This is a genomic window from Sulfidibacter corallicola, assembly GCF_017498545.1.
Taxonomy (GTDB): domain Bacteria; phylum Acidobacteriota; class Holophagae; order Acanthopleuribacterales; family Acanthopleuribacteraceae; genus Sulfidibacter; species Sulfidibacter corallicola.
On record NZ_CP071793.1, the window covers coordinates 1,326,444 to 1,384,114 of the forward strand.

A 57,671-nucleotide genomic window follows, 5' to 3' on the forward strand; every position below is an offset into this window, starting at 1 on the left:
GCAAAACCGTTGGCCAGCGCCAAGGCCGCGTAGGCCAACGCGATGGCGCCGTAGGCGGCACCGGTGTCGCCCAGGCTCTCGGCAGGCACGAAGAGCGGCGCGTCCGGATCCACTTCGTCGGTCAGGCGCAGCAATGCCGAACCCAGCTCCTTGGCGCGCCATTCTTCGCCGTTGAGGTCGTTGATCAACAGACCCGAAAAGGGTTCTTCCCATTGGGTTTGTTGGTAGGCGGCCGCGACCGCTTCCGAGAGGCCGATGCCGCGATTCACCGCGTCCTGATAGATGTGCATGGCTTCTTCCGCGGTACCGACGCCGGCGATTTGAGCCATGATGGGCGCCGATCGACGCTCGGCCTGTTCCGCGGTTTCGATCAACACCGCCGCGGCCGCCTCGCCCGGTTCGAACCCGACGGCGCGGCTGGGGGTCTTGAGTCGATCGTGGGTGGCCAACCATTCGATCGAAAGACCGTCGAGGTAGGAATCGACCCCGATCAAGATCACCCGGTCCGCCATTTGGGCATCCAACAAGCCCGTGGCCTGGACCAGTGCGTGCGCCGCGCCGGAGTTGCTCATCGGGAAGGTCGCACAGCGGCTTTTCCGCAGCGGCAGGTCCAGGTAGGCCAACATCGGGGGAATCATCGTGTCGAACATCATTTTTTCGTCGGCGTTCTGCATTTGCAACCGGTCGCCCTTGACGTGGGGCGTCGCCAGCAGGATCGCCGTCTTTCCCCAAAACTCCGCCGAGGTTTCTTCCTCGAATCCGGTTTGCCGCAGCAGGCTCTCGAAGGCGCCGATGGCGAGGCGCAACCAGCGGGCACTGAGGTGGAACCCTTCCGTGAAGGCGCGAACCGGGTGGCCGGTCGGCGCGATGAGTTCCTGGGTCTCGCTGTCCAGCACTGGATAGTCGACGAGTTCGGCAGGGCGGCTGAGCCCGGCGCGGATGGCGGTGACCGCGAGCAGGGGATCGCGTCCCAAAGATGAAACCAAGCCGGTTCCGGTAATCACGAGTTCCATAACAGCATACCGTTTCTGACCCCATTCGGGTCTCGATCGAGATAGGCGGAGAAGCGTACCGCGTGGGGAGGATCGGTGTCCCGAGGAGGAGGTGGCGGGCTCCGAACGCGGCTATAGGATTCGAAGAACTCATTTTAGCACTTCTGGCAGGGCATGGGGAGAACAGGTCACATAAACGTCAAATGGAGGTCAACCACGATGGCCGTGGGCTCGGTGTGCGAAAGATGAAGGTGACGGCAGGTGATCTTGGCGCAAATGGTGGCGTTCGAAGCGTTGAACCTTGAACAAGATGATTCTTTTCAGTGTGATGAAGCGTTCGTTCGCCCGGCGGTGAGGAGTGGGCAGCCGAGCGGAAATGTAAATTTGTAAAAAAATATTTACAGAACGATAATGAAGTGTTACAAATATATTCATCTGATATCTCAGTTATATGTTTGAGGCGTCGTCGCCTCCTTTTCACGATTCCTTCCTTCGACACACTGCTCCTTCTCTCGCCCGGTCCCCCTTGGGACGGTTCCCGCCGGGCGATGTTGGCGTTCGATCCCGCCGGGATCGGTGTCGTTCGGATGGATGCCCTCACCCCGTCGGCTTCCCCCTTCCATCCACACAACCCCCAATCTTTCATCCACTGGGCGCTCGGTCTTCTCGTTTCGCATTTCACGTCATCCATATTTTTTCCTCACCTGGAGCCGAACGCCTCATCGTGTTTTTGATTTCGAGCCACATTCAATTTGGCCCGTTTGTGGCCATTGTCTATTTCACCCCGTGAGGCTGGACGGAAATCCCTGGCCCATCGGCCGCGCTACGCCCATGGCCACCCAAGGGCTCGTGCGATCTTTCCGTCCTCGAGGGGGCCTTCGACAAAAGATGTATTCGAAGTGCATCGCGTGCGTTCCGCGATGGCGCTTCCGCGTTACTCATGAGGAGAGAACAGATGAACGGTTTTATTGGTATTGCCGCGGATTTCGCGGCGCGGGGCCGCTTTGTGCCCACATCTTCCGTGACACGTTACCGTCGCCTCGTCCTGGCGGCTGTGGCCTTGGCCTGCAGTCTCCTGTTGTTTTCCGGATCCGCACGCGCTCAGGACAAGGCGCCACAAGCCGCCACCTGCGTGCTCGAAGACATGATGGCCTTTCGGTTGTTCGAAGATCCGAGCCTGGCCGAGGTCTGGCGGGAGAACCGCGATCACCTGGAATGGCACACCAGCAATTTTGCCTGGTCGAAGAATGCCCAGGCCACCTACACGATCCCCGTCGTCGTGCATATCGTGCACGACAACGGTTCCGAAAACGTGCCGGACAGCAAGGTTCACGAGGCGATCGATCAGGTCAACGCCGATTTCGCGGCCTTGAACGCCACCAATATCCATCCCAATTTCCAGGGGCTGGTGACTCCGGCCCAGATGGAATTCCGACTGGCCCAATGTGACCCGGACGGCAACCCCACCAGCGGCATCATCCGCACCCGGAACAAGAGCTGGTCCGATTGCGGCGGTTGCGACATCAGCATGAAGCAAACCCTTCACTGGCCCACCGACAGCTACCTCAACGTCTATGTCGTCAAGAGTTCGGACGGCGGCAACGGTTCGGCCTTCGCCTACTATCCTTCGCAAGTCACCCCGCCCTGGGAACACTACGACGGCGTCGTGATCTCGTCCTGGGCACTGGGCCGCACCACCGAGGGCTATTATTCGATTCTCACGCACGAGATCGGGCATTGGGCCAACCTGATCCACACGTGGGGCAACGAGGGGACTTCCGACCAGGCCAGTAGCTGCAACCAGGACGACCTAGTGGCCGATACGCCCAATACCATCGGTCATTTCCAGGCGGGTTGCGGGGAGAACACCACGTCTTGCGGCTCGCTGGACAACAACGAGAACTTCATGGACTACGGCTACTGCGCGAAGATGTACACCGCAGGCCAGGTGGCGCGCATGCACGCCGCGCTGAATTCCAGTGTCGCTTCCCGGAACCAGATCTGGTCCGCGGCCAACCTGGACCAGACACTGAATTGCGGCCCTTCCAACGATGTCGTCCAACTCGACAAGGGCACACCCGTGAACGGTGTCGCCGCGAGCCAAGGCGAATGGCGGTACTTCTCCATCGAAGTACCTGCCGGCGCTTCGAACCTGAACATGGAGATCAGCGGCGGCAGCGGCGACGCCGATCTCTACACCCGGTTCGGCGGGTTGCCCGATGAATCGACCTACGACTGCCGACCCTACCGCAACGGCAACGCCGAATCCTGTACCGTCAGCGCTCCCAACGCGGGCACCTACTATCTGGGGCTGCGTGCCTACAACACCTTCGCGAATGTCACGGTCGTGGCCGATTACGGCCAGGGCGGCGGTACCATCGACGAAATCCACGAAACCAATCTGGCCGCAAGCCAAAACCAGTGGCTGCGTTACCAGGTCGAAGTACCGGCCGGTGTATCGCGGGTGACCTTCTCCATCAGCGGCGGTACCGGTGACGCCGACCTCTACCTGCGCTTGGGTTCCGCGCCGCAGACGGACCAGTGGGACCACCGTCCCTGGGTGAACGGCAACCAGGAAGAAGTGGTGCTGGACAATCCCGCGCCAGGCACCTGGCACATCGGGATCCGCGCCTACAACACCTTTAGCGGTTTGAACCTGGACGTCACCGCACCCTAGATTTCGATCTCGCTCTCGGAACTCGTCGAACGGGGGCACCTCCGGGTGTCCCCGTTCTTTTTCCGGATGCTTCGGGATGGTTCGGCTGACCGCGGCCGATACCGGTTTCCACGGAAAACCCGGCCTATCCAAAGGGACCATTCCAAAAATAACCTGTTTTCGGATGGGTACTCGATTACAATCGTTGGCGCGACCAGGGAGAGACCTCGAATGTGCGCCAGATCCGCGAAAACACATCGGGCTTCGGAGGAGCGCTACGCGTTCCCGGCCAACCGCATCCTGTTCGAGGACGAGCATGTCATCGTGGTGAACAAGCCCAGCGGGTTGCCTTGCCACGCCACCCGCGATCCCCGCCGCGATCACCTCTTCGCCGCCTTGGCCCGCTTCCTCGAGGCCCGCGACGGTGCCGCCCAAGTCTACCTGGCGTTGCATCACCGGTTGGATCGCGATACCTCGGGCGCGTTGCTGCTTTCGAAAGCCAAGGTGGCCAACAGGCCTTTGAGCGACATGTTCCGCGATCACCGCGTCCAAAAGACCTACGTGGCCCTGGTGGATCACGAGGGGTGGGCCCAGGACCCGCCACCGCCTTGGTCCGTTCGCAACTACCTCGCGCGCGACAAGCGCGACAAACACCGCATGACCGCCGTGCGAAGTGGTGGTGACCCGGCACGTACCGACTTCCGCTGGATGGCTTCGTACCCAGATGGGACCGCACTGGTGGAAGCCCGGCCCCACACGGGACGAACCCATCAAATCAGGATTCATCTGGCGCTTTCGGGGCACCCGATACGGGGAGATCGGCTCTATGGCGGAACGGGCGAGGGCCGAGTGATGCTGCACGCCCACCGCCTGGAATTCCCGCACCCCGTCGCTGGACGGTCCATCACCGTCGATGCCCCGCTGCCGCGACCGTTCAAGAAACGCGGGTGAGGTGAGAGTGGCGGCCGAACGACGTGCATACCTGGGACGCCTACTTTTTTCCACCGTGGCAATGGCGAAGTAGGGCCTTTTTCAAGTTGGCCAGATTCAACGGCTTGGTGAGGTAATCCACCATGCCCAGGGCCAGCGCTTTGTCGCGCTGTTCGGCCAGGGCGTCCGCCGACAGACCAATCACCGGTATGGCGGCCGTTTCCGCGCATTCGCGAAGGTGGAGATAGGTTTCGAAACCGGACATCTTCGGCATGCGGATGTCCATGAGAATCACGTCCGGAAGATGAAGGGCGGCCAATTCGATTGCCTGCTCACCGTTTTCGGCCAGGATCGTGGTCGTGCCGAATTGGTGCAGCATGGCCTCCAGGGTCATGCGGTTGATGGGATTGTCTTCCACCGCCATCACCCGCATGTTGTTCAAAATCGCCGATTGGTCCTTCGTCACGCCTGGATTGTCGGGTGAACTCGCGACCACCTCTACCGGAATGACCACCTCGAACGTGGTTCCGCGATTCAGCTCGCTCTCCACCGTAATCCGACCGCCCATCAGGTTCGCCAGGCGGCTCGCGATGGTGAGGCCGAGGCCGGTTCCCTGGTATTCCTTGGTCAGGGTGTCGTCGCCCTGGTGGAACTCCTCGAAAATGAGGTTCACCTGGTCGGGCCCGATGCCGATGCCCTGGTCGGCCACCCGGAAGACCAACTGTTGGGAACGCATGCCGATGCGGAACTCGATGCTTTTGCCGGACGGGGTGAATTTGATCGCGTTGCCGAGGATGTTGCTGAGGATTTGGGTGGATTTGGATCCGTCGAAGGCCAGGATCTCCGGCAGGTTTTTCGCCTGGTGAACGACCAGTTGGAGTTCGCGCCGTTCGGCCAGCGGCAGGTAAAGGCCGGTCAGGTGATCGATCCACTTCTGCACGTTTTGCGGTTTGGCGCTGACCTTCATGTGGCCGGCCTCGAGTTTGGAGAAATCGAGAATGTCGTCGATCAGGCTGCCGAGATTTTGGGCACCGCTTTGCAGGATTTCCAGTTGGGCGAAGACCTCTTTGGATATGGCGGCGTCGGCGAGCTGGTGGGTGATGACTTCGCTGAGGCTCAGGATGGCGTGGAGCGGCGTACGCAGCTCGTGGCTCATGTTGGCGAGAAAGCGGCTTTTGGCCGAATTGGCCTCTTCCGCGCGTTGTTTGGCGGCGCGAAGCTCTTCCTCCTGGTGCTTGCGTTCCGTGATGTTGCGCGCAATCCCCACCAGGCCTCGGATCTCGCCCTTCGCGTCCCGAAGCGGTGCCTTCTTGGTCCAGTACCACTCCGACTTCCCTTGATAGGTGCGCCTGCCTTCGTAGGTTCGCGGCTTGCCTTCGGCGATGATTTCCAGATCGATCTTCCAGATGTCCTGGCCCTGCGATTCAGGGAACAGGTCCACGTCGGTGCGCCCGATCACTTCGTCCGGCGTGAGGCCGAACACCGCGGCCCCCGCCTCGTTGATGTACTGGTAACGCCCCTCCAGGTCTTTCACGAACATCGCGTCGGGAAGAGCGCCGATCAGGTCCAGTAAATCGGTTCTCTTTACCATGGCGAGGATTTCCTTTGAGCGTTGCCCGGAGTCGCGTCCGGTGGGACGGTTGGCATTGCGACGACCCTTCTATGATAATGAATCGGGATTCGCTTGGGTCGCTTTAATACGGACCACCAGCGAATGTATCCTGGATAAGATTGAGTTATGATTTGTCTCGGTTTTGGCCGGGCGGTACCGAACTTTCCCTGCCTGGAACCAGCCGAAACGGCCATGCGGCCAATGGCCCTGGCCGCGTTCGTCTGGATGATGTGTTTGGTGAAAAACGGGCTGTCCGGACACGGTCGCTTCGCAAGGACGGCCGCCGCGCAGTGGGCTGCCGCGGAGGTCGGCAGGACGGGCCGAGAGGGGCTCCCGCGAGGCCGATCGGGCCGCCGCGCGCGCTGCGTGACCCTACTTGGGACCGAACCGCGCATCATGAGATGATTCGTTTCGCCCCGGGAGGCCGAAACGGCAATGGGAGGAGCTTGTGGTTATCGATCGTCTCGCCATACCGCCAATCAATACCTTCTCACTGCTTCGCGCAGGGGGAACGGCGACGCGCACCATTCCTGGCTTGAAGGGTGCCGCGGTTCGAGGGTTCCTGTTGAACTGGATCCTGTACATGGCCCTGATGATTTTATTGAATTACGGTTTCTACCGAGGCATTCACGTCCCGCTTCGTTCCTGGCTGCCGCTCGCCATGCCCGAGTGGTTTCTTTGGATGGCGGTGGTGACCCTGTGGTTCGCCCAGATCGGCGTTCTGTTGATCACGGCCGTCTTTTCCATCCGGCTTTCGGTCAAACTGATGATCTTCTGGCACGGGTCCCTGGTGACGCGCGTCATTCGTTGGTTTCGCCCCGAATTCACCTCGCCAGGTACGTTGCAACAGTTGCCGAGCCTGTTTCGGGACCTGGGCAAGGAAGTGGCGATCGCCATCGGGCTCCTGTTCGTGGGCTTGATCCCCGTGATCGGTGCACCCACGGTGTTTCTGATCGGATCGCACCTGCAGGGCAAGTCGATCGTCGATCCCTACGAGGGCGCCCTCGCCGAGGTGGAGGGAAAACCCGAGCCCGTCAACGATCTACCGGCGCGGTTCTTTTTGGGCTGGGCCCAGATGCTGCTGGCGATCATTCCGCTGTTCGGTTGGTTGCTCCTGCCGGTAGCCAACATCTACCAGGTCATCGGGTTCGCCTATTTACAGGAGGCCGAGCGTCACGAGAATCGAGAGCGAACCTCGAATGAGATACCTGAAGAGAGTGCGGCCGTCGACGGTGCGGGCGAGTCCGTAAAAGACGAAAATCCTGTAACTTGAGTTGCGCCAAAAAGCTAGTTAATCGAAGCGAATGGCTCGGGAGTTCCCGCATTTGCTGGAGAGGCGTCTCCGCAGTAGGTTGGGCCGCTGGCCCGACACTTCGAAGCGCCAATGCTTCGCAGGATCGAGCGGGAAAAGAGCGAAGCAGATAAGCCGGGCCTCTAGATCTCCCGATGATCGATTTCGATCTGTGTTAGGTCGCTTCGATTGGTGGAGCTGGACCGGTAAGGCAAGCTGGTCTGGGCGGCCCCCTCATCTACAGGCCTTACGCACCTCTCAATATGCGGGGACTTTGAGATTAGTTACTTCGAAGAGTCGGCCGGGCCGGCTTACCGCCCCTGCCATACCGGCCGTGACCAACCTACTGCCGCGCCGACCCTCAAAGCCTGCGGGAACTTCGAGCATGGGTCACTTCGATAAGTTCAGCCGGCGGGCTTACCGCCCCTGCAGAAACTAACGGGCCCGACGAATCTCTCGGCATTCGGGGACTCCGAGTGGATTTATTTCAAGAGAGTTTCATGTGGGAAGCCAATCGAAATGAATGGCTCGGGAGTTCCCGCATTTATGAGAGAGACGCCGCCGCAGTAGGTGCGCCCATCACGCCAACGGCCCCATGGTATACTTCCCCTCGATTTTCCCAAATCCAACATTTGCTCGAGAGGTTTTCCATGAAATTGACCCTTTCCTCTTTTGCCGATGGCGCGGCCATTCCCGGAAAGTATGCCTTCTGCGTACCCGCCGAAGAGGGGCACGTGGCCATGTCCAGCAATATCAACCCCCACCTGGCCTGGTCCGGCCTGCCCGAGGGAACCAAATCCCTGGCCCTGATTTGTCACGACCCCGACGTGCCTTCCGTCGGTGACGACGTGAATCAGGAAGGCAAAACCGTGCCCCACGACCTGCCCCGCGTGGATTTCTACCACTGGGTGTTGGTGGACATGCCCGCCACCCTGACCGAGATCGCCGAAGGGGCGGCCTCCAATGCGGTCACCGCTCGGGGCAAAGCCCTCGGCGCGACGCCTCACGGCCTCGCCGGGTACAACGACTATACCGGCTGGTTCGCCGGCGATGCGGATATGGAGGGCGACTACGGCAACTACGACGGCCCCTGTCCGCCTTGGAACGATGAACGCCTGCACCACTACGTCTTCACACTGTATGCCCTGGACGTGGAGACCCTGGGTCTTTCAGGCCGCTTTGGCGGTGGCGACGCGGTGAAGGCCCTGGAAGGTCACGTACTGGATAAGGCCTCGTGGACGGGCACCTACACCCTGAACCCCAATGTCACATAAGTGACCATCCGTGCCCATCCACAAGGTACACCGTGTGTGTTGCCGGATGGGCACGGTTTCGACTTTCGGCCGGGTTCTCGTTTCGATGCCTCCCTCGTTTTCGGCGAAAGGCGCCCCTCGCTGGGTCATCCATGAGGTGCGGTGGTTTTCTCGATAGGCGTGTTTGGGGTGCCGGGTGGATAGTTCGTTCGGTGATAAATTTTCAAATTGATGTTGAAATGCTGTCGCAGTTTTCGATAGTATGAAGTGGCTGGCCTTCGGCCGACCTAAACTTGAGGTGTCCTTTTTGAACTATTTCAAACCTTTGCAGTGACCTGAACCTTTCCGTTTCGCCGATTGCCGACTTGCCCCGGCAATGAACAAAAAGTAAATGCCTTGTCTCATCTTTCTTTACCACGCCCTTTTCCTTCAAAGTGGTTTCTTTATCAAGGCTCGCACAACTCATTCAAATTCACCTTCGATCAAGTGAAACCGGTTCTCCAACGCGATTCAACTGTTTGATCCTCTTTTGATTCCGGCAATCAACCCAACTGATCCTAGGTGAGTCGAATCCTGTCTCATCGTCAACGAAACACTGTTTTCGCGATCACCGTCCGCCGGTGTGAAACGAATGCCCCGCATCGGGCGGGTTCCGTTCGTGGCGCCAGCGGGGCAGATCCAAACGAGTGATGGGCCTTTTTGGGGACGAATTCGAAATCCGCTCTTTCATCGAAGTACCGCCGTCGTGGGGTCACCTGGGTGGCGGTTCACTTTCTGCGCTCGCAACGTGCCGATGAAAAACGGGTCGATTGAATGAGACACCGAACCACCCGCTGCGTGTCGCCGCGGCAGACGCGCGTAGATGGTTGAACCTTCCCACGTGATTGCCAAACCAGGTGCACGGTTTCGGCTCGGAGGAACATGAATGACGACGGTCGACACAACCTCGATCTTCCCGTGTTTTCTGCCCTCGATTTCCCCTCGTTTTTTCCCATTCTTTATCCTGGCGGCCTGCCTTTCCGGCCCCTTCCACGCGTTGTTTGCGGCCGACCGCGCGACCGGCATTCCCATCGAAGCGACGATGGTTCTTTCCTGGAGCAAACCCGTTGATGCGGCCGGCGCCTTCGAAACGAACGATGCGAAGGCGGTCCATCGCGCGGCTGTTTTTCCGCCGGCCATGCCCGTACGGGTTGCCGCGAAGTCCGCCACGACGGCCATGGCCGATGAGGCGGCGAACCGCCGTTTCGACACGACGAGCCCGCTTCTCTATGCGATCGGGGCACGCCCGATGCCCGCATCCGGCACGATCACGGCGCCTTCCCTGGATGGCTCCGCAACGAAACGCGCGGGCGAGGCACCACTCCAAGGCGTTCCGCCCTTCGCCAGTGTGCTCCTTTTGGGGTTGGCCGCATTCGTTCGGAGCCCGCGGCGGAGAAGGTGAACGGTCGACGGATTGGGGCCCAAAAAAGGTTCGCTGCCTGTGGGCCGATCAATCCCTGGCGGCGCCGGTTTCCTTGACCAGCCAGGAGAGGTAGTCCGGGTTGCCTTCCTGAATGGGGAGTGCGATGACGCAGGGCACGCTGTAGCTGTGCAGGTCGCGGACCCGGTCCTTGACATCCGTGAACCGGTCGGCGCGCGACTTGGCGATCACCACGGCTTCCTGATCCTCCTGGATTTCGCCCTCCCACCAGTACATGGACGTGATGGCGTCGAAGATGTTGGCGCAGGCGACCAATCGTTCCTCGAGGAGGGTGCGGGCGATGTGTCGCGCTTCCGCCTTGTCGCTGCAGGTGATGTAGATCCAACGAAATTCTTGGTGTCGAGACATGCTGATCTCCTCATGGTGGCGTGCCGATCGCGCAGTTCACGCATCGCGATCGGAAGTTTCGGTGGCCCCGATCGTCATCACCAGGCGTTCGGCGATCTGGGTGGCGCCGTTGACGCGGGGTGGGGGGACGCGCTTCAAGGACAACAACTCCGGTAGCCGATCCAGCCAATCCCCCTGGAGGAAAGTGCCGGCATCCAGCTCCATCGAGGGCATTTCGCGGCGAACGAAGGCCGCCAGCGGCACCGATTCCGGGAAATTGGGTCGTGTGACGAAGCCGAAGGGAACGCCGGCGTGGTACACCTCCGCAAAGGTGCTGTAACCCAGTTTGCCGATGACCAGATCGGCGGCGTGAATCAGGTCCGGGTGGTACGCGGGAGCGCCTTCCGGTAGGGGGACGATGTTCTCTCCCCGAACCGAGGCGCCCGGCAACAGAAAGCATACCTCGCGCTGTGACGCCAAACGATTCAGGAACCCCAGGTTCTCGCGAATGCCGCCCATCGTGATCATGACCAGGGGCCGATCTTCGGGTACCCCCAGTTGCCGGCGGACCTCGGAACGCGGGTTGCGGAAGCGCCGCGCCACCGGCGCCGTGTGGAGCGCGTTTCGGTTGGGTTCGGAAATGGGCTCGGTCTGAATGTGCAGGTCGGCCCGTTCACACAGATCGCGCAGGTACGCGATGATCGGTTCGAAGCCTGGCCAATGTCTGGTATAGGACTCGTAAATCCAGTGGAACGTAAAGTTCTCGATCAGGACGGAGGGACAACCGATGGCCTTGGCCACGGCGATGCCCAGGGGCGCGATGTCGCAGCAAACCAGGGAACAGTCCAAGCCGGAAAGTCGGGCGGCCAGGTTGGCGATGCGACCTTCGTCCAATGGGTAGAAATCGTTCAGGACCCGCAGGCTGGCCTCGAAGTCGATCTCCATGGCCGTTTGCTGGACCAGCCCCACGTCGCACGGTTCGTCGTGCAGCGTAAAAGCGCCCGGAACGACCTGGTCGAACAGGAACTCCGGCAGGCGCGAGACGATGTGAAAGTGGAGGTGGGGCAAACGGGCGTGTAGCGCCTGCATGATCGCCGCCGAGCGCGTGGCGTGTCCAAATCCGTGCGGGGTGATGAACCAGGCGACGGCTTGTACGTGCGTCATTTGAAGGGGCTCCTAGTGGGCCGGCTGGCCGCTGTCGTCGAGCAGGCGTTTGACTTCGTCGGGACTCAGGAGTCTGGGGAATTTGCGCTGCCCACCTTCGGCCCGACCGAGGTTGTTCAGGAATTCGCCGCGTTTCGGTACCAATACGGCCGCTGGCGGCTGAATACGGCCGTCGCCGCGGTAATCGTCGTAGTCCTGGTTCTGCTCGCGCAGGTTGCGATCCAATTGGGCGACCCAATCGTCACCGGGGAACGAATCGCCGATGAGGAACCAAACGTGACGGCGCTTCTCGATATCGGGGCCCAACGAGAAATCGGCGAAGGGGTGGGGCATTTTGATCATGGCCGTTTCCAGTTCCTGTTCGGTCACCTTCTCGTCGAAGGCGCTGGTGGTCTTGTCGCGACCGACCGCGGCCAGGATCAGCGGATCGATCGATGCGAAGGTCAGGCGATCGCCGATGCGGTAGCGCCAAAGGCCCGAGCAACTGCTGACCAATAACCCGTAGGGCGTGTCCGGTTGCAGTTCCTCGGCGGTAAACACCCGACCCCGATCGTCTTCGAATTCATAGAAGACCTGATAGTGCTGCCAGAAATGCATGCCGGCCGTGCCCGGGATCTGGTAGGCGCCGATCCCGATCTCCGAAGCGGCATAGACCTCGATGGTCTGCACTTGATCGCCCAAAAGCTGTTGGATGCGTTCGCGATAGGGCGAGATCGACATGCCGCCGTGAATCAGGTAGCGCAGGTGGGGCATAGCCTGGGAAATGGGTTTACCGCTGCATTCGATGATGCGTTCGAGCATCGTGAGTTGCCAGATGGGAATGCCCGACACGGCTCCGATGGGATGGTCGTCGAGGCAAAGTGCCACCATGGCTTCCAGGCGGCGCTCCCAGGGTTCGAGGGACGCCACGGCCGGTGGCGGCTGGGTCAACATGTCCAGAAAGCGGGGCGCCAGGTATTTGGTGAGTGCGCTCATGTCGCCGCAGAGGGCACCGTTGGCGTTGCGGGCCAGGTTGGTGCTGCCCGACATGTAGAGGGTCTGACTGAGCAGGGGCGCCTGTTCGGGTCGCTCGTAGACCAGAAACGCGAAAAAATCCAGGGCGGCGCGGCGATTGATGGCCGCCATGTCGGTGGAGTAGGGGATGTACTTGGTGCGACCGCTGGTGGTGCCGGAGGAGAGGCAGAAGATGTCGATGGTTCCGGGCCATGCCTCGTCGGTCAAGGGCTGGGGGCCCTTTTCGGAGAGCGGGCCCCGATCGCCGAGCCAGGTGACCCAAACGTCGTAATCCATGATCGGCAGGGCCGCGCGAAAGGCGCTCAGCGGATTCGAGGACGCCAATACATCGGCAAACCCGAATTCGCGGCCGAAACGCGTATGCCTGGCTTTTTGCAACAGGAAGCGCAGGGTCGCGGTCGGGTCTTGGGGGGGCATCGCGCGGGTTCGGCGTCGAGCCCAGGCCGAAGCCAGGGGTTTGACCAGGGGCGCGAGGATTTGCGTCATACCGTGAGTCGCTCCAGCCAGGGATCCAGATGCTCCGTGAAGCGATCTGCCTGGAAAATCAGGTCGGAATGAGTCACACGCCGATTGGAGTCCTTGCTGTAGACGAACTCGACCTGGCCATTGGGGAAAATGGAACTCAGTTGGCCGATGTCCGAGAACGTCGTGAAGGTGGGTGAGCTGGGCGCGAGCACATCCGCCTCTCCCTCGGCGAACAGGACGAGTGTCGGCAGGTTCGAAAGATAACCGGGTTGGGGCGGGGTCAGGTCCTTGAGGTCCAGATAGCGATGGAAGTAACCCGAAGACGAGTCGTGGTCCTGATTGAAAATGGCCAGAACTTCGTCTTCGATCGCGAACACGGGGATCAGATCCTTGGACGTGAAGTTCAGCAGGTCGCGTCCCGAGGTGAACATTTTCTGAAAAATGCTGCGTGCTTTTTGCATCGCCTTGGCGACCGCCTCGGGATCGTTCTGGTCGACCTCGGTCAAATGGGAAATGGCGCGGCCCACCAGGGTCTTTTGGCGTTTGGAGGTGGTGTCGACCACGTCATCCAGGCACAGCACCGGCGAGATCAGGACCAGGCCGCGAATGTCGACGTGGTGGATCAGTTCGGTTTCGTGCAGCCAGCGCATAAAGTTGACGATCACGCTGCAGCCGAAGCTGGTGCCGATGAGGAACGGCATGCCCTTCTTGCCGACGTTCTTGATCTTGCGGTTGTTGATGTCGCGCACCATGTCGAAGATCTGGTGGTAGACGGCTTCCTTGTGGAAGTGTTTGCCGGGATAGTTGACGTAATAGGCCGATCCGTATTTGAGGAACACCTTGCGCAGCAGGTAGAAGGCTTCGTTGCCGTCGGGCACGAATCCGGGAAAGAGGATCGCCGGATTGCTGCGCATGCGGTAGTGTTTTTCCTTGAAGATGCTGCAGGCCACGGTGTCGAACGACGTCCCTTGCGATTCCAGTTGGTTGCGCAGCGGAATCGAGGGACTGTCGGGCTGGGGTTTGGGCTGGTAGGTTTTCAGCTTGCGGGCCAAATGGGTACGTGCAATTTTGGCAACCGCCAGGTTCTCGACGATTTGGGAAATGGCATCGTCGGAAAGCGGGCCGCGTCGTTTGTCGATGCGGGCGACCTTGACATTTACCTGGTGGGCCAACTCGTCGATCTCGAAAAACCGACTGAGTTTCACGAACTTCAAATACCAGCGTACTTTACCGTTCAGGCGAGACCCGATTTCAAAATAATCCTTATCCATTTAAACCCGGCCGAACTCTTCCATGGTCGATTGGGGCTTCGACACCGGATCATGCTCTGAAGAACAACCCGGCGCGGTGAGCATGCCCGCGAACTTCCCTAAGAATGTCGCAAAACAAGAGTTGCCCATCAATCCCGCGAATTATATCACGCCTTTGTGGTTGCGGCGAGATGCGGCGACGACCAGATTTTCGGCAGCGGAACACGGATGGTTCCGCGGTGCAAACCCAGCCTCTTGTCCATGAAAAGCGGGGCGAAAACCCATGGTTGGGATCGGGTTCAGCCGACTTCGGGGCCCTTGGGTTGGGGGAAGGGGAAGTGTCCACGAATCACACGGAGACAACGCCAAGAAAAGCTTGGCGCAAACTGACTGGGTTCAAGTCCCAGTGGAGTAAGGGGTTAACCACCCGCTCCTACCGAGTGTTGCGCACGGGAAGGAGACCGGAAAGAAAGGAGGAAACCAGACAACGAAAGGCTCCCCTTGGGAAACCAGGCCCACGTAATTGTCAGCGGGGGGTACCGAGGTAAACAGCGGGGAGCAAGTCGAACAACTCGTGCGAAGTGTACACAGGGAACCATTTGGGCCAGAGGGAGGCCGTACCTCCTGAAGCCAAATCAGCCTCGATAACATTGTGAATCTCGTCGGTGAGCGTGTTTTGTGGCGCGAAACCAACACAAGCAGTCCGCGTTGGTGAGGGCTGTGAGGGGCGAGCGGGGTCAAAGGGCCTGGCACGAATGGGGAGTTGCGAACCAGGAACTTGGGAGGCCTCACCCCCCCTGGAATAGAAACAGGTAAGGCGGCACCAACCATACGGGAGGCCCGCTGATGGGGAATGGGGAGTCGGACGACCTCATAGTACTCGGAGAGCGGGAGAGCCGCTCACAGGGGGAAGGGGGTCGCGATCAGATGGAGCTTTCAAGGGACCACACCACTGAGAAGGAGGTCGGCCGTGAGTGTGTCAACAGCATTGGAAGGAATAGCGAACAAGGCGAAGCGGGACGGGTCGCACCGATTTGTGAATCTGTATCGGTTGCTGAACGAAGAATCGCTCCACATGGCTTGGAAGGAACTGAACAAAAGGGCGGCAGCGGGCATCGACAAGGTGACGGCTGCGGAGTACGGCCGAGATCTGGACAAGAACATCGAGGAGCTGGTGAAGCGGCTGAAAGAGAAACGCTACAGGGCGACGCCGATTCGAAGGCAGTACATCCCGAAGAGTAACGGGAAGATGCGGCCTTTGGGAATCCCGGTACTTGAGGACCGATTGGTGCAGCGTGCCACGGTGATGATTCTGGAAGCGATCTACGAGCAGGATTTCCTGGCGGTGAGCCATGGCTACCGGCCAGGAAAGAGTGCGAAAGGTTGTGTGAAAGAACTGCGGGACGAACTGCAATTCGGTGGGTACCGGTACGTGGTAGAGGCGGACATCAAGGGATTCTTCGATCATCTGGATCACGATCTGCTGATGAAGATGCTGGCTCATCGGATCAACGACAAGAGCCTGCTGCGGCTGATCAAGAAATGGATGATCGTGGGGGTGCTGGAGCCGGAAGGCATGACGATTCACCCCAAAACGGGAACCCCGCAAGGGGGAATCATCTCACCGATCCTGGCGAACGTCTACCTGCACTACGTGCTGGACTTGTGGGCGATGAAGCCGTTTGGGAATCACTGTCACGAGCGGGTGAAGTACGTGCGGTATGCGGACGACTTCGTATGCGCATTCGTGTCCAAAATGGATGCGGAACGGTTTTACGAAGAACTGCCGGTGAGACTGGCGAAGTTCAACCTGTCGTTAGCCGAAGACAAGACGAGGATTCTGAAGAGTGGTTGGTGCTGGGGAAAGATGGCGCAAGCCTTCGACTTCCTGGGATTTACCCTAAGGTGGGATAAGGACCGTAAGGGCCGTCCCTACTTGCGACGGAAGACCTCGCGAAAGAAGCTGGAGCAGGGAGCCCGAGAGATGAAAGAGTTCATCAAAGCTCATCGCTCGCTGAAGCTGCCGAAGCTGATCGAGAGAGTGAATACGAAGCTGAGAGGTCACTACGAGTATTTCGGGGTGATCGGGAACAGCCGAGGCATTCAGGAATTTGCGAGAATCGTCACGAGACTCTTGTTCAAGTGGCTGAATCGCAGAAGTCAGAAACGGAGCTTCAACTGGGAAACCTTCGAAGGGATGATCAAACGGCTGGGCCTATTGAGGCCGAGGATCACCGAAGAGAGGGACAATCAGCTCAAGCTACCATTCCTCCGTTGAGCCGAGTACGGAAGCGAATCTGATCGAAGAGCCCGGTGCGGTAGTTCCGCACGCCGGGATCTGTGCGGGGGCTGTCGGGCAACCGGCAGTCCTACCGCGACTGACACGAATAAACCGCATCCCATGATGCGCTCTCGATGGCATCCATAGGCTAGGGGGGAGAAGCTTAACGTTAATAAAAATCAATGTCTTAAAGGCGCTTGTTCCCGGCAAGCCCTCGGGATCGAGGAGACTCCGAAATGATAATTCGTGTGAATTCGTGTGAATTCGTGGACAAAGATTCATGGGGACGTGGCGTCCGTCCCGACAAAACCACTCTGGTTTCCAGGCCCTCTGCTTTGTAGTCAGACCTCGAACCAATGCCCAGAATGGGAACGAATCTTCCCTATCTGTGGTTCCCACCACGAATGCCGTGCCCATTGCCGTGATTTGTGGGGACGATCGAGCGCGCGATCGACGAGGCTCACTGCCCCGAGATCTTGTCGATGATTTCCGCGGTCAGTTTGGTCTTGAGCGCTTCCCAAACCATCAAACGCACTTCTTCCTTGGCGTTCTTGGGCGCCATCAGCCCCAAGGGCACGCGGGCGCCGCCGGATCCGGTCTTGGCGCCGGAGTAGCTTTCGCCGAAGATCGAATGACAGATGGAGTTGAGGCTGATCGACTTGTTGGTCGTTCTCAGGCTGGCCACCAGGTGATCGTCGATGATGCCGAAGACCACCACCGTTTCGATCCCTTCCATGCGCAGGAACTTGTCGGCGATGTAGGGCAGGGCGTCGCGGCGGTCGGGTTTGAGGAATTCGAGGCCCGTCACCAGCACCGATCCCACGATCTTCTTGTTCTGGTTGGCGATCTCTTCCAATTCGAAGAAATACCGCGGAATGGGGTAGTTGCGCACGTTGGTGATGATGTTGATATCCACGCGCTTCAAGAGGTACAGGAAACAATCGATATCCAATTGGCGGGTGTTCTCCGAAACCAGGTTGCCGGTGTCGTTCTCGATGGCGAACAGCAGCGCCGTGGCCACGTTGACGTCTTCTTCCGATTCCTCGCTGAGCTGGTAACCGGCCTTGAGGATGTACTCGGAAATGATGGTGGCGGTGGCGCCCATGACCCGGATGTCCTTGAGGATGTAGTCGCCTTCCGGGTTGTCCTCGTGGTGGTCGATGATGATGTCGGGCTGGATGGTGATGCTCTGCAGGTTTTTCTGGCCGGAACTGGCCACGTCGACGAAAATCTTGAGACCGTGGTCTTCATAGTCCTTGTTGCCGTCCACGCGCCGCATTTGAATGTTGAGCAGGTTCACGAAGGTGCGGTTCTGGGGGTGGGAAATCTCGCCACCGTAGTAGATGTGGACGCTGACGCCGGAGTTGATTTTGCGGATCAGCCATGCGAGCCCGAAAGCGGAACCGATGGCATCGGGATCGGGGTTGTCCTGGGTGAAAATGGCAACCTTTTCGCCTCGTTTGAGGTTCTTCACCGTGTCAAAAATAATCTCATGGGGCTCGTTTGGCGCCGGCTTGTCAGGGGTTATGACGACTGCCTGAGTATCGTCGGGCTTCAACATCGGTTCCACGTTGCTCATATTGCATTTCTCCGAACAATCCTGATCACTCGTTCCTGAGTACTGGTCAAAAGAAGTTTCGTAGCCATGAGTGCGCCATTCTATCATGGTTGCCTTGGCGGCCCCGTTATTTTTTCCGGAGGATCCTGGGAAGCGCTGAAACCTGAAGCACATAAATAAGAATGATGTAAACCAATATAGATGAAATGATCTTCAAGATCAAAGCGAACGGGCTTAACAGCTCGATCCCGAAGGGTAGCCACAGGGGCACGAATGCGGCCGTCGCGAGGGTGATGCGCACCAGGTCCCAAGTGAAGACGCGGGGCCAGCGAACCTGGTAGCGGCGGTAGATCTGCCACAGCGCGATACCCATCAGAAGCCATGAGGAGATCAGGGTCGCGAGGGCGATGCCGCAATGGGCGAGATCCCTGTCGAACAAGGTCGGAAGCCGAAAGCAGCAATAGATGTTGACGACCGCGGCGACTCCGGCGATCGCCACCGAGACCAGCACCTGCTTGTGGGCGTAGAAGGTCTGGCTGAGGATGCGGTACCAGGCAATCGGGATCAGCGCCATGGCGTGGAAGAGCAGCGCGGTGTAGGTCAGGTTGAGGCTGTGGTCGTTGAAGGCGCCCCGCTGAAACAGCAGGGAGATCATCGAGGGCCCGGCCAGGATGAGGCCGACCGCGGCGGGAATCGTCACCAGGCTCATCACGGTCAAGCCGGCCCACAGGCTGTTGTTCAGGCCCGAACGATCGTCGCGGCCCCGTTGGCGGCTCAGCAGCGGCAGGATGCTGGTGGAGATGGCGGCGGCGAACACGCCGAGCACGAGTTCCATCATGCGCGTCGAGTTGAACAGGGCCATCGAGGCGCCCTCGAACAGGTTGGCGGCCACCGCCGTGCTGATCAGGGCGTTGATCTGCACGATGCCGGCGCTGAACGTCGTGGGGAACCACAACCGAATGGCTTCACGCGTGCGCGGACCCATGATGCGCAGGGTGGGCGCCAGGCGGAAGCCGATCCGGTGCAGTTGGAGCCACTGCAGGAAAAACTGGAAAAAACCGCCGACCAGCACGCCGACACAGAGCCCCCACAGGGGATTGCCGTGCCAGTGGCGCAGGCCGAATCCGAACCCGATGATGCAGATGTTGAGCACGATCGGGGTGAACGAGGGCAGGGCGAAGCGGTTCTTGACGTTCAACACGCCCTGGCAGATGGCGGCCAGGCTGATGAACAGAATGTAGGGGAACAGCAGGCGCGTCGGCAGGATCAGGCGCGCGTAGAATTCGGGATCGTTTTCGCGGCCCGACGGCGTCATCCACTTCATCAGGAACGGCAGAATCCAGGGCAGGGTCAGCACGATGCCCGTGATCAGCAGGGTGGCCGCCAGCAGGATGAGGCTGAACATGGCGCGGGCGAACGCCAGCGCTTCCGCCTCGCGATCCGGCGCGTCCTCGTCCGTGGCGGTGATCTCCGAAAGCAGCGGTACGAACGCGGACGACATCACCCCTTCGGCCATCAGACGGCGGAAGAGATTGGGCAGCATGAACGCGATGACCCAAATATCCGCCAGGCGGGTGGTGCCCAGCAGGAAGTTGGTCAACTGGTCGCGGACCAGGCCGAAGACGCGCGAAAGCGCGGTCATGGCCGCCATGACCTGACTGTTCCGAAAGAATTGCTTCAGCTCACTCATAACCGCGGGAGCATACCAGATTCAGGGCATTGCATGTAGCAGGAACTTCGGCCCGGGCGCACATCGCCTTGGCCGAAGGCGGTGCGGACGCGATCGACGACGTCGTCCTTCGCGCCCGTCTTCGCGGCATCTCACTCGTGAAGGCCGTGGCCCTCGGGGACGCGTAGGGTCATGACCTGACGGGCATTGGCCTCGATCCGGCTCCAGTCCCCGCATTCGATCGAATGGGTATCGGCCACCCAACTACCGCCGACGCAGACGACATTTTTCAGGTCCAGGTAGGCCTTGGCCAGCACGATGTCGATGCCGCCGGTCGGACAGAACAGGGCGCTGGAAATCGGAGCCGAAAGGGCCTTGAGTACCGGGATCCCGCCGACCGCTTCGGCCGGGAAGAATTTCAAATGGGTGTAACCCTCGTCCAGCAGGGTCATCACTTCGGTCGGCGTGACCCCGCCGAACAGGAAGGGGATTCCCGCTTTCTGAACTTCCTGGCGGAGAAGCGGGGAACTGCCCGGACTGACGCCGAACTTGGCGCCGGCCTCCATGGCCGCTTCCAATTGGTGGGCATTGCGCACGGTGCCGGCACCGACGATGATCTCGGGAACTTCGCTCGTGATGGCATTGATGGCGCCGAAGGCCCCACCGGTTCGCAGCGTGATCTCCACGATGTTGACTCCGCCTCGCACCAGGGCTTGGGCCATGGGGACCGCCTTGGAGGGATCGCTGATGGTCACGACCGGAATGACCGGGGAGGTGGCAACCACTTCTTCGATGGATGGAAAACGGCTCATAACTAATTGCTCCTTCATGGTGTGGATGAAACGAATGGAATTTTTCGGAAACAGGGGAAGGGGCCGCCGATTGTCCTTCTCCTCGGTAGCCCCGCCGGTTGGTTGCCGCGAATCGCGCTCAGATCAGGCTGTCGAGCGCGGCCGCGGTACCGAGAAGTGCCGGTGTTTCGACGGCGATGACCTGCGTGGGAATCTGGGCCGCGAGTTGGGACATGCGGCCCTTGTCCTCGAAACGTCGACGAAAGGGACTGGCGGCGAAAAAGTCCAGAAAGCGGGGAATCATGCCGCCGCCGAGGTAGACGCCGCCCAAGGCACCGAACGCCAGTGCCAGATCACCGGCGACGCTGCCAAAGATGGCGCAGAACTGGTTGAGACACGCCGCCGCGTCGGGATCACCCGCGAGTGCGGCCTCCGTGATGGCCTGGGCGGACAACGGTTCCCGTGGTGTGCCTTCGATGTCGCCCATGGCGCGATAGAGGGATTCCAGGCCCGGTCCCGATACGAGGCGTTCGATGGAGACCCGCCCATTCACCTGGTTGCGGAACCAAACCAGGATGCGGTCTTCCCGTTCGTTCTGCGGCGCGAAGCTGATATGGCCGCCTTCGCCCGACACGGGCACCCAACCCGAAGTCGAGGGCACCAACGCCGCCACGCCGAGACCGGTGCCCGGTCCGACGATCAGTCGGGGGGCATCGCCCCGTGCCGCCGAATCGGTGGGCCCGACGGAAACGAGGTGGTTCGGCTCGAGATGGGGCAGGGCCAGGGCCAAGGCACGGAAATCGTTGAGGATGACCAGCAGGTCGAGCCGCACCTCGTCGCGCACCGCCTCGGTGGAAAAGGTCCAGTTCAGGTTGGTCAGGGCCACCTGGTCGCCCGTCACCGGACCGGCCACGGCCAGCGCCGCTGCACGCGGTCGCGGACCTTCGATGCGCGAGAGATAGTGTTTCAGGGCGTGGGTCAGGGTCGGAAAGTCGCGACACGCCAAAATCGCGGTCTGTTCGATGCCGTTCGATCCGCTCAGGGCGAAACGCGCGTTGGTGCCGCCGATATCGCCTACCAGTTTTGGCGGATTCGCGCCGGTTTGATTCATAGATTCGCTCCAGTGTCTGTCGTGAAGTGCCCCGGGCGGGCGGCGCGATGTGGCCGAACGCCCGGGAGGGGAAGTCGTTCAGTCGCTGATGGAAAACACCGTGGCACCCTGCTCGGCGCCACAGACCATCGTGCGCATGGGGGCGAACAGCTCGCGACCCATGCCGTGATGCACCGCCGCCAGATCGGCGGAGGGAACTTCTCGCGCAGCCCACTCGGTCTCGTCGACCCGGGCTTCCAGAATGCCGTGGGTCGCGTCCAGCCGAATGATGTCGCCGTCGCGGACCTTGCCCAGCGGTCCGCCGTCCAGGCATTCGGGCGTGATGTGAATGGCGGCCGGCACCTTGCCCGACGCACCGGACATCCGACCATCGGTCACCAGGGCCACCTTGAAGCCCTTGTCCTGCAAGACCCCGAGAGAGGGGGTCAGCTTGTGGAGCTCGGGCATGCCGTTGGCCTTGGGTCCCTGGAACCGGACGATCGCCACCAGGTCGCGCTCCATCTTGCCGGATTTGAAGGCATCGAGAAGCTGGTCCTGGCTGTCGAAAACCATCGCCGGGGCCTGCACCGTGCGGTGCTCTTCGCGAACGGCCGAGGTCTTGATCACCGCGCGACCCAGGTTGCCGTGCAAGACCTTGAGCCCACCGTCCGGGCTGAAGGGGGCCGACCTGCTCGCCAGAATCTCGGGATCGCCGCTCTCCTCCGGACCTTCGCGCCAGACCAGGGTTTCTCCGTCGAGGAAGGGTTCCCTGGTGTAGGCGTGCAGGCCTTCGCCCAGGTGACCGGCGACGGTGGTGACGTCGCCGTGGAGCAACCCGCCCGCCAGCAGCTCGCGAATCAACAGGCTCATCCCGCCGGCGGCGTGGAAGTGGTTGACGTCGGCTTGGCCATTGGGATAGATGCGTGTCAGCGAGGGCGTCACCGCCGACAGGTCGTGGAAGTCGTCCCAGGTGACCTGAATCCCGGCGGCGCGGGCGATGGCGACCAGGTGCAGGGTGTGGTTGGTGGAACCGCCGCTGGCCAACAGCCCGACGATCCCGTTCACGACGGCGCGTTCGTCCAGCACCCGGTAGAGCGGGGTGTAGTCGTCGCCCAAGGCCGTGATCTGGGCGGCGCGCACCGTGGATGCCCGCGTCAAGGCGTCGCGCAACGGCGTGCCGGGATTGACGAAGGCCGTGCCCGGCAGGTGCAGCCCCATGATCTCCATCAGCATCTGGTTGCTGTTGGCCGTGCCGTAGAAGGTACAGGTTCCCGGACTGTGGTAGCTCTTCGATTCGGCGTCCAGCAGCTCGCCGCGACCGATCTTGCCCTGGGCGTAGAGCTGGCGTACCTCGGCCTTTTTCTTGTTGGGCAGGCCCGAGGGCATGGGGCCCGCCGGGACGAAGATGACCGGCAGGTGCCCGAAGGTCAGGGCGCCGATGAGCAGCCCGGGCACGATCTTGTCGCAGACGCCCAGGCACAACGCCGCGTCGAACATGTTGTGGGACAGCGACACGGCCGTGCTCATGGCGATGACGTCGCGACTGAACAGCGACAGTTCCATGCCGGGCTGGCCCTGGGTGACGCCGTCGCACATGGCGGGGACACCACCGGCGAATTGGGCGACCGCGCCAATCTCGCGCGCGGCTTCCTTGATCCGATCCGGGTAATGCTGCAGCGGTTCGTGCGCCGAAAGCATATCGTTGTAGGCGGAAACGATGCCGATGTTGGCTTTGGCGTCGCCGCGCAGGGATGTCTTGTCGCCGATGTTACAGGCAGCGAAACCGTGGGCCAGGTTGCCGCAGGAGAGCACGCCGCGGTGGGGGCCGCGTTGCTCCGCTTCATTCATGCGTTGGAGATAGGTCGATCGGGTTTCCCGTCCGCGTTTGATGATGCGATCCGTGACCTCTGCGACAGTGGGGTTCAAACTCATGGGGATCTCCGTGACGGCATGCGAAATGCCGGTTTGAGCAAATGGGTTGGGGGGGAACGACGGGTGATTCGGGAGGAAACCGCTCGGGACCTTCCGTACGACTCGGCGTTTGCCGACGGAAGGCGCCGTGGCGGGGACCGCCCGATCAGGGGGCCCAGTAGAAGGTGACCGGGGTTCGGCTCTGGCGCAGGATGGCGCGGATCGGCAGGTCCTCCCTGGGGCCGGGTGCCAGCGCATCGCTGAAGACACGGGCCTTGGTTTCGCCGGTACAGAGCACGACGATCTGCCGCGACTTCAGCAGGAAGGGCGCGGTCAGGGTCATGCGGGCCTGGGGCGCACCGGGGGCGCGGAGCGCGCAGCAGCGGACACCGCCCGGTGCGTTGAGCGCGCGGGCCAATTGGTCGCCGCCGGGGAACAGGGAGGCGGTGTGCCCGTCGGTTCCCATGCCGAGAAGCACGAAATCCAGCGGCGCTTTCAAATCCCGCTGCAGCCGCTCCTCGAGCTCGGGCTCGCCTTGTTCGGGGGAAGGATCCTCGGTCTTGAGGCTGACGAACCGGGCTGCGGCGGCTCGATCCCGCAACAGGGTCTCCCGAACCATTAGCGCATTGCTGTCCTTGTGAGCCTTGTCGACCCAGCGCTCGTCGGCCAGGGTGACGGTCACCTTGGACCAGTCCAAATCGGCACCGGACAGCAGGTCGAACAGCGGTTGCGGGGTGCTTCCACCCGACACGACCAGCGTGGCCTCGCCCCGTTGATCGATGGCCTGCGCGAGGCGTTCCGTGACTTCGCGCGCCAGGGCATCGAACATCGCGCCGCGATGCTCGAACCGTTTCTCGTCGGGCTGCTCGGGCAACCCGGAACCTGCGGAATTTTCTGGTGCGTTCATGAGTTAATATCCCTCCTCATACCAGGTGCGGCCATCTCTCTCGATCATGGCGATGGCCGCGGTCGGGCCCCAATTGCCGGCATTGTAGGACTTGGGGTGTTCGTGCATGTCTTCCCAGCCGCGCAGGATCGGTTCCACCCAGCGCCATGCCGTCTCCACTTCGTCACGGCGCATGAACAGGGTCGCGTTGCCGCGCAGCACGTCCATCAGCAGGCGCTCGTAGCCCAGCGGAAAGCGATCTTTGAAGGCTTCGGCGAAGCTCAGGTTCAAGGGCACTTGGCGCATACGCATGCCGCCGGGACCGGGGACCTTGGTCATCAGGTACATCCGAATGCCCTCGCGCGGTTGGAGTCGGATCGCCAAACGGTTGGCCATCACCTGATTCGCGTTCTTGGGGAAGATCAAGTGCGGCGGTTGGCGGAATTGGATGACGATTTCCGAGCGGCGCTCCGGCATGCGCTTGCCGGTTCGCAGGTAGAAGGGCACACCCGCCCAGCGCCAATTCTCGACCTCGGCCTTGAGTGCCACGAAGGTCTCGGTCATGCTGTCGGCCGGCACACCCTTTTCTTCCAGGTAACCCACGACCGATTCACCGTCGATGGCGCCGCGCGTGTAGCGGCCGCGCACGGTTTTTTCGCGCACTTCGTTGGCGCCGATATGGCGCAGCGCGCGCAGGACTTTGAGTTTTTCGTCACGAACCGCGTCGGCGTTGAACTCGACCGGTGGTTCCATGGCCACGATACACAGGAGCTGCAGGATGTGGTTCTGGACCATGTCGCGCAGGGCGCCCGAACTGTCGTAGTAATCGCCCCGGCCGCCGATGCCGATACTTTCCGCCACCGAGATCTGCACGTGGTCGACCCACTGGTGATTCAACAGGGGTTCGAACAGCGAATTGGCGAAACGCAGGGCCATCAGGTTCTGCACCGTTTCCTTGCCCAGATAGTGATCGATCCGGAAAATCTGGTTCTCTTCGAAAAACGAACCGATCTCTTCGTTGATCCGTTGCGCGGAGCTGAGATCGTGACCGATGGGTTTCTCGACCACGACTCGGGAGCTGGGAGTAATCAGGTTCTTCTTGTGGAGGTTGTGGGAGATGGGCCCGAACAGTTTGGGTGGGGTGGAAAGGTAGAAGGCCCGCACCCGGTCGGGGTGCTCGCTGAGAAGGTCGATCAGCGGCTGCCAGCCGTCGTCGCCCAGCGCGTCGAGCGTGAAGAAATGGAGTCGGGATTGGAAGCTCTGCCAGGTTTCCGCATCGAAATGGTCCGGGTTGACTTCGCGCTCGATGGCCTCCAGGGCCTGGGCCACGTAGGCGTCGTGATCGAGAACCGCGCGCGAGATACCGATGATGCGGCCCTCGTCGGGCATCTGGTGATCCTTCTCGCGGTAATACAGGGCCGGCAGGATCTTGCGCATGGCGAGATCGCCGGTTCCTCCAAAGATGACCATGTCGAAGGGGCTGACGGGAATGATTTTTGGTTTCATGGTGATGGTACCGTTCCTCTAGTAAAGATTTAGTCGCGGGGGCACGCCGTGCCAAGACCGCCGGGGAACACGAGGTTGGTGGAATCGGATCCTGGTCGCTGCATGCCGAATCGCGACGAGGACTGGTGGGGTTTTGGTGGGGCAGGGGTGCGGCATGGGGTGGGGGGAAGGCAACAAACGGCCGATGGGGTTCGGCCGGCCGGAGGAAAACTCCAGAACTGCCGCCCGGGGGCGGACCGACTTCGGGAAGTACGAGAGCTTTGGAAAAGCGACGGTCGCATGGGACATCTTTGCGCGTACATGGAGCGAAAAAAATGGCTTCCGAGTGGGCCGGTTCTGAGATGTGAATTTGGTTAGGATAAACAATGCAGAATGAGCCTAAAGCCTACCAACATTGCCTGAGTAAGGCAAGTGAGCAATCCCCAAGCCCTTGGCTCGATGTATGTTGACTGTTCTGGAGTCGTCTCGTCGTCCTGTGTTGGGGGCTTCGATCGAGCCACGCTTTCGAGGCGAGTCGACCGCTTGGAGGTGAACCGAATCGTCGGGCGAAAGCTCGTTCGAGCCCATCGGTTCGCGGTGCCCGCAATGTCGCCGGAGGTTGGGCCGGGGCGCTAAGTCCGCTGGGCCGACATTTCGAAGCCGGACCCTTCGAAGTCCCCACATGTATCAGAGAGTCGTCGTGCCCGGTAGGTACATCCGCTGGATGTACTTTTCGAAGTGATCCCCCACGAAGTACCCGCCTTTCGAAAGAGTCATGGTCACTGGAGGTTGGGCCGGGGCGATAAGTCCGCTGGGCCGACATTTCGAAGCCGGACCCTTCGAAGTCCCCGCATGTATCAGAGAGTCGTCGTGCCCGGTAGGTTGGCCCGCTGGGCCGACATTTCGGAGTGACCCAGACAACACCTAAAGATCATGCAAAAGAGCGAAGCTCAAGGGTCGCAGTAGTTTGCCCTGGGAAATGATCGAGGCGGAGAGTGCCCGCATACTGAAAGGATCGATCAGCGAAATGGGCAACTCCGACGAATTCTTCACTGCTCTCACGCCCGGTAGAGAGTCGTCTTACCCGCAAGCCAGAAAGGTTGGCTGGGCAGATCCACAGCTAAACCACGAGGCCCCAGCGAACATACGGGTACGGTTGTGACAAACGACATCACGATTTAACCCACTGCGAACTATGGAGCTTCGCTCTTTGGCGTGTATCGCCTACGTTACCTAAATCACTCCGAAATGTCGGCCCAGCGGGCCAACCTACCGCGACGACGACTCTCTCGAAGATGCGGGAACCTTGGACTATGTAACTCCGACAAGTTCAGCGGGCCGCTGAACCTACCGGGCACGACGGCTCCCTCGAAGATGCGGGAACCTTGGACTATGTAACTCCGATGAGTTCAGCGGGCCGCTGAACCTACCGGGCACGACGACTCTCTCGAAGATGCGGGAACTCCGAGAGGAACGACTGCGAAATGTCGGCCCGGCGGGCATACCGCCCGTGACCAACCTACCGCGACGACGGCTATCTCGAAGATGCGGGAACCTTGGACGATGTAACTCCGACAAGTTCAGCGGGCCGCTGAACCTACCGGGCACGACGGCTCTCCCGTCGCGGAACTTCGAGGAGGAAGCGAAGTTCCATACATTATTAATAGAGGGTGCATAAAAAAAGCGGCCCGAAGTTCGGGCCGCCCGTTGCGGAAGGTCGGATCAATAAGGGGTTGCGACTACGGACACACTTCGCCCGTGCGGATATACATGAAATCCAACACGTCGATGATGCCGTCGCCGTTCGCATCGTCGGTCACCAGCTCGCGCCAGTTCTCCGTGATCACGAACAAGTCGGTTGCGTCGTTACAGCCGTCACCGTTGAGATCCAGGAAGTCGGTGTCGTCTCCGACCAGGATCAGCACCGTCGCCTGGACCGTGCCGGTCGTGTCGTTGTCGGTCACCGTGACCCGGTACTCGGTGTTCTCCGTTGGTGCCGGACTCAGGGAGATCGGGTTCTGATCCACCGGGAAGTCCGAACCGTTGGTGATGTCACGCCATTGGATCGTGCTGTTTTTGCTGGTGCAGAAGGGCGTGGCCTCCAATTGGATGGTGGACAGGCCCTGCGCCTGGTTGGCCGGCACCTCGACACGGAACTCGTCGATGTCCAAGGTGACCGTGTCGGCGATGACGCAACTGCCGCTGACCACTTCCCACTCCAGGACGTACTCGCCGGCGAGGTCCGTCGTGAACGTCGTGGTGGGATCGTTGGCATCGGCGAAGTTGGTATCCGCACCTGCCGGACCGGACTGGACCGTCCAGGTACCCGTGCCGACCGTGGGATCGGAGGCACCCAGGGTGATGGTGTCGGCGATGCAGATCCCGAAGTCGTCACCCGCGTCGACCATGGGCGTGGCGAAGAAGGTGATGTCCACGGTGTCGGTGTCGGTACAGGCCACACCGTCGGTTTCCTCCCACTGCAAGGTGTAGGTGACCCCGGTGGTGCCGGTGAAGGTGGTGGTGGGATCGTTGACATCGGTGAACATGCCGTTGCCGTCACCGGTGATGACCGACCAAGTACCACCCGTGCCGTTGGAAAGCACCGCGGCCAAAACGGCCGGATCCAGATCGCACACCAACTGGTCGTCACCCGCCTGGGCATCCAGGATGGGCTGGATCAGGACGTCCAACGTGTCCGAAGAATCGGGGCAGACGCCGTTGCCGATGGACCACTGCAGGGTGTAGGTGACACCGGCCGTGCCGGTGAAGGTGGTGGTCGGTGAGTTGACGTCGCCGAAGGCGCCGTTGCCGTCGCCGAGCGTGACGGACCAGGTTCCGGTTTCACCGCCGCCGACCACGTTGGCCGCCAGGTTGGCTTCACCGTCGCAGACCGCGTTCGCACCGGTTTGATCCGCCCCGGCGTTGGCCGTGGTCGGGCTCACGCCGAAGGTGATGACCACGTCGTCCGTGCTGTCGGTGCAGACGCCGTTGCTCTGGGTCCAGGTGAGCGTGTACTCGCCCAGGGTGTCGGCGGTGATCTGTGTATTGGGATCGTTGCTGCCGGGAAGCTTGTTGGAGGATGCGGTCTTGTCAGGCCCGCCGAAGACGATGTTACCGGGACCGACGAAGGACCAGGTACCTTGTCCGGTGCCGACGGCGGGGGCGTTGCCGGCCAGGGTGGTGGTCAACGTATCGCAGACCGTCTGGTCGGGTCCGGCCTGGGCCGGCGTCGGATCCAGATCCAGGCGAACCTGGAGTTCTTCGATGTTGTCGCAATCGCCTTTGCAGCGCTTGAGCACGGTGCCGAGGCAAGTGCCGTTGTCGATGCCCCAACCCAAGGTGTAGGTATAGCCGCGGTTACCGGTGAAGCTGGTGTTGAAGAGATTCACATCGGCGAAGCTCTCACCGCCGGGATCGGGCGGCAGACCCGGATCGTTGGGCGCCACGTTGATCACGAACCAGGTACCCTGGCCCACGACCGGCTCGTTGCCGGTGAGGGTCGTGGTGTCGCTACAGACCATTTGGTCCGGGCCCACCGTCGCCAAGGTCGGTGCCTCGTCGAAGGTGATGGTGACCGTGTCTTCTTTTTCCGGGCAGGAACTGTTCTCGGTGGTGAACGCCAGGGTGTAGGTCACACCCGGGGTGCCGGTGAAGGTCGTCGTGAAGCCGGAGTTGGCCGGCGCGGTCGACTGCTGGCCGGGCACGTCGGCGAAGAACCCGAGACCGTCACCCTCGCCGCCGTCGGCGAAGCCCCAGGAACCCATCATGGATGGCTCGGAGAGCGGATCGGGCAACCCGGCGAGGTTGACCGTACCTTCGTTGATGATCAGGCCCCAACGGTTGATGGTGCCGGTATTGCCGCCAGGAGAACCGTCGGAAACGGTCAACTGCCAGGTGCCGGTCAACTCGATGCCGTTGAAGGTGCTCAGATCGGCGGCCGATTTGGGTACCAGACCCACCGGGCGGAACCAGCCGGTGCCGCAACCCAAGGCATTGGGCGCCTGGTCATCGAGGATCCGCAGGCCCGCATCCTGGTTGCCGCAGGTCAAACCGGTGATCAAGGGAATCGAGGTGGTCGATTCGATGTGGGTCAGGGTGAAGGTCAGTTCGTCGGCATTCTCGTGCGCGTAGTCGATGAAGACGTTCACGTCGAAGATGTTGCCGGGCATCCAGCGGCTGATTTCGAGGGTATCCACGAAATCGGTGCCGTCGTCGGGAATCGCCGCGGCCGGATCGAACACTTCTTCCAACTTGGCGCCGAAGGAACATTCGGTCTGGTCCGCACCCGCGTTGGGATCGTCCGGCGGTTGCACGAACTCGATCGCCACTTGGATGTTATCCGAGAAGCAGGGCGGGTTGTTGATCGTCCACTGCAGGTTGTAGGTCACACCCGCGTCGCCGGTGAAGGTGTCGGTGGGATTGGTCGAAGTGGTGCCGCCGGCTCCGAACTGGCCGTTCATGTTACCGGCCGGAACCGTGTCCACGATGGTCCACTGACCCGTGGCCAGCAGGGGCAACTCGCCGGGAGTGCCGTTGTGGCCGCCGTCCAGGGTGGCGGTGGTGTCGCAGACATCCTGGTTGGAAGCGGTGGCGATCGGGTCTTCGATGAAGGTGATGACCACGTCGTCGAAGGTGGTACAGATGTCGTCGGCCAAGGTCCAACGCAGGGTGTAGGCCACGTTGCGGTTGCCGGTGAATTCACTGTTTGGATTGTTGGGATCGGTGATGCTGCCGTTGCCGTCACCACTCACGATCGACCAGGTACCGACCACTGGCGGAGTGGGCGCATTGCCGGTCAGAGTGGTGTCGTTGGAGCAGTTCACCTGATCGGGACCGGCGTTGGCGGCCGGCAGTTCCTTCAGGATCACTTCCATCTGGTCCGAACTGGTGCAGACAAATCCATCCGGGGTTGGGAATATTGCGGGGATCGTGGTCCATTCGAGCACGTAGACCGAGCCGACGTTGCCCGTGAACTGACTGGTGGGTGATTCGATATCCGAGAAAATCTCTCCACCCAAATTGGTGGAGGGTGTCACGCTGGCGATGCTCCAGAACCCGCCGCCGATGGCGGGCGCTTCGGCATTGAGGGTTGCCGTTGCGGTCGTCACGCCGATGACACAGCGGGCGACGTTGGGACCGGCATTGGCCGTGCTGGGGTTGTTCGGGAAAGAAACGATGGTACCGGCGGTATTGGTTCCTCCTTTGGGCACGAAACAAGCGTTGTTCACGGTCCAGAGGATTTCATAGGATTGACCACGGGTACCGTGGAAGGTGGCGTTGGCCAAGTTGGATGTGACCTGCCCCGGGGTGTCGTCGAAGAAGCCGTTGCCGTCGCCAGCTAGGATGCTCCAGGTCCCGGTGCCTTCCGCGGCGGGGGGCTCGAATGCATCCAATTGGACGAAATCGGTCCCTTCACACGCCGCGGGTGGCAGGCTGAAGCCCTCGAGAAACGCTTCGTCATCGTTGAGGAAGTTGATGATAACCGTGTCGTTGGTCAGCGGGCAGGGATCGGAACCGGTGATCTCCCACTGGAGGGTGTAGCGTTGACCGACGGTGCCGGTAAAGGTGGAGGTCGGTGAACTGGCGTCGCCGAAGACGCCGTTGCCGTCACCCGAGGTGACCGACCACATGCCGGTGCCCAGGGAGGGCGTATTGGCGGCCAGGGTGGTCATGGTGGTGGAATTGGTTTCGAAGACCAGATCCCAGTCGAAGATTCCGGTTTCGCCGACCGCGTTGTCGATGACCGTCAGGGTCCAGTTCCCGGTGAAGGTCTGGCCATTGAATGCCGACAGGGCCTCTTCCGGCATGACGAGCGTCATGGTCAGGTCGGCGGGCCCGACCAATCCGTTGCAGAAGGGGCGGGTCGACAAATCGTCGAAACCCACGTTGATGAAGTTTTGGAGCGGATGGCAGCCGTTGGAACCGTCCAACAGGTTGACCGTGGTGCCCATCGGGCTTTGCAGCGACACGTTCAACTGCCGGAAGTCGGTATGCTCGATCCGCAGGAATACCGAAGTCCGGGTGATGGTGGCGGCGTTGGGATAGGTGCCGGCCCCGGGATCCGCGATGTTGATCATGTCCGTGGTGGTGTCGTTGTCGAGAATGGGAACGTCGCCACTACCAGTGCTATCCGTGAATCTCATGGGATTGGTGCAGAGGTTCTGATCGGGACCGGCCAGCGCCACCTCGGTGTCGAAGAACTCGATGTCGACCGTGTCGGTGGAGTCGGTACAGGGCGTGTTGCTGGTGGTCCAGGTCAGGGTATAGGTTTGACCGGGTGTCCCGGAGAAGGTGGTCGTCGGGTCACTGGGATCGGTCAAGACACCCATGCCGTCCGCCACGCCGGTGATGGTCCACATCCCGGTACCGACGGTCGGCGCGTTGCCGGCCAGGGTGGCGTTGACGCCGCACACACCGCTGACACCGGTCTGATCCGGGCCTGCGTTGGCGGGCGTCGGGTCGTCCACCAGGCTGATCGTGATCTCGGTTTCGGAGTCGGGGCAGAGGTTGCCGCTGGCGATCAGCCACTTCAGGGTGTAGGAGGTCCCGCGCGTACCGGTGAACATGTCGTTGAAGGTATTGGAGGTCAGGGTACCGGGCACGCCGCCGAAGTAACCGTTGCCGTCACCCATTTCGATGGTCCAGGTGCCGGTGTTGGTGCCGGGATCGCTGCCGTCGAGGGTCACGGTGTCGCTACACACCGTTTGGTTCATGGCCGTGGCGGTGGGCGGGTTGGCCGGGAAGGTGACCGTCGCCTCGTCGGTGGAAGCCGGACAGGGAGAGCCCGCCACCGGGGTTATGGTCCAACGCACGGTATAGGTTGCGTTCTCGTCACCCGTGAAAAAGGGTTTGGCGATGGTGGGATCGTCGAAGCTGAAGGCCGCTGCCGGGGGCGTGGAGGACTCGACCGTCCACATCCCGGTTTCGCCGGCGCCCGGATCGTTACCCTGCAGGCGAACGATGACGCCGCCACCCTTGGTGACCGGCCCGAAGCACACGACGTAGTCGTCACCGGCAAAGGCCGTGGTCGGTTCGGCGAAGAACTCGACGTCCACGTCGTCGGAGGAATCGGGGCAGACGCCGTTGGTGAGCGTCCAGCGCAGGGTGTAGGTCTGGCCTGTGGTGCCGCTGAAGCTGGAGGTTTCACTGTTGACGTCGCCGAAACTGCCGTTGCCGTCACCCGAGATCACCGACCAGGTTCCGGTCTCGTCCGTACCGGGTGCGTTGGCCGCGAGGGTCGCCATGGTGCCGCAGACGCCGTTTGCCATGCCCGTCTGGTCGGGACCCGCATTGGCGCTCGGATTGTCGAAGAATCGGATGTCGACGGTATCGGTGTCGTTACAGGGACCGTTGTTTTCCATCCACTGGAGGGTGTAGGTCGTGCCGACGGTCCCGTTGAAGCCGCTGGTGGGGCTGGTGGGGGTGTCGATGGTGCCGCCCACGCCGGAGATGATGGACCAGGATCCGTCGGTACCCGTGGATAACGAGGCGGCCAGGGTGGTCGAGGTACCGCAGACGTTTTGGTCGGCGCCGGCATTCGCGGTGACGTCTTCGCGGAGGTCCACTTGGACATCGTCGGTGGAAATGGGACAGACGCCGTTGGAAATGGTCCAACGCAGGATGTAGGTCACGCCACGCGTGCCCGTGAAGGAGGAAGTGGGACTGTTGGCGTCGCCGAAGGAGCCACCGACTCCCATTACGACCGACCAAGTCCCGGTTTCCATGAAACCGGCGGCTGCATTGGCGGCCAGGGTGGTGTTGTCCGCACAGACGTCTTGATCGACTCCGGCCGCGGCGACGGTCGGGTTGTCGAAGAAGGTGATGTCGACGGTGTCCGTGTCGTTACAGGGACCGTTGTTTTCCATCCATTGGAGGGTGTAGGTCGTGCCGACGGTCCCGCTGAAGCCGCTGGTGGGGCTGGTGGGGGTGTCGATGGTGCCGCCCACACCGGAGATGATGGACCAGGATCCGTCGGTACCGGTGGACAACGAGGCGCCCAGGAAGGTCGTGGTACCGCAGACGCTTTGGTCGGCGCCGGCATTCGCGGTGACGTCTTCGCGGAGGTCCACTTGGACGTCGTCGGTGGAAATGGGACAGACGCCGTTGGAAATGGTCCAACGCAGGGTGTAGGTCACGCCGCGCGTGCCCGTGAAGGAGGAAGTGGGACTGTTGGCGTCGCCGAAGGAGCCACCGGCTCCTATTACGACCGACCAGGTCCCGGTTTCCATGAAACCGCCGGCCGCATTGGCGGCCAGGGTGGTGTTGTCCGCGCAGACGTCTTGATCGACTCCGGCCGCGGCGACGGTCGGGTTGTCGAAGAAGGTGATGTTGACCGTGTCGCTATCGGAACAGGGACCGTTCGTTTCGGTCCACGTCAAGGTGTAGGTGACGCCGAAGTTGCCGTCGAAGGAGCTGGCTGGATTGCTGGCATCGCCCAGCACGCCGCCGGCACCGGAGGTGATGCTCCACATGCCGGTTCCGGTCGAGAGGACCGCGCCCAGGAACGTGGTCGTGCCGCACACGTTCTGGTCGGCGCCGGCGTTGGGGGTCACCGGTGCGAAGAACTCGATGTCCAGGGTGTCGGTCACCGGCGGGCAGGAGGGATTCGAGGTGGCCCACTGCAGGGTGTAGGTTTGGCCCGGCGTACCGTTGAAGGTCTCGGTGGGGTTGGTCGACGTCGTGGGGCCGCCGCCGCGGGGCGCGGCCGCGCCGAAGAAGCCGTTGCCGTCACCGGCAACGATCGTCCATTCACCGCTGCCGCCGGCAGGATCGTTGCCCATGATGGTCGTGCTGGAACCGCAGACGCCGTCGACCGCACCGGTCTGATCCGGGCCCGCGTCGGAGGTGGTCGGTTCGTACAGGTTGAGCACCACGTCGTCGGAACACTCGGTCGTATCCGCCTGCGTGATGGTCCAACGCAGCGTCCAGGTGGAGTTCTTGGGCGCCGTGAACGTCGAGTTGGGATCGGTCGCGTCGCTGAAGATATGGCCGCCCGGGCCGGAAATCACCGTCCACAAGCCGGTGTTCCCGACGCCTGGGTCGTTCCCCTGGAGGGCTAAGATGATTTGCGATCCCGGACTCGCTTCACATATGTCTTGGTCGGTGCCGGCATCGGCCGGGCACTGGGCAAACAGTGCGGTAGCGTTGCCCAGCACCCCCAGAAACGTGCTGAGCAATGCTGATTTTAAAAGCATTCGAAAACTGGACATAAAATTTACCCTCCATAGGCAATGAAACCCGCATGGCCGAGTTGGCGTGGCCCGGACCCAGGCGAGTGGACGAGAACGAAGCTGTCTCACGAATGGCTCAAATGACCGGTTGAAAGAACTGCGCAGAGTTGATGACTTTTTTCGGGTGGTCGGTGAACGACGCCCCGTGTCGGGAGAACTCACGCGAGGTGTAAATAGTTGTTTGTCCGAAGATTGTTCCTAAGCATGTACTCTTTTGGCGTGGAAAATCAAGCAAAAAGTGATTGATTCCTGCGGTATGGAGTTTTTTTGAGCTTATAAACTCGGAGGCTCGTGTTGTGTTGTGGGTGTCTATTTTCGTGTCTCGGTAGCTACCTGGCTTTTATTGAGTTTTTTTGTGCGGGATTGAAATTGCAATGGCCCTCCGCGGGAGTCGCACCCCGTGCTACCGTGCAAAAATCGACGGTCGCCCATCCACGGGCGCGGTCGCTTCGACCCTTCTCGCGATGCGGGGGCTTTGGGGTGTGTGGCTTCGGTTGGGTGCGGTGGGGGAGAAAGTCTGCTCCGCTCCCTGGCGTCATGGGCAGTTGCCGCGTTGGTTGCTTCGTCTTGTCGGCCCAGCGCCTTGGGCGGGCCCGGCACCTACCGCGACGACGTCCTTCTCGCGATGCGGGGACTTTGGGCGGAAATCCTTTTGCGGGGAAGGGTGGCTCGCGCGCCGCGTCATTCCCCTTTCGTCGTGCCCAGGAGCGCGTCCCACAGGGCCTGGGTCACCACGCCCAGCGGGCGATCCGTGCGCCTGATCAGGAACTGATCGGAATGGCCGCCCTCGAAGCCCTCGACGTAGATTCGCACCAATTCGCCGCGCTCCAGCTCCTGGTGCACGTGGTATTCGGGCAGGCCGCCCCAACCCATGCCGGCCAGAATGATCTGCTTCTTGGTGGCGATGTCGCTCACCCGCCAGTGTCGGACGCCGGCGATCACGTCGCGCGACTGCTCCGGTGAATGCCGGCTGCTGTCGGCCACCAGGACCTGCACGTATCCCCGCATTTCCTCGGCCGAATGGATCCGTTGTTCGCGGGCCGGCTCGTAGTCTCGGTGTGCGACCGGGATGATGGGTATCGAGGTGAACGGGACCGCCTCCATGGTTTCCGGGTTCATGTCGTCCTGGGTCGTAATGGCCAGGGATGCGCTGCCGTCGGATAGGGCCTCCATCGCACCGCCCATCATCTCCGTGGAGAGGTTGAAGCGCGTCGCCGGGAATTGCGCGGCCACCGCTTTCATGGTCTCCAGCAAATCCGAGAGCGGGCAGATCGCATTGACCGCAAGGTGGACGTGGGTTTCCTCCGGCGCCGCCAACTGCATGGCCAATCCTTCGAGTTGCGAAAACCGGTGCAGGACCGTTCGGGCGTTCTCGTAGAAGATCTTCCCGCGGGGCGTCAAGGTCGGTCGGTAGGTGGTGCGGTCGAACAGCGCAAAGCCGCACGCCTCCTCCAGCTTTTTGATCATCTTGCTGAGCGCCGGCTGGGACTTGTAGATGCGCTCCGCCGCACCGCGGAAACTGCCCGCGCTGACGATCGCCTGCAGCATTCTCAATTGTTCGTGCGTCAAGGGGGTCTCCTTGGTCGATAGCTAAAGGTTATCGAGATTATGATTTTATAATATTAGATCATTATCGAGTTTGCATTTATCTTGTCCTCAACCCATGCGGGAATCACCGCAACTTCAGAATCGTCAGGAGGACACGTGTCTACGAATATCAAAACCGTACTGATCACCGGCGCATCGCAGGGGATGGGCCTGGACATCGCGCGAGGGTTTTTCGCCAAAGGCTCGAATCTCGTGCTCAACGCCCGCAATCGCGCCTTGTTGGAAGCCGAAGCCGAACGGTTGGGGGCACCCGACCGCATCGCCATCGTGGCCGGCGACATTGGCGACGCGGCCGTCGGCCGGGAAATGGTGCGGGTGGCCGTGGCGCGCTTCGGCAGTGTGGACGTCCTGGTCAACAACGCCGGCATCTTCGGCCCCAAGCCGTTCCTGGAGGTCACCGAGGACGATTTACAGCGTTATTGGCGCACGAACCTGAAGGGGACTTACTTCACCTCGCAGGCGGCGGTGCGGCAGATGATGCGCCAGGAAGGGGGCTCGATCATCAACATCGGCACGGTGTTGATCGACCACGCCATGGTCGGCTTGCCGGTGACCGCGCCCATGACCAGCAAGGGCGCGATTCACGGGCTGACCGTCAATCTCGCAGCCGAGGTGGCGCCGCACAACATTCGGGTGAACACCGTGGCGCCTGGCATCGTGCGCACCCCTCTCCACGATCCGGCACAGGTGGACGGGCTGGCCGGCATTCATCCGCTCAATCGCATCGGCGAGAGCGGCGACATCACCGAAGCGGTGCTGTTCCTCGCCGAAAACAATTTCACGACGGGCGTCATCCTGCCGGTGGACGGCGGATACGTGGCCGCCCGCCCCTGAACGCGATCGGTCGAAAATCGCGAGCCGAGATCGTCCTTCCACCTCGACCCATATCAAAGGAGAAGAGCCATGCCATACGTCAATATCAAGATCACCGATGAACAGGTCACGCCGCAGCAGAAACGGGCCCTGATCGAAGGCACCACCAAGGTGCTGCAGGATGTGTTGAACAAGAATCCGGCCTCGACCTTCATCGTGATCGAAGAGCTTCCCTTGGAAAACTGGGGACTGCACGCCAAGCAGTACGGACCCAACGGCTTCACCTGATCGAAAAAAACCCGGGGTGCCGAGCCCCGGGTTTTTTGCCGATATGCCTCGAACGCCGACGAAACACCTCGCTCGGAGTATCCGCAATCCGAGCGGATCGACACTCCGAAAGGGCTGGCGATTCGCACCTCAAAACCGAACCAGGTTGTCCTCGCTGTCGCGGTCGATCAAGGTGATGAACGGATCGACACCCGCGTGACTGGGCTGTCGGGGCACCACGAGGCGAATGTGGTTTTCGCCTTGTTGCAGCCGGTGCTTTTCCAAATAGAGCACCTTCTCCTGATCTTCGATTTCCGCCGGATCTTCGAGAAAAAGCCCGATGTCGATGTCTTCCACGAGAGCGATGGGGGTTTCGCGACCCGAACCGTCGGCGGAAAAGCGGTTGGCGTAGACCGTCAGGTCCACCTGGAATCGACCGTCCGGCAACGCTTCGGTCTCGGCCTCCAGCACCTGGAGATCGTAGAGAATGATCTGTTGGAAGCTGGCCTCCAGCATGGGACGTTTTTCCTCCGGTGTCACTTCCAACAGGCATGTCAGAAGGTCGGCCGTCGTCGGAAACGGGTCCGTGCGGTAGGCGTGGCGTTCCAGGAAGGTGGCCAGCGCGGCGTTCATGCGGGCTTCGCCCAACATGTCGCGCAGGTACATCATGACCACCGAACCTTTTTGGTAGTGGATGTAGTTCTGGTCCTCGCTGGTCATCAACGGCATCTCCTCCACCACTTCGCGGGTGCGGCCCCGAAGGTAGTTGTCGAGTTCGTACTTGAGGAAGCGCCGCAGTTTGGGCGTGCCGTACCTGCGTTCCATGACCGCGAGGGCGCTGTACTGGGACAACGATTCTGCCAAAACGCCGCAGCCCTGCACGTTGGCCGGGGCGATCATGTTGCCCCACCACTGGTGGGCCATCTCGTGGGCCGTGGTCTTGTAGGCGGGATCGATGTCGTCCGGGTCCCGCAGATCGTTCAGGAACCCGTGTTCGGAATAGGGAATCGTGGTCGCGAAACTCTGCGCGAAACCCCGGTAGTTCGGGTACTCCACGATACGAATGTCCCGGTGGGGATAGGGCCCGAATTGGGTCGTGAAGTAGTCCAGCGAATCCTTGATGCTGGTGATCATGCGATCCGTGTTCATTCCATGGGTTGGATGGTGGAAGACTTCGATCGAGACGCCGTTGTGCTCGTCCGCCGCGCGCGTCAACCGACCCGAGAGAAAAGTGAAAAAGTGGATGATGGGTTTTTCGGCACGGTAGTGGAAAAAGCGGCGTCCGTTTTCGGTCCATTCGCGCTCCAAATGGCCTGGAGCGATGGCGCGCTGATCCGAATCGGTGGAGAGTGTGGCTTCGAACTGAACGAAACCCACACCCGGGCCCATGAAGCTCTTGTGGAGGTGGACTTCGTCGTCCAGTTTGGGGCGTCGCGGCGCGGGAGGGAGGTCGAACCGTCGGCGGTCCTGGCGACCCACCAACTGCAAGTACGATCGATACCCGAAACGGGGGTACAACTCCTCGTGGTTGATGAAGCTTCCGTTCTCCACGACCTGGACGTCTTCGTCCGCTTCCTTGAAACCGCGCTGTTGGCGCACCACCTCGAACCGGCCTTCGCGTCGCTCTCCCGGCTGCAACGGGGGATCGAAATGAAACCAGCGAGTGCCGAACTCCGCCGACTCGGTCTGCAATGCGCCGCCTTCCAGTTCCATGTGCCAATGGATCGCGAATTCCGGGGGAAGGACCAGAAACCGTTCGATGGGCGTATCGGCCCGGTTGGTCACCGTGAACGCGGCCTTCGCCTCGATCTTGCGTTCGCTGGGGTAGAAATCGATGTCATTCTCGATCGCCGTCATGATCGGCACCGGGTCGCCCAAGTGGGCGCCGAACCGCTTTTCGTACGCCGCCATGCGCGCGTTTTTCTGGTGGGCTGTAAGGTATTCGTTGAGGATGCAGGTGTTGTAGAAAATCACGCTCCCCGCGAAGGCCCACATGGCCAGTCCGCCGGCAAGCGTGATTTTGCCTGGCAGATTCAGGTCCCCGGCGAACCCGCGCAGTCGATTCTTCCATGCCCTCGAAACGCCGCGGGGCCACCACAGATAGGCCGGTACACTCAACGCCACACTGAGGCCGCCCCAATAGAGCATGTACCAAAGGTGCCGAGACAAACCCGTGCCGTAGCCGTTCATGTCCGAATAGGTGAACGACGGTGCCTTCGCGAAGCGCAGCAAATGGTGGCCCAAGCCGATCGACTCCATGGCGAGGTCGGAGATCAGGATCAGCGCGAAGGCCAGCATGCCGGCGTATTTGTTGGCGCACAAGGCCTGGAGGAACAACGCCAGGACCGTGTACATCAGCCAGGGCAGGACCGAGAAAAAAAGCAGGCGGGTCAGGTACTGTTCGATTTCAAAATGAAAGTAGCCGGAAAAGGCCTGGAAGGCGAGACCGAGCATCATCGAGGCCCCCGCGACCGAGATCACCACGAACCCGACCGCCACCCATTTCGCCAACAGCAGGCTGAAGCGGCTGACGGGCATGCTGTCGATCAGGTCGGCCATGCCGTGTTCCCGCTCGCGCCAAGCCACTTCCGCGCTGAAGAAGCCGATGAGGATCAGCATGAAAAAGGTGAGCGACTGTTGGATGATGCCGACCACCACCTGGGTGAGGGGCCAGATGTCGGTGCCGAACGAACCGCGCGGCTCCAACATCATGATCGCCAGGAAGAACAGCGTGATGGCCCCGATGATCCGAAAGGCCGGATTGGCGGTGATGCGCTTGAACTCGAACCGCACCAGACCACGAAACGCGGTGAAACCGGCCTCGGTTCGGGCTTTGACCTGGGGCGGCCGGACGGCTGCTTCCATGGGCGGCTCGGCCGATGGGGTCGCCTTGGATTTGACCCGCGGTTGGCGCAGTCGGAGTGGCTGGGTGAGGCGACCGAACACGACCAGCATTGCCAAACTGAGCAGGAACCACAGTGCGCGGTTGGCCAGCGTCAATCCGGCCAGGGGTACCGCTTGATGGTTCTTCTCGAACAGGGTCCAATATCGGGTCGCCTCCTGGAAGGTCGCGAGGCCGAAGGGGTCGAGCAGGGCCGCCGTGCTATCGAGGTGTTGGGTTTCGACGAAGCCGCTGCCGATTTCATAACCCATGAACAGGACCAACGCGCTGATGTAGACGGCCATCGAGGATTGAAAACGAACGGCGGCGACGTGAAAGAAGCAGGCGAGGGTGAAGAGGGTGGGCAGGCTGAAGAGGGAAAAGGCCTGCACGTAGGGCGCGAGTCGGAAGGGACCCAGCCGGCTGGGGTCGACCCATGGCATGCTCGCACCCAGCCACAGCCCGAGCGGAACCAGAGCCACCGTGACGGCCAACACCGAAAAGGCACCCAAAAAATTGCCCAGGTGATAGGGAAGCGGCTTGATGGGTTTGCAGTAGAGGATTTCGGCCATCTCCGAGCTGATGTCGCGGGTGGCCGCCTGGGCGATGAACACCACCGCCGGCACCAAGGCCAGCAATCCGACGATCACCATGACCAGGGTGATGACGTAGGGGCCGTTTTTCCAGAGGCTGGCGCCGCCCATGCTCAGTTGGTTGAGGGTCGTCGCCAGAAATCCGGTGACCAGGCAGACCAGGGCCGAGGCGTGAAAGGAAGGTTGGCGAAGGAACACCCGCCATTGGAAGAGGAATTGATGCCACATCATGGGTCGCTCCCTTATGCCGCGTCGTGTTGCCGCAGGCAGGTGAAATAGACGTCCTCTAGATCGGGAGGGACCTGACGGAACCCGGGCGGTTGACTGGCTTGCCATACGTGGAGCCGGGTCTGTCCCGCGCTGAGCCGTTTGGAGATCACGCACAGTTCCGCCTCGATCGCCGCGACCTCGTCGGGCTCGACCGTGGTTTGCCAGATCCGGCCCTCCAGTTGTTCCAGGAGGTCCTTGGGATGACCCTTCAGCAGGATGCTGCCACCCGCTTGGACGGCCATTTCGCTACAAAGCTCGGCCACGTCCTGCACGAGGTGGGTCGACAGGATCACCACCTTCTCCTGGCTGAGGCCCACCAGCAAGTTGTGAAAGCGATTGCGCTCGTCCGGGTCGAGGCCTGCCGTCGGTTCGTCGACGATCAGCAGGTCGGGATTGCCCAGCAGCGCCTGCGCGATGCCGAAGCGTTGGCGCATGCCCCCGGAAAACCCGCTGACCGCTTTCTTTCGATGCTGGTACAGGTTGGTGATCGCCAGCAGGTCGTCGACGACTTCCCGGCGTTGGCGGCGCTGTACCAACCCCTTGAGCATGGCCAGATGATCGAGCAGCTCCAGGGCCGACACGCGCGGAATCACACCGAAATTCTGGGGGAGGTAACCCAGGCGTTGCCGCAACAGGTTCGGCTGTTTCAGGCAGTCGATGCCGTCGAAATGAATCCGGCCCTTGTCGGGGGTTTGAAGTGTGGCGATGGTGCGCATCAGCGTGGATTTGCCGGCGCCGTTGGGGCCGAGCAACCCGAACAGGCCCTTCGAAATGTTCAGGGAAATGCCGTTCAAGGCACGGACCCCGTTGTCATAGGTTTTTTCCAGGCCTTCGATGACGAGCATGGAACCTCCTTCACGGCGAAATGAATTGCAGACGACCCAGGTAGGGTCATGGTGAAGAAGGTACAGATGGGCGCCCCACCTTTATAGAACGATCGTGCACGTTGTCCAGGGGTGGAATATCCGAATCATGGGTTGAGGCATTCTTTCCCTGATCGATATGCTCATGTAACCGAGCCAATCGAACGGCGAGATCGGGACCTGACACAAGTGCAGTCGTGTGCATACATTCGGTTGAAAGGAGGTGTCCCCGTGCAAATCACCGCATTGACGAGCCGCGAATTTAATAAGAATACGGGTCGCGCCAAGAAGGCTGCCAACTTGGGACCGGTGTTTATTACCCATCGAGGACGGCCCACGCATGTTCTCTTGGCGATCGAGGATTTTCGGCGCCTTACGGATCGCGGTGACAAAATTGCGGACTTGTTGGCTATGCCCGGAATCGAGGACGTGGAATTGGAACTTCTCTCCATGAGTCGCTGCTCAGGCCGATGGCCGGACCATCGGCATTCCGACCACTGGGTTTCAGGTCAGAAACTAATCGAAACGGATCGCGAGGAAGTTCCCGCATTCATTAAGAGTGGCGTCGTGCCCGGTAGGTGCGACCGCTGGTCGCACATTCCGAAGCTCTAGCTTCTATCGGTGCTTCGCTCTTTGGCGTTTCGGATCTACGCAGTCTTGATCGCTTCGAAGTGTCGGCCGGGCCGGCTTACCGCCCCTGCCATACCGGCCGTGACCAACTTACTGCCGTGCCGACTCTCAAAGAATCCGGGAACTCTGATCATGAATCGCTTCGAAAAGTTCATCGGGCCGATGAACCTATCGGGCACGACGAATCTCTCGGCATTCGGGCACTCCGAGCTACTTTGTTTCAAGAGAGAGACCGGCCAGAAATTGTGAAATTTTTCTGATGTTTTCGCACGACAACCGTGTCGTATCGGGTTCAGATCCTACTTCTGCAAGGCGATGCCCAGGGTCTTGAGCCATTGTTTCGGGGTCATGCCGTAGGCTTTGCGAAATTGTCGCGTCATGTGGCTCTGGTCCGAGAAGCCGCAGTCGATGGCGATGCCCGCCAGTGATTCACCCCGAATCATGAGACCTTTTGCCCGGTCTAGGCGGCGCATGATCAGGTAGCGGTAGGGGCTGGTACCGAACAGCAGCCGGAAATCGCGCGAGAGCTGCCAGCGATTGCGACCGCTCACGTCCTCCAGGTCGTCCAACTGAATCGGCTGATCGAGGCAATCGCAAAGGTATTGCCGCGCCAGGTCGGCGGCGCGATAGTCGAAGGACTTGCGTTGGCCCGAGGGGGTGGTCGAAGCGCCGTCCAAGGCCACGGCCAGGTCGAACAGGGCGTCCTGGCCCTGCAAGGGCTCTAGGGGTTGGTCGAATTCCCGTAGCAGGGCGGCCACGGCCCGGTCGAGGCGTGGATCTTCCGAAATGCCGCCTTCGATGAATGGTAGCGGCTTGCCGCCCAATGCCAGTTGAATCTGTTCCGGGGCCACGTAGACCACGCGGTAGTGGAAGCCGATCTCGGTTCCGGCGCGACCGTCGTGTTTTTCGTCGGGGTGCAGCACCAGCGTGCGGCCGGCGAGACTGTGGCGCGCCGCACCGCGATAGGTGAAGCTCTGGACGCCGCCGAGCGTCCAGGCCAGCGCATAGGTGTCGTGGCTGTGGGGCGCGTAGGCCACGCCCGCGAAATAAGCCTCCAACCGCTCCAGTTCGCCAGGAGCGCGCAGCACCCAATCGCCGCGCTCGTTGAGCGGACGGGCGGAGGGGTATGGCTCGTTCGAAAAAGGATCACACAAGGATTTGGGTCTCCATCGCTGAGTCGGACATGTTCGTTGCGTCGTATGGCGGCGCTGGGGTCGTTTGTGTGTCATCGAGTGATTCTGCATACCGCAACAACGCGTCATTCAGCTTGTTGTTTATCCAGAATATGGTTCCGTTGCAAGTGGAAAGCAGCGATGTTCCGCGATCGAGGCGCGTTCGAACGTCCATGCCGCCGTGTTTCGAGGTCTCGCGGCGGCGTCGACGGCACGCGTTTCTCGATCGATGTTTCCAATTGGGGTTGTTTTTTCACCTGGGTAGCGTACTTCCGTCTTATGGGTGTCCCGGTTGTTCCGATACATTCGTGAAACCGCAGACCTTTCGTTCCCACCCGTTGTTCCGATACATTCGTCAAACCGCAGACCTTTCGTTCCCATTTCTCGCAAGCGGAGCACCCTGATGACGTCGTCCAAACCCCTTTCCCTCGCGCGGCAATTTCTCGAAATCCTGTTCTCCGGTCGAGACCTCGACCGCCTGTACTCCTTGCTGGCGCCTTCCTTCCAATTCGAAGGTCCCTTTCTCCTGGCCGACGGTGCCGAAGCCTACGTGGAGACCCTGAAGGCCGATCCTCCCGAGGATTGGCGCTGCCAAATCCTCGAATCCTTTGTCTCGCAAGGGTCTGCCTGCCTGGTGTACCGGTTCTCCAAGCCCGGTGTCAGCACGGTCATGATGCAGACTTTTCGCTGTGGCAGCGACGGGATCGAGCACACGCGGCTGGTATTCGATACCGCGGCCTTTTCTGAAAAATCGAAAGGGTGAGTTAACCGCTTGGATGAGATGTTCGTGATAATGGGAACTTCCGATCATTTGCAATTTTTGAGGTTTCCGGGCTTGAAATATTTGACTTATTGATCTGGGTTTTCTTATGATCACGAGTGTGATCTTCCTCAAAATTTAGATTCTCATCACCAGAATTTGACTCATGTGCTTCTATTTCATTTAGTTACGGGTCATTTTCGGTTGATGGACATGGCTCTTGGAAGCGGCGCTGCTCAGGTCCGTTTCCGTTTCGGGGCCGAGTTTCATTGATCTATGGTAGCGGCACCTTATCGACCGCTATGTCCTATGTCATTAGATTCAATGCCTTTATGGTGTACCACCGGATGGGGCTTCCGTTCGGATTGATGTTTGACTAACTATGCTCAGGAGACATTATGAGAAAATTGCTTATGCAATGCTTCTCGATGGCAGTGTTGTATTCATTGCCATTGCTAGCGCAAATAACTGGAACAATTAAAGTTGCAGTAACCGATAACAATCTCAACCCACTAGAGGGCGCCACGGTTTTCGCGGAATCGCCCGATTTTATTTCCAAGCGTTCGGCGGTGACCAAGGCCGACGGAACCGCCACCCTGGTCGCGTTGGACCCCGCATCCAACTACACCGTCACCGTGACCAAAACCGGGTTCAACGGAGCCAAGAACAAGAACGTCGAAGTCAACTCCGGCAGTGTCACGAGCCTGCACGTTTCGTTGGCGCTCCAGAACGTCGAAGAAGAGCTGGTGGTGATCAGTGAAGCCCCGGTCGTCGACGTGACCAAGGCCCTGACGAGCCAGAACATCACCCTGGAACTGACCGAGTCGTTGCCCACCGGCCGCAGCTATCAGAGCTACCTGCAGTTGGTGCCGGGTGTCATGCCCGACGACTTCTCCAGCACCGGCGGCGGCAACCCGGCCTCCCGTTCCGGTTTGGGTTACCGCGATATCGGCGGTGAGGTCGGCGACAGCCGGGACAACTTCTACTACATCGAGGGTATCAACGTCACCGACCCGGTTCAGGGTACCTTCGGCGCCAACCTCAACACGGAAATCATCCAGGAGCAGAAGGTCATCACCGGTGGTGTGCCGGCCGAGTACATCGGTGCGCCGGGTTTGATCTCCAACGTGATCACCAAGTCCGGCGGCAACGAGTTCACCGGCAGTGTGAACTACTACCACCAGGACGACAGCCTGGTGGGCGACAACGACAACCGCGAGGACGAGAGCTTCTCGACCTTCGACACCGCCTTCACGATCGGTGGCCCGATCATTCGCGACAAGATGTGGTTCTTCGCCAGTTACCGCATCCTGGAGCGCGAGGACGACGTGGTCGCCGAGGACACCGCCGAGTTCCTGCGCACGGTCACCCGCGAAGACGAGCAATTCTTCGGGAAAATGACTTGGCAGATGACCAACGCCGACAAGTTGACCCTGTCGATCTTCACCGATCCCACCGAGCGCGACGGCAGTACCGACCGCTCCGTCACCAACGCGCGGAACCGCGCCCGCGAGCAGGGCGGCGATCGCTACATCCTCAACTACCAGCGCGTGTTCGCGAACTCCGTTCTGGAAGCCAGCTACTCGATGCACAACGGCGAAGTCTCCGACTTCTCCTCCGACCGCGAAACCTCCAACACCGTGATCTTCCTGGGGGGTAACGACCCCGTCGCCGGGACCGACATCAACGTGGACAACACGCTGTTCGACCAGCAGCTCGGGGCCTTCGGCGAGGACATCATCGACGAACGCGACAACCAGACGATCTCGCTGAATTGGGAATTCTTCGTGGATTCCGGGTTCGGTCACCACACGATCAAAGTGGGCGCGGCCATGGACAAGCACACCAACTACCGCGACCGCTTCTACATCGGCAACGCCGACTACACCTCCATCGATCAACGCAACGTCATCGCGCTTCAGGGCGCCGGCCTGTCCCTGAACGCCGGTGCGGTTTCGGAGCTGAGCTGGACCGACACCGATTTCGACGTTTACAACCCCAGCGATTTCAATGGCTTGATCAACACGATCGACGGCCATGCCGATCGCGATTCGTTCTATTCGCTGTTGGACACCGACGGTGACGGCACCATCACCCAGGACGAGGCCGCCGCGGCCATCGTCTTCAACTCCACCGAGGGCAACCCCAACGGCATGATCAACTACGACCGGACCTTCCAGTCGCAGGACGGCGCCCAGGAAACCGAGTCCGAAGGGCTGAGCCTGTACATTCAGGACACCTGGGACGTGGGCGATTTCCACTTCAACATCGGCATTCGCGCAGAGCGTTGGGAGCACTTCGCCACGACCGGCGAAAACATCTACACCTTCGATTGGGACCTGGCGCCGAGACTCTCGGCCGCCTGGGACATCAACGGTGAAGGTCGTCAGAAGCTGACCGCCTATTACGGCCGCTACTACGATCCCATCCGCAACAACATGACGAACTTCGCCGGTTCGCTTTCCGGCCGGGTTCGCGAAGAGCAGGTTTTCATCAACGACCAGTGGGTCACCTACCGTACGCGCGGCGGCCCCCAGGTTCAGGACGCCTTCTTCGCCCCCACCACCAAAACTCCCTACACCGATGAAATCACCCTGGGCTACGCGGTCGACTTCGGCCGCAACATGAGCTTGGAAGTGAACCTGATCAAGCGGAACGTTCGCGACATTCTCGAGGACTACGACCTGAGCCTCTACGCGCTCGACACCGAGGGCGGCACGGCCTATCCCGGTCCGGTGGACGATCCCGACTCGCTGTTCCTGGGCCTCGACTACTTCGGTTACGACGAGAACCCCGGTTCCAACTTCGTCATCGCCACGCTGGCCGGCGGCAAGCGCGACTACGAAGGTGCCGAAATCGTGTTCCGCAAGCGGTTCAGCAACGGTTGGCAGGTGCTTTCCTCACTCAACTACAACGACATGGAAGGCAACACCAACTCCGACTCCAACGCCGATTTCCAGGGTGACGTGATCTATCTGGATCCGCGTTCGCCGAACCAGTACGGCCGCCAGCCCGGCCTGATCGAAAATCTCTTCAAATTGGCCGCATCCTACGAGTGGAACAACGGCCTGCAGGTCGGTGGTTCGTACCGCTGGAACTCCGGCGTCTACACCAGTCGCACCCGTCTGGCTTCCCGCCGCCACCTGCCCGTCCTGGCCGACGAGGAGACCACCTATGCCGGCATCACCCGTCGTTGGTTGGCGGAAGGTGCCGTCGGTGCCGTGGAGAACCCGTCCTTCTCGACCCTGGATCTGCGGGTTCAATACCGGCGCGATTTCGGCTTGATCACCGGCGAGTTCTTCCTCGACATCTTCAACTCGCTGGACGACCAGGACGCCATCCTGGTTCAGGACCTGGTTGCCGGACAGGGCAGCAGCGCCTTTGGCGATCCCAAGCTGTACCAGGCGCCGCGTCGCTTCTTCCTCGGCATGCGGGCCCTCTTCTGAGTTCTGCGGCGTCCGGGTGACACCCAAACGCCCGGACGTCCTCGTCCTTTTGCTTTTTCCAAGGCGCCGCGTTCGCGAGAGCGCGGCCTTTTTTATAGCCGTGATTTCTCCCGCCAATTCTCCGCTTCCTCCGCGGACTCTCTTGAAACAAAGTTGCTCGGAGTGCCCGAATGCCGAGAGATTCGTCGTGCCCGGTAGGGGCATCAGGGGCGGTAAGCCCGCCGGATGAACTAGTCGAAGCGATCCGCGCATCGCAGGTTCGAGACTTGAAAGAGAGAAGCACAGCCCATTGCGGGAACATTGAAGCATTCGGCTTCGGAATGTGCGACCAGCGGTCGCACCTACCTGGCACGACGACCCTCTCTGGCAGCCGGGAACAGCATGCTGGCTCGCTTCGCGTTCTTTCTTTCTCGAAATCGAGCGGGTTTGCCCGCTGGTTCGTGGCTCTTATGTGAAAAACCCTGTAAAGCTCGAAGATAAAGTTAAAAACCTAAAAAGGCGAATGTGCGGGGAGTTCGTCGAAAAATGTCGGCCCGGCGCCCTGGGCGGGCCCGGCACCTACTGCCACGACACCCCTTTCGTAAATGCGGGAACACCTATGCGATTCGCTTCGATTAGTTACCCACTTGAAACCCGGTGGCCGGTGTGCCGGACCACCGGCAATCCGGCCCCCGGCCTGGGCGGCGACTCGGTGGTGAAAAAAATCTTCGACTTCGAATCCATGCCGGACCGGGCACGAACCCTCCACCCACTCACTTGATCAATTCGAAGCTCTCGTCCCAGTGGGTGCGCTTGTGGAATTCGAAAACCACCCGCACGTAGCTCCAAATGAGCGAGAAACCCTTGGCCTCGTGGGAGCCCTCGTCCTCGCCGTACGACCACCACACCAGGTACCCGCGGCCGTGAACGAACTCCTTCGGCACCAGTCCCCATTTGCGTGAATCGAAGCTGCGGTTGCGGTTGTCGCCCATCATGATGTAGAAACCCTCCGGAATCACGTCCGGTTCGGCCGCTTTCAACCGGGCGATGACGCGGTCGAACGTCTCCGGATCCTGGGTGCGGAACCGGCTCAGGTACTGCACGGTGGCGTCCTTGATCTCGCGCAGGGTGTACGAATTCTCGTTGGGCTTGATGTACTCCGCGTGCTCCAGGCCCGGCTTCATCTCGTAATAGCCCTTGGGGCGGTAGCCGATGCTCGCGTCCCGGTCGGTGCCGATCGACGGCTTCTTGTAATAGGTATAATCCTCGCCCAAAATCTCGCCGTTGATGTACACCCGCTCGGCGATGATCTCGAAACGGTCGCCCGGCAGGCCGATACAGCGCTTGATCCAATCCTGGCGATCGTCGCCCGGCCACTTGAAGACCACCACGTCGCCGCGCACGATGTCGCGGAACGGAAACAGCTTTTTCTCGATTTCGGTACCGCCCTTGAACATGAAGGTATTGGCGGTGATGTGGTCGCCGATCAACAGCGAGTTCTCCATCGACGGGGTGGGAATCTGGAAGTTCTGCCACACGAACGTCTTGAAGAACACCACCAGGCAGAACCCGAAAAGGGCCAGTTCGGCCAGCTCGCGAAACAGATCCTTACTCTGTGACGGATCCTTCTCTTCCTCCTGCTTGTTGGTCTCGGCCTCCGCTTGGACGGTTTCGGCGGCTTTTTTGGATTTGGATTTTTTTGCCATGATGGGTAGTGATTCCTTTATGCCGGTTCCTGATCGATTGCGCGCGGAGGCCGTCGGCTCCCTCCGGGTCCGGCGCATACCGGTGATCTCTCGTCGTTTGCGCCGGAGTTTGTCACATCGACAAGTTCGTGATTATAACCCAACCGAAGGGGGCTCGAAAGCACAGTGCCCCGAATGAAGATAGCTCTTACACTCAATGCTTTGCCGGAAGATCCGTAGCCGGTGCCGCCCGCCGCGGGCACGCGCTTCCGGGGCCTCCGCACTCCGGCCTCGCGAGCCGCGTCTCAAGCGGCCGTGGGCAGATCGACCGTGAATTTGGTTCCCTTTCCGGCGCCCTGGCTCTCCACCCGGATGCTGCCTTTCATCTCGTTGATGGCGTTGGCGCAGTAGTGCAGTCCATAACCTTGGCCGCCTTCCTTGGTCGTGAACCCCTGGGTGAAGATCCGCGAGACGTTTTCCTCGGGGATGCCCGCACCTTGATCGATGACCGACAGTTGAACCGCCCCTTGCTTGGTGGTCGTGGTTCGAAGAATCAACCGCCTGGGGCGGGGCACCTCGCGCAGGGCATCGATCGCGTTGCTGATCAGGTGGACCAGGACGCGATTGAATTTGGCCTTTTGGACGGCGACGCGCGGCAGGTCGCCGTATTCCCTGACCAATTCGATCTCGGCCTTTTCCAGGTTGAGCCGCTGGAAGTGCAGCACGCTGTCCAAGAGTTGGTGCAGGTCGGCCTCTTCCACCAGGCTTTCGCTGGCGGCGATTTCGCGCTGGGATTCGACGATGTTGTCGATCGCGATCAGGTGATGCTGCAGGCGGTTCGTCTCCTCGCGCAACCCGCTCATGTATCGACCCCACTCCGATTCGATGCGGCCGAAGGAGGAAACGACCATTTCGCCACGCGGATCGCGTTCGAAGAACTGGGCCAGGTCCGCTGGCTCCTGGAACTCCCGGAGCATGTCGAGGATCCGGCGATAGAACCGAAGTGCCTGGTTTTGGTCCAAACTCTCCAGCAGGACTTCGATCGAAGTTTTCACCGAGGCCATGGCGTTGCCGATGTTGTGGAGCAGGTTGGTGGCGATCTCGGCCATGCCGGCGTGGTGTGCGGCGTCCACCAGCTTCTCCTGGGCGCGCAGAATCTCGGCGTTTTTGGCCTTGAGCTCTTCCAGGAAGCGCACCTTGGACACCGCCGACACGGCGTGCTCCCGCAGCCGGTGCAGCTTCTGGAAGTCGTCGTCATCGAAGGCGTGGACCTCGTCCTGGTTGTCGAGCACCAGGAACCCTTCGAGGCTGCCTTCGATGCGGATGTCCATCACGATACGCGAGAGGGGATCGGGTTTTCCTTCGCGCGGTGAGATGCGGTAGACCCCGCCCTGGACCTCTTCCATGAAGTTCTCGAAGCGTTCGAAGAACCAGGTGTCGGGGACCAGGGGCGGTAGATCCAGGTGCTCGTGACCCACCCGGGCCGCGATGCGGAAATAGTGGTGGACCCGAGACGGTGGACCGGGTTCGGCCAGGAAGAACAGTCCGCCGGTGGCCTTGGTGAACAAGCCGATGGCCTGTTCCAGCAGTTTCGCCAGGAGGCTCTCCAGCGAGACCTCGCGGTTGATCTCCTGCACGATCTTCTCCAGGATCTGCAGTTCGCGGTGGCTGGCGCGCACGTCGCGGGTTCGCTCGTCCACCTTCTGTTCCAGCATTTGGTTGTACTCTTCCAGCTTGGCGTTGGAGCTGCGCAGTTCGCGTGTCTTGATCACCAATTGGAGATGGGTGCTCAGGCGCGCCAGCAGTTCGTCGCGCGCCACGGGCTTGAACAGGTAGTCGCTGGCACCGGCGGCGAAGCCTTCCACCAAGTCGGTGACCTGGTTCTTGGCGGTCAGCAGCAGGATCGGCAGGGCGCTCGGTCCGTGGCGTCGGCGCATGCGGCGGCAGACGTCGTAACCGGACATCTTGGGCATCATGACGTCCAACAGCACCAGGTCGAACGGGCCTTCGCTCTCGAGAATGTCCAGCGCTTCCTGGCCGCTGGAAGCCAGGTGCAGGGTGTATCCCTGAAGCGAGAGGTGGTTGACCAGGACCTGGAGGTTCACCGCGTCATCGTCCACCAGCAACAGCTTGAATTCGGCGGCGGCCTTGGCGAGCGACTGGCCCTGTTTTTCGAAGGTCCACTCGTGCGGTGCCGGTATGCCGATCGCCATGGCGGCGCCCGGTTGGCTGCCGAAATCGTTTTCCGCCGCCAGTTCCGTCGCCGTGGGGTACCGATCCTCCGCATCCGCCACCGGCAGGGTGAAGGAGAAGGTGGCGCCTTCCTCGGGTTCGGATTCCACCCAGATATGACCCTCGTGAAGTTCCACGAGACGCTTGGTGATGGCGAGGCCGAGGCCCGAACCGCCGTAGGACCGCGCCGTGGAGCCGTCCACCTGTTCGAACGATTCGAAAATCGCCTCGTGTTTGTCGGCGGCGATCCCGATGCCGGTATCGCTGACCGTCACCCGAATCCAACCTTCCTCTTCAACGGCCCGGACCGTGACGCTGCCTTTCGGTGTGAATTTGATCGCATTGCCCACGAGGTTGTAGAGGATCTGGAGCAGGCGATCCTCGTCGCCGCGAACCCGTGGCAGGTCTTCGGGCACCTCGTTTTGCAGCACCAAGGGTTTGCTGCCGACCAACGCGTGGGACACGGTCAGCACCATCTCGACCGTGGCCGAGAGGTCGAGCGGCTTGCATTGCAGGGCCAGGTCGCGCGTCTTGAGTTTGGAGAAATCCAAAATATCGTTGACCAGGTTGGCCAGGCGCCGGCCGCTGGCGGCGACCATTTGCAGGTTCTGCTTCATATTGGTCGGCAGGGTGCCCGTCGCGCCGTCGATCATCGACTCCACGATACCGATGATGCCGTTCAGCGGTGTTCGCAGCTCGTGGGAGGTGTTGGCCAGGAATTCGTCCTTCAGCCGGTTGTTGCGCTGGAGGCTCTCCACGACCATGCGCTCCAAGGCAAGCTTGCGATCCTGGTTGCGCTTGTACATCCAGAACAGCGAAACGGCGCCCAGGGCGTACAGGCAGTAGGCCCACCAACGCTGCCAGGGGGGTGACACGATCGTGACGGCCAGTGAGGTGGTCGTCTCGCTCCAAACGCCGTCGTTGTTGGCACCCTTGACCATGAACCGATAGTCGCCGGGGTCCAGGTTCGTGTAGGTGACCTCCGAACGGGCGCCGCCGTCCACGAAATCGCGGTCGAATCCCTCCAACTTGTAGGCGTAGCGATTTTTCTCCGGCGCATTGAAGTCCAGCACCGCGAAGTGGAAGGAAATCACCGAATCGTCGTGACGGATGCGGATCGGGTTGGTCGCGTTGTCGCGCGCGTCGAAGGGGACTTCGCTGTCGAACACCTTGAAGCCGGTAATCGCGATCTGCGGTTTGCGGAGGTTGTCGCGAACCTGGCCCGGCAGGAAGCTGTTGAAGCCGTTGTTGCCGCCGAAGAAAATGCGGCTGTCGGCGCCGTGGGTCACCGCGCCGGCGTTGAACCCGTGCTCCTGAAGTCCGTCGTAGCGATCGTAGGTCCGAAAGGTCTCGGTGGCCGGATGGAAACGACACAGCGACTGCTCGGTACTGATCCAGAGGTAGTCGCCCATCTCGATCATGGCGTAGATGGTGTCGTCGGGCAGCCCGTCCTCCACGGTGTAGCGGGTGAACATCGCGCTTTCGGGATCGGCGTCCAGCCGATCGAGACGGTTGAGGCCGCCGCCGTAGGTGCCGATCCAGAGTACGTCGTCGCGGCCCAACAGCATCGGGCGTACGTGGTTTTGGCTCAGCGAGTGCGGGCGATTGGAATCGTGACGGAAGCGCGCGAAGCGTTCGGTCGTGGGATCGAACCGGTTGAGCCCGCCGTTTTCCGTGCCGATCCAGATCCGACCGGCACCGTCCTCCAAGATGGCGTTGATGTGGTTGTCGGAAAGCGAGCCGGCGTCGTTGGCGAGGGTCGCGAAAACGGTGGTGTCGCCGTCCGCCAACCGGTAACGCACGAGGCCGCCGTGGGTGCCGAGCCACATGTTTTGGCGCGAATCCTCGAAAATGGCGCGCAGCGAACCGTTCGGCAGGGGATCGGGCGCCGGCAGTTGCAGCACCATCTTGCCGAGCTCGGGTTCCAGCACCGAAATCCCGCCCGCGAAGGTGCCGATCCAGATCCGATCGCGGGAATCCACGCCCAGCGCATAGATGCGGTCGTCGCAGAGGGTTTCGGGATCGCCCGGACGGTGGTTGTAGAAGCGATGGGCATCGCCTTGAAAGTCCCAGCGAATGAGCCCGCCGACGCTGCCGACCCACAGGCGGTCGAAGCGGTCCATGACCAGGGCGTTGACTCGATTGTGGATCAGGTCCGTCGGCGAGTAGCTGAACAGGCGATGGTGGTCGAACTTGGTAGGCACCATCTTGTTCAGGCCCCCGGTTCGCGTTCCCACCCAAAAGACGCCCGATCGATCCTGGATGACCGCGCGGATATCGTTTTGACTCAAGCTGTTCAGATCGATCGGGTCGTGGGTGAAACGCTCGAAGCGACCCAGCGAGGGGTGTTTCTCGTCGGCCACGAATCGCGAGAGTCCGTGAAAGATGGTGCCGACCCACAGGCTGCCCTCGCGATCCTCGTAGAGAATGGTGATTACCTGGGTTTTGAGGTAATGCTTCGGATCGGCGTCGCTCTGATACTCCTGTGTCGATTCGCTGTCGGGATCGAACAGGTTCAAACCGGCCTCGGTACCGACCCAGAGCAAGCCGTGGCGATTGCAGATGACTTGCCGGATCTTGTTGTGGGAAAGCGAAAGGGGGTTGTCGGGATCGTGGAAGAAGTGGGTGAAACGGCCGCTCTCCTCCAACCGGTTGAGCCCTTCCGAGGTGGCGACCCAGATGCGGCCGCGCCAATCCTCGGTGACGCTCCACACCCGATTGTGGCTCAGGCTTTCGGGGTCGTCCGGATCGTGCTGGTAACGGGTGAAGGTGCCGGTGGCCGGGTCGAACAGGTTCAGGCCGCCCTGGTTGGTGCCGACCCAGATGCGGTTGCGCCGGTCGCGAAACACGGTTTGCACCAGGTTGCTGCTGAGACTGCGCGGATCGCGGGTGTCGTTGACGAAATGGGTGAACGTTTCGCTGGCGGGATCGAACCGGTTGAGGCCGCCTCCCCAGGTGCCCAGCCACAACACGCCCTGCGCGTCGAACACCATGGAGCTGATGCTGTTGCTCAACAGGCTGTTGTCGTCGCCGGGCCTGTGTTGGTAGATCGTGGTCTTGTGCCCGTCGTATTTGTTGAGACCGTTTTGGGTGCCGAACCACAGGAAGCCCTTCGGGCCCTGAACGATCATGTAGATCGTGGAGTGGGACAGGCCCATCTCGTGTTGGACGCGATTGATGGTGAAGCGCTGCCCGGCGCTCGCGGCATAAAGCGACCCTCCCGCGATCAGCAGGATCGCGAAAAGCCACCGCAATCGTTCCAACCCGCGAACGACGAGGCTCACGGTTTCCTTCTTACCCACGTCAGCTTCAACCGACATAAGAATCTTCACCAGGGGTTGATCAGTTCGTGGCCACCTGATGTCAGGCGTCCCATGAATGAATCCGGTATGTAATGAAAACACCAGTCTTAGCCTATCACAAACCGGAACAAAAGTTATGTGCCTTCGATTTTGGTGGTCGAGCCTGTGTCCGGTACGCGGCAAAATCGCGTTCGCGCTTCTTTTTTCTCGGCCGTAAAGCCGGGGCGGGCACGGACCCGGACCCGTGACCGGCATCGCGCGTGTCGCTTTCGCAACGGGGCTCACCTTCTTCGATTCGAGAGACGGGATCCCCGGCGATCGGCTTGTGGCCTTTTGGCTTCATGACGTAGAATAGGGAGCTTTTTCGGTCTCGGTCGGTTCTTGTGGCGAGAAAGGGGTGACCCCGGCCTCCGGTCCCGGCGCGCCACCCGTTTTTGGCGCCTGCCGTCGTCGCCCGATGTGGATCGCGGCGCGCTTCCCGACCCGACGGAGATTTCCGGCGACCGAATCCCTGCGATGATCGGAACGGCTGATCCGAGCATCGATGATGACCCCGATACCCACCTAACGCGAGGATTGTTCATGTTCAAAAACCCGTTTCGTTCCCTTTCCACCGCGCTGGTCCTTTGCCTGTTTTGGATGACCGCCTTCCCGTGCCTCGCCGGCGATGCCAAAGCTCCCGACGACAAGGCCACGAAGGCGCCCGACAAAGCGCCGCTTCTGGCGCCCAAGGAGGCCACCAAGCGCGCGCCGGACCAGTTCCGCGTTCTCGTGGAAACCACCAAAGGCAATTTTCAAGTGGACATCCACCGCGAGTGGGCGCCGCTGGGCGTCGATCGCTTCTACAATTTGGTGATTCTGGGTTACTTCACCGATGTGGCGATCTACCGCATGATTCCCGGGTTCATGGCCCAATTCGGGTTTCACGGCGAGCCCGATGTCAACAAGAAATGGCTCAAGGCTTCCCTCGAGGACGACCCGCCCAAGCACAGCAACACCGCCGGCCGCCTGACGTTCGCCAATCGTGGCCCCAACACGCGCACCACCCAGTTTTTCATCAACATGGTCAACAACGATTACCTGGACCGCATGGGTTTCGTGCCCTTCGGCGAAGTGGTCGACGACGGCTTGCAGGTGGTCACCAAGTTCTACGGCGGCTACGGCGATGGCGCCCCCTATGGCCGCGGACCCAACCAGGGCCGCATTTTGAGCGAGGGCAACAGCTACCTGCGCAAGAAATTCCCCGAGCTGGACTACATCAAGCGGATCAGCATCGTGAAGGGGTCCGAGAAAAAGGGCGGCCCCGGACAGGCACCCGCTCCCAAGTGAGGACCTGCGGGGATGGCCCGTCCGTCCCGATCGAACGACGAACATCCCGGAAAAGCCGGACCTCGTGCCCTTCGGGTAACGAATCATGGCAGCGACCGAAGCGGCCCGACCCCATGGGCAGGACTGCGGGCGTCGCGTTTTCGCAAGCCCTTACTCTTCGGGTGATGGACTCGAAGCCTGATCGCGGGTTGCCGATGTCGGTCGGCATGGGGTTGCCGGCCGATTTCGAGGAACCATTTCAAAAAAGCCTGTTTTTCGATGGGCACAATCTAGGAGATTCACGTGATTACCACCAACGATTTCAAGAAGGGCATGCGGTACGAGCACGAGAACGCGCCCTGGCAGATCATGGAGCACACCGTGCACAATCCCAGTGCCCGCGGCGCCGCCACCCTGGTCAAGGTCAAGGCCCGCAACCTGGTGACCGGCCAGGTCCTGCAGAAGAGCTTCAAGTCCGGCGACACCTTCGAGGAGCCCGACCTGGCCAAACTCAAGGTCCAGTTCCT

At 61.0% G+C, this 57,671-nt stretch carries 33 protein-coding genes (2 of these 33 cut by a window edge); 13 read left to right on the forward strand and 20 right to left on the reverse strand.

The features are described from left to right. Positions 1 to 1,013, reverse strand: partial view of a hypothetical protein gene (locus J3U87_RS03935; RefSeq protein ID WP_237381729.1) — the 5' portion only. Its footprint begins 88 nt before the window's first position; the window shows 1,013 of its 1,101 coding nt (coding positions 1-1,013); its start codon is at positions 1,011 to 1,013; its stop codon lies off the left edge, out of view. A gap of 934 nt (positions 1,014 to 1,947) precedes the next feature. Here J3U87_RS03935 and J3U87_RS03940 point away from each other — a divergent pair. Both J3U87_RS03940 and J3U87_RS03945 read left to right on the forward strand, forming a co-directional pair. Beyond that, positions 1,948 to 3,669: a pre-peptidase C-terminal domain-containing protein gene (locus J3U87_RS03940; RefSeq protein ID WP_237381730.1), complete on the forward strand. Its 1,722-nt coding sequence runs from the start codon at positions 1,948 to 1,950 to the stop codon at positions 3,667 to 3,669. Between the two features lie 210 nt (positions 3,670 to 3,879). Then, positions 3,880 to 4,599, forward strand: a complete 720-nt coding sequence (locus J3U87_RS03945) for an RluA family pseudouridine synthase (protein ID WP_237381731.1) — start codon at positions 3,880 to 3,882, stop codon at positions 4,597 to 4,599. Between the two features lie 40 nt (positions 4,600 to 4,639). Here the strand turns inward: J3U87_RS03945 and J3U87_RS03950 are convergent, their stop codons facing one another. Beyond that, positions 4,640 to 6,169, reverse strand: coding sequence for an ATP-binding protein (locus J3U87_RS03950; RefSeq protein WP_237381732.1), 1,530 nt, complete (start codon positions 6,167 to 6,169; stop codon positions 4,640 to 4,642). A gap of 469 nt (positions 6,170 to 6,638) precedes the next feature. Between J3U87_RS03950 and J3U87_RS03955 the strand changes: the two genes are divergently transcribed. The 3 genes from J3U87_RS03955 to J3U87_RS03965 all read left to right on the forward strand — a co-directional run bounded on the left by J3U87_RS03955 (position 6,639) and on the right by J3U87_RS03965 (position 10,175). Continuing rightward, complete coding sequence (locus J3U87_RS03955) at positions 6,639 to 7,463, forward strand: hypothetical protein (RefSeq protein ID WP_237381733.1); 825 nt, start codon at positions 6,639 to 6,641, stop codon at positions 7,461 to 7,463. Positions 7,464 to 8,131: 668 nt separating this feature from the next. Further along, a complete protein-coding gene (locus tag J3U87_RS03960) occupies positions 8,132 to 8,755 on the forward strand; it encodes a YbhB/YbcL family Raf kinase inhibitor-like protein (RefSeq protein ID WP_237381734.1) in 624 nt (207 codons plus the stop codon). Between the two features lie 904 nt (positions 8,756 to 9,659). Continuing rightward, the gene (locus J3U87_RS03965; RefSeq protein ID WP_237381735.1) at positions 9,660 to 10,175 is read left to right on the forward strand and encodes a hypothetical protein; all 516 of its coding nucleotides are present in this window, start codon (positions 9,660 to 9,662) and stop codon (positions 10,173 to 10,175) included. A 48-nt stretch (positions 10,176 to 10,223) separates the two neighbouring features. Here the strand turns inward: J3U87_RS03965 and cutA are convergent, their stop codons facing one another. From cutA to J3U87_RS03985, 4 genes are read right to left on the reverse strand one after another with little or no spacing between them, the layout of a single operon-like run. Next, positions 10,224 to 10,562 (reverse strand): divalent-cation tolerance protein CutA, encoded by a 339-nt coding sequence (cutA, locus tag J3U87_RS03970; protein WP_237381736.1) that lies wholly within the window; start codon positions 10,560 to 10,562, stop codon positions 10,224 to 10,226. A gap of 36 nt (positions 10,563 to 10,598) precedes the next feature. Next, positions 10,599 to 11,705, reverse strand: a complete 1,107-nt coding sequence (locus tag J3U87_RS03975) for a glycosyltransferase family protein (protein ID WP_237381737.1) — start codon at positions 11,703 to 11,705, stop codon at positions 10,599 to 10,601. Positions 11,706 to 11,717: 12 nt separating this feature from the next. After that, positions 11,718 to 13,205, reverse strand: a complete 1,488-nt coding sequence (locus J3U87_RS03980; RefSeq protein WP_237381738.1) for a GH3 family acyl-acid amido synthetase — start codon at positions 13,203 to 13,205, stop codon at positions 11,718 to 11,720. Next, complete coding sequence (locus J3U87_RS03985) at positions 13,202 to 14,455, reverse strand: hypothetical protein (protein ID WP_237381739.1); 1,254 nt, start codon at positions 14,453 to 14,455, stop codon at positions 13,202 to 13,204. The genes J3U87_RS03980 and J3U87_RS03985 overlap by 4 nt, the downstream gene beginning before the upstream one ends. A gap of 949 nt (positions 14,456 to 15,404) precedes the next feature. On the opposite strand from J3U87_RS03985, the gene ltrA reads away from it, so the two are divergent. Further along, entirely contained in the window at positions 15,405 to 16,712 is a 1,308-nt protein-coding gene (gene ltrA / locus J3U87_RS03990) for a group II intron reverse transcriptase/maturase (protein WP_237378013.1), read from the forward strand. 463 nt (positions 16,713 to 17,175) lie between these two features. Here the strand turns inward: ltrA and J3U87_RS03995 are convergent, their stop codons facing one another. The 9 genes from J3U87_RS03995 to J3U87_RS04035 form a co-directional block, all read right to left on the reverse strand. Next, on the reverse strand, positions 17,176 to 18,294 hold the full coding sequence (locus J3U87_RS03995) for a DHH family phosphoesterase (protein ID WP_237381740.1): 1,119 nt from the start codon (positions 18,292 to 18,294) through the stop codon (positions 17,176 to 17,178). A gap of 106 nt (positions 18,295 to 18,400) precedes the next feature. Then, positions 18,401 to 19,963 (reverse strand): murein biosynthesis integral membrane protein MurJ, encoded by a 1,563-nt coding sequence (murJ, locus tag J3U87_RS04000; RefSeq protein ID WP_237381741.1) that lies wholly within the window; start codon positions 19,961 to 19,963, stop codon positions 18,401 to 18,403. A gap of 131 nt (positions 19,964 to 20,094) precedes the next feature. Continuing rightward, a complete protein-coding gene (eda, locus tag J3U87_RS04005; protein ID WP_237381742.1) occupies positions 20,095 to 20,754 on the reverse strand; it encodes a bifunctional 4-hydroxy-2-oxoglutarate aldolase/2-dehydro-3-deoxy-phosphogluconate aldolase in 660 nt (219 codons plus the stop codon). Between the two features lie 118 nt (positions 20,755 to 20,872). Further along, positions 20,873 to 21,844 carry a glucokinase gene (gene glk, locus J3U87_RS04010; protein WP_237381743.1) on the reverse strand — a complete coding sequence of 324 codons (972 nt, stop codon included), beginning with the start codon at positions 21,842 to 21,844 and terminating at the stop codon, positions 20,873 to 20,875. Positions 21,845 to 21,922: 78 nt separating this feature from the next. Then, on the reverse strand, positions 21,923 to 23,755 hold the full coding sequence (gene edd / locus J3U87_RS04015) for a phosphogluconate dehydratase (protein ID WP_237381744.1): 1,833 nt from the start codon (positions 23,753 to 23,755) through the stop codon (positions 21,923 to 21,925). A 145-nt stretch (positions 23,756 to 23,900) separates the two neighbouring features. After that, on the reverse strand, positions 23,901 to 24,641 hold the full coding sequence (gene pgl / locus J3U87_RS04020; protein ID WP_237381745.1) for a 6-phosphogluconolactonase: 741 nt from the start codon (positions 24,639 to 24,641) through the stop codon (positions 23,901 to 23,903). Between the two features lie 3 nt (positions 24,642 to 24,644). After that, positions 24,645 to 26,126 (reverse strand): glucose-6-phosphate dehydrogenase, encoded by a 1,482-nt coding sequence (zwf, locus tag J3U87_RS04025; RefSeq protein ID WP_237381746.1) that lies wholly within the window; start codon positions 26,124 to 26,126, stop codon positions 24,645 to 24,647. A gap of 1,718 nt (positions 26,127 to 27,844) precedes the next feature. Continuing rightward, complete coding sequence (locus J3U87_RS04030; RefSeq protein WP_237381747.1) at positions 27,845 to 35,314, reverse strand: proprotein convertase P-domain-containing protein; 7,470 nt, start codon at positions 35,312 to 35,314, stop codon at positions 27,845 to 27,847. 702 nt (positions 35,315 to 36,016) lie between these two features. Continuing rightward, positions 36,017 to 36,904 (reverse strand): LysR family transcriptional regulator, encoded by an 888-nt coding sequence (locus J3U87_RS04035; protein ID WP_237381748.1) that lies wholly within the window; start codon positions 36,902 to 36,904, stop codon positions 36,017 to 36,019. Between the two features lie 135 nt (positions 36,905 to 37,039). Between J3U87_RS04035 and J3U87_RS04040 the strand changes: the two genes are divergently transcribed. Further along, positions 37,040 to 37,777: an SDR family NAD(P)-dependent oxidoreductase gene (locus J3U87_RS04040; RefSeq protein WP_237381749.1), complete on the forward strand. Its 738-nt coding sequence runs from the start codon at positions 37,040 to 37,042 to the stop codon at positions 37,775 to 37,777. 69 nt (positions 37,778 to 37,846) lie between these two features. Then, positions 37,847 to 38,044 (forward strand): tautomerase family protein, encoded by a 198-nt coding sequence (locus J3U87_RS04045; protein WP_237381750.1) that lies wholly within the window; start codon positions 37,847 to 37,849, stop codon positions 38,042 to 38,044. Between the two features lie 129 nt (positions 38,045 to 38,173). Here J3U87_RS04045 and J3U87_RS04050 read toward each other — a convergent pair whose 3' ends face one another. Continuing rightward, positions 38,174 to 41,728, reverse strand: coding sequence for an ABC transporter permease/M1 family aminopeptidase (locus tag J3U87_RS04050; RefSeq protein WP_237381751.1), 3,555 nt, complete (start codon positions 41,726 to 41,728; stop codon positions 38,174 to 38,176). Between the two features lie 11 nt (positions 41,729 to 41,739). Beyond that, complete coding sequence (locus J3U87_RS04055; protein WP_237381752.1) at positions 41,740 to 42,612, reverse strand: ABC transporter ATP-binding protein; 873 nt, start codon at positions 42,610 to 42,612, stop codon at positions 41,740 to 41,742. 249 nt (positions 42,613 to 42,861) lie between these two features. On the opposite strand from J3U87_RS04055, the gene J3U87_RS04060 reads away from it, so the two are divergent. Beyond that, positions 42,862 to 43,242, forward strand: coding sequence for a type II toxin-antitoxin system Phd/YefM family antitoxin (locus J3U87_RS04060; protein WP_237381753.1), 381 nt, complete (start codon positions 42,862 to 42,864; stop codon positions 43,240 to 43,242). A 317-nt stretch (positions 43,243 to 43,559) separates the two neighbouring features. Here J3U87_RS04060 and J3U87_RS04065 read toward each other — a convergent pair whose 3' ends face one another. Next, entirely contained in the window at positions 43,560 to 44,414 is an 855-nt protein-coding gene (locus J3U87_RS04065) for a helix-turn-helix domain-containing protein (protein ID WP_237381754.1), read from the reverse strand. Positions 44,415 to 44,835: 421 nt separating this feature from the next. Here J3U87_RS04065 and J3U87_RS04070 point away from each other — a divergent pair, with 421 nt between their 5' ends. Next, positions 44,836 to 45,195 carry a nuclear transport factor 2 family protein gene (locus tag J3U87_RS04070; protein ID WP_237381755.1) on the forward strand — a complete coding sequence of 120 codons (360 nt, stop codon included), beginning with the start codon at positions 44,836 to 44,838 and terminating at the stop codon, positions 45,193 to 45,195. 425 nt (positions 45,196 to 45,620) lie between these two features. Continuing rightward, on the forward strand, positions 45,621 to 48,638 hold the full coding sequence (locus tag J3U87_RS04075) for an outer membrane beta-barrel protein (RefSeq protein WP_237384477.1): 3,018 nt from the start codon (positions 45,621 to 45,623) through the stop codon (positions 48,636 to 48,638). A gap of 752 nt (positions 48,639 to 49,390) precedes the next feature. On the opposite strand, the gene lepB is transcribed toward J3U87_RS04075, so the two are convergent. Both lepB and J3U87_RS04085 read right to left on the reverse strand, forming a co-directional pair. Continuing rightward, entirely contained in the window at positions 49,391 to 50,323 is a 933-nt protein-coding gene (lepB, locus tag J3U87_RS04080; RefSeq protein WP_237381756.1) for a signal peptidase I, read from the reverse strand. A 284-nt stretch (positions 50,324 to 50,607) separates the two neighbouring features. After that, positions 50,608 to 55,854: an ATP-binding protein gene (locus J3U87_RS04085; protein ID WP_237381757.1), complete on the reverse strand. Its 5,247-nt coding sequence runs from the start codon at positions 55,852 to 55,854 to the stop codon at positions 50,608 to 50,610. Between the two features lie 564 nt (positions 55,855 to 56,418). Between J3U87_RS04085 and J3U87_RS04090 the strand changes: the two genes are divergently transcribed. Next, positions 56,419 to 57,165, forward strand: coding sequence for a peptidylprolyl isomerase (locus J3U87_RS04090; protein WP_237381758.1), 747 nt, complete (start codon positions 56,419 to 56,421; stop codon positions 57,163 to 57,165). Between the two features lie 282 nt (positions 57,166 to 57,447). Further along, a protein-coding gene (efp, locus tag J3U87_RS04095; protein ID WP_237381759.1) for an elongation factor P crosses the window boundary here: on the forward strand, positions 57,448 to 57,671 show its start. Its footprint extends 346 nt past the window's final position; 224 of the gene's 570 nt are visible here — the first part of the coding sequence; the start codon lies at positions 57,448 to 57,450; its stop codon lies off the right edge, out of view.

Coding starts and splice junctions, on each gene's coding strand:
- J3U87_RS03940 (WP_237381730.1), top strand. CDS start 1,948: ATGAACGGTTTTATTGGTATTGCCGCGGATTTCGCGGCGCGGGGCCGC.
- J3U87_RS03945 (WP_237381731.1), top strand. CDS start 3,880: ATGTGCGCCAGATCCGCGAAAACACATCGGGCTTCGGAGGAGCGCTAC.
- J3U87_RS03950 (WP_237381732.1), bottom strand. CDS start 6,169: ATGGTAAAGAGAACCGATTTACTGGACCTGATCGGCGCTCTTCCCGAC.
- J3U87_RS03960 (WP_237381734.1), top strand. CDS start 8,132: ATGAAATTGACCCTTTCCTCTTTTGCCGATGGCGCGGCCATTCCCGGA.
- J3U87_RS03965 (WP_237381735.1), top strand. CDS start 9,660: ATGACGACGGTCGACACAACCTCGATCTTCCCGTGTTTTCTGCCCTCG.
- cutA (WP_237381736.1), bottom strand. CDS start 10,562: ATGTCTCGACACCAAGAATTTCGTTGGATCTACATCACCTGCAGCGAC.
- J3U87_RS03975 (WP_237381737.1), bottom strand. CDS start 11,705: ATGACGCACGTACAAGCCGTCGCCTGGTTCATCACCCCGCACGGATTT.
- J3U87_RS03980 (WP_237381738.1), bottom strand. CDS start 13,205: ATGACGCAAATCCTCGCGCCCCTGGTCAAACCCCTGGCTTCGGCCTGG.
- J3U87_RS03985 (WP_237381739.1), bottom strand. CDS start 14,455: ATGGATAAGGATTATTTTGAAATCGGGTCTCGCCTGAACGGTAAAGTA.
- J3U87_RS03995 (WP_237381740.1), bottom strand. CDS start 18,294: ATGAGCAACGTGGAACCGATGTTGAAGCCCGACGATACTCAGGCAGTC.
- murJ (WP_237381741.1), bottom strand. CDS start 19,963: ATGAGTGAGCTGAAGCAATTCTTTCGGAACAGTCAGGTCATGGCGGCC.
- eda (WP_237381742.1), bottom strand. CDS start 20,754: ATGAGCCGTTTTCCATCCATCGAAGAAGTGGTTGCCACCTCCCCGGTC.
- glk (WP_237381743.1), bottom strand. CDS start 21,844: ATGAATCAAACCGGCGCGAATCCGCCAAAACTGGTAGGCGATATCGGC.
- edd (WP_237381744.1), bottom strand. CDS start 23,755: ATGAGTTTGAACCCCACTGTCGCAGAGGTCACGGATCGCATCATCAAA.
- pgl (WP_237381745.1), bottom strand. CDS start 24,641: ATGAACGCACCAGAAAATTCCGCAGGTTCCGGGTTGCCCGAGCAGCCC.
- zwf (WP_237381746.1), bottom strand. CDS start 26,126: ATGAAACCAAAAATCATTCCCGTCAGCCCCTTCGACATGGTCATCTTT.
- J3U87_RS04030 (WP_237381747.1), bottom strand. CDS start 35,314: ATGTCCAGTTTTCGAATGCTTTTAAAATCAGCATTGCTCAGCACGTTT.
- J3U87_RS04045 (WP_237381750.1), top strand. CDS start 37,847: ATGCCATACGTCAATATCAAGATCACCGATGAACAGGTCACGCCGCAG.
- J3U87_RS04050 (WP_237381751.1), bottom strand. CDS start 41,728: ATGATGTGGCATCAATTCCTCTTCCAATGGCGGGTGTTCCTTCGCCAA.
- J3U87_RS04055 (WP_237381752.1), bottom strand. CDS start 42,612: ATGCTCGTCATCGAAGGCCTGGAAAAAACCTATGACAACGGGGTCCGT.
- J3U87_RS04070 (WP_237381755.1), top strand. CDS start 44,836: ATGACGTCGTCCAAACCCCTTTCCCTCGCGCGGCAATTTCTCGAAATC.
- J3U87_RS04075 (WP_237384477.1), top strand. CDS start 45,621: ATGGCAGTGTTGTATTCATTGCCATTGCTAGCGCAAATAACTGGAACA.
- lepB (WP_237381756.1), bottom strand. CDS start 50,323: ATGGCAAAAAAATCCAAATCCAAAAAAGCCGCCGAAACCGTCCAAGCG.
- J3U87_RS04085 (WP_237381757.1), bottom strand. CDS start 55,854: ATGTCGGTTGAAGCTGACGTGGGTAAGAAGGAAACCGTGAGCCTCGTC.
- J3U87_RS04090 (WP_237381758.1), top strand. CDS start 56,419: ATGTTCAAAAACCCGTTTCGTTCCCTTTCCACCGCGCTGGTCCTTTGC.